Origin of the sequence: Pseudomonas sp. D1HM (assembly GCF_019266105.1) — a bacterium.
Lineage (GTDB): Bacteria > Pseudomonadota > Gammaproteobacteria > Pseudomonadales > Pseudomonadaceae > Aquipseudomonas > Aquipseudomonas taetrolens.
The window spans coordinates 518,164-575,690 of sequence record NZ_LRMN01000006.1 but is presented as its reverse complement, the minus strand read 5'-3'; the positions used below and the strand labels follow the sequence as shown (position 1 = coordinate 575,690).

The 57,527-nt window shown below is 57.4% G+C and carries 51 protein-coding genes, 1 tRNA gene and 2 pseudogenes (2 of these 54 only partly in view); 30 read left to right on the top strand and 24 right to left on the bottom strand.

Features of this window, described 5'->3' with window-relative positions:
• Positions 1-3,027, top strand: the 3' portion of a protein-coding gene (locus AWM69_RS10040) for an NAD-glutamate dehydrogenase (RefSeq protein WP_218726527.1). It extends 1,830 nt beyond the left edge of the window; only the last 3,027 of its 4,857 coding nucleotides appear in the window; its start codon lies beyond the left edge, outside the window; it ends in the stop codon at positions 3,025-3,027.
• Positions 3,028-3,079: 52 nt separating this feature from the next.
• Here the strand turns inward: AWM69_RS10040 and AWM69_RS10035 are convergent, their stop codons facing one another.
• Positions 3,080-3,343, bottom strand: a complete 264-nt coding sequence (locus AWM69_RS10035; RefSeq protein ID WP_131654057.1) for a DUF4404 family protein — start codon at positions 3,341-3,343, stop codon at positions 3,080-3,082.
• Positions 3,344-3,661: 318 nt separating this feature from the next.
• On the opposite strand from AWM69_RS10035, the gene AWM69_RS10030 reads away from it, so the two are divergent.
• From AWM69_RS10030 to rssC, 3 genes are all read left to right on the top strand, one after another.
• A complete protein-coding gene (locus AWM69_RS10030; protein ID WP_131654056.1) occupies positions 3,662-4,351 on the top strand; it encodes a VacJ family lipoprotein in 690 nt (229 codons plus the stop codon).
• A gap of 343 nt (positions 4,352-4,694) precedes the next feature.
• Entirely contained in the window at positions 4,695-5,879 is a 1,185-nt protein-coding gene (gene rssB, locus AWM69_RS10025; protein ID WP_218726525.1) for a two-component system response regulator RssB, read from the top strand.
• Positions 5,876-6,358 carry an anti-sigma factor antagonist RssC gene (rssC, locus tag AWM69_RS10020; RefSeq protein WP_131654053.1) on the top strand — a complete coding sequence of 161 codons (483 nt, stop codon included), beginning with the start codon at positions 5,876-5,878 and terminating at the stop codon, positions 6,356-6,358. The genes rssB and rssC overlap by 4 nt, the downstream gene beginning before the upstream one ends.
• Positions 6,359-6,522: 164 nt before the next feature.
• Here rssC and dusA read toward each other — a convergent pair whose 3' ends face one another.
• Positions 6,523-7,533 (bottom strand): tRNA dihydrouridine(20/20a) synthase DusA, encoded by a 1,011-nt coding sequence (dusA, locus tag AWM69_RS10015; protein ID WP_218726523.1) that lies wholly within the window; start codon positions 7,531-7,533, stop codon positions 6,523-6,525.
• Positions 7,534-7,766: 233 nt separating this feature from the next.
• Between dusA and AWM69_RS10010 the strand changes: the two genes are divergently transcribed.
• Entirely contained in the window at positions 7,767-8,210 is a 444-nt protein-coding gene (locus AWM69_RS10010; protein WP_218726521.1) for a lysis system i-spanin subunit Rz, read from the top strand.
• Here AWM69_RS10010 and AWM69_RS10005 read toward each other — a convergent pair.
• On the bottom strand, positions 8,180-8,815 hold the full coding sequence (locus AWM69_RS10005; RefSeq protein ID WP_218726519.1) for a hypothetical protein: 636 nt from the start codon (positions 8,813-8,815) through the stop codon (positions 8,180-8,182). The two genes, AWM69_RS10010 and AWM69_RS10005, sit on opposite strands and share 31 nt — an antisense overlap.
• A 196-nt stretch (positions 8,816-9,011) precedes the next feature.
• On the opposite strand from AWM69_RS10005, the pseudogene AWM69_RS10000 reads away from it, so the two are divergent.
• From AWM69_RS10000 to AWM69_RS09985, 4 genes and pseudogenes are all read left to right on the top strand, one after another.
• Positions 9,012-10,171 (top strand): annotated as a pseudogene (locus AWM69_RS10000) (DUF4113 domain-containing protein); the annotation flags it as partial.
• 459 nt (positions 10,172-10,630) lie between these two features.
• Positions 10,631-12,802 (top strand): CHAT domain-containing protein, encoded by a 2,172-nt coding sequence (locus AWM69_RS09995; protein WP_256930255.1) that lies wholly within the window; start codon positions 10,631-10,633, stop codon positions 12,800-12,802.
• Positions 12,803-13,188: 386 nt separating this feature from the next.
• Positions 13,189-14,202: a hypothetical protein gene (locus AWM69_RS09990; protein WP_218726517.1), complete on the top strand. Its 1,014-nt coding sequence runs from the start codon at positions 13,189-13,191 to the stop codon at positions 14,200-14,202.
• A 1,009-nt stretch (positions 14,203-15,211) separates the two neighbouring features.
• Complete coding sequence (locus AWM69_RS09985) at positions 15,212-15,811, top strand: hypothetical protein (protein ID WP_218726515.1); 600 nt, start codon at positions 15,212-15,214, stop codon at positions 15,809-15,811.
• Positions 15,812-15,919: 108 nt separating this feature from the next.
• Here AWM69_RS09985 and AWM69_RS09980 read toward each other — a convergent pair whose 3' ends face one another.
• Positions 15,920-17,776: a hypothetical protein gene (locus AWM69_RS09980; protein WP_218726513.1), complete on the bottom strand. Its 1,857-nt coding sequence runs from the start codon at positions 17,774-17,776 to the stop codon at positions 15,920-15,922.
• A gap of 683 nt (positions 17,777-18,459) precedes the next feature.
• Between AWM69_RS09980 and AWM69_RS09975 the strand changes: the two genes are divergently transcribed.
• Positions 18,460-18,768 (top strand): hypothetical protein, encoded by a 309-nt coding sequence (locus AWM69_RS09975; protein ID WP_218726511.1) that lies wholly within the window; start codon positions 18,460-18,462, stop codon positions 18,766-18,768.
• 353 nt (positions 18,769-19,121) lie between these two features.
• On the opposite strand, the gene AWM69_RS09970 is transcribed toward AWM69_RS09975, so the two are convergent.
• Positions 19,122-20,003 carry a DUF2971 domain-containing protein gene (locus AWM69_RS09970; protein ID WP_218726509.1) on the bottom strand — a complete coding sequence of 294 codons (882 nt, stop codon included), beginning with the start codon at positions 20,001-20,003 and terminating at the stop codon, positions 19,122-19,124.
• 196 nt (positions 20,004-20,199) lie between these two features.
• A pseudogene (locus AWM69_RS23100) lies at positions 20,200-20,313 on the bottom strand (tRNA dihydrouridine(20/20a) synthase DusA); the annotation flags it as partial.
• A 233-nt stretch (positions 20,314-20,546) separates the two neighbouring features.
• On the opposite strand from AWM69_RS23100, the gene AWM69_RS09965 reads away from it, so the two are divergent.
• Complete coding sequence (locus tag AWM69_RS09965; protein WP_218726507.1) at positions 20,547-20,894, top strand: hypothetical protein; 348 nt, start codon at positions 20,547-20,549, stop codon at positions 20,892-20,894.
• Between the two features lie 3 nt (positions 20,895-20,897).
• A complete protein-coding gene (locus tag AWM69_RS09960; protein WP_218726505.1) occupies positions 20,898-21,248 on the top strand; it encodes a hypothetical protein in 351 nt (116 codons plus the stop codon).
• 314 nt (positions 21,249-21,562) lie between these two features.
• On the opposite strand, the gene AWM69_RS09955 is transcribed toward AWM69_RS09960, so the two are convergent.
• Together AWM69_RS09955 and AWM69_RS09950 are read right to left on the bottom strand one after the other, a co-directional pair.
• Positions 21,563-22,093 (bottom strand): hypothetical protein, encoded by a 531-nt coding sequence (locus AWM69_RS09955; RefSeq protein ID WP_218726503.1) that lies wholly within the window; start codon positions 22,091-22,093, stop codon positions 21,563-21,565.
• 50 nt (positions 22,094-22,143) lie between these two features.
• On the bottom strand, positions 22,144-22,584 hold the full coding sequence (locus AWM69_RS09950; protein ID WP_218726501.1) for a PACE efflux transporter: 441 nt from the start codon (positions 22,582-22,584) through the stop codon (positions 22,144-22,146).
• Between the two features lie 115 nt (positions 22,585-22,699).
• Here AWM69_RS09950 and AWM69_RS09945 point away from each other — a divergent pair, with 115 nt between their 5' ends.
• Entirely contained in the window at positions 22,700-23,590 is an 891-nt protein-coding gene (locus AWM69_RS09945) for a LysR substrate-binding domain-containing protein (protein WP_218726499.1), read from the top strand.
• Positions 23,591-23,659: 69 nt separating this feature from the next.
• On the opposite strand, the gene AWM69_RS09940 is transcribed toward AWM69_RS09945, so the two are convergent.
• On the bottom strand, positions 23,660-24,598 hold the full coding sequence (locus AWM69_RS09940) for a LysR family transcriptional regulator (protein WP_218726497.1): 939 nt from the start codon (positions 24,596-24,598) through the stop codon (positions 23,660-23,662).
• Positions 24,599-24,722: 124 nt separating this feature from the next.
• On the opposite strand from AWM69_RS09940, the gene AWM69_RS09935 reads away from it, so the two are divergent.
• Entirely contained in the window at positions 24,723-25,913 is a 1,191-nt protein-coding gene (locus AWM69_RS09935) for an MFS transporter (protein ID WP_218726495.1), read from the top strand.
• A gap of 184 nt (positions 25,914-26,097) precedes the next feature.
• Here AWM69_RS09935 and AWM69_RS09930 read toward each other — a convergent pair whose 3' ends face one another.
• The 3 genes from AWM69_RS09930 to AWM69_RS09920 all read right to left on the bottom strand — a co-directional run bounded on the left by AWM69_RS09930 (position 26,098) and on the right by AWM69_RS09920 (position 29,370).
• Positions 26,098-27,222, bottom strand: a complete 1,125-nt coding sequence (locus AWM69_RS09930; RefSeq protein ID WP_218726595.1) for a P1 family peptidase — start codon at positions 27,220-27,222, stop codon at positions 26,098-26,100.
• An 81-nt stretch (positions 27,223-27,303) separates the two neighbouring features.
• Positions 27,304-28,413 carry a polyamine ABC transporter substrate-binding protein gene (locus AWM69_RS09925; protein ID WP_218726494.1) on the bottom strand — a complete coding sequence of 370 codons (1,110 nt, stop codon included), beginning with the start codon at positions 28,411-28,413 and terminating at the stop codon, positions 27,304-27,306.
• 141 nt (positions 28,414-28,554) lie between these two features.
• Positions 28,555-29,370, bottom strand: a complete 816-nt coding sequence (locus AWM69_RS09920; protein WP_218726493.1) for a carbon-nitrogen hydrolase family protein — start codon at positions 29,368-29,370, stop codon at positions 28,555-28,557.
• A gap of 133 nt (positions 29,371-29,503) precedes the next feature.
• Here AWM69_RS09920 and AWM69_RS09915 point away from each other — a divergent pair, with 133 nt between their 5' ends.
• Positions 29,504-30,289, top strand: coding sequence for a response regulator transcription factor (locus AWM69_RS09915; RefSeq protein WP_373274303.1), 786 nt, complete (start codon positions 29,504-29,506; stop codon positions 30,287-30,289).
• 18 nt (positions 30,290-30,307) lie between these two features.
• On the opposite strand, the gene AWM69_RS09910 is transcribed toward AWM69_RS09915, so the two are convergent.
• Entirely contained in the window at positions 30,308-31,147 is an 840-nt protein-coding gene (locus tag AWM69_RS09910; protein ID WP_218726491.1) for an endonuclease, read from the bottom strand.
• A 138-nt stretch (positions 31,148-31,285) separates the two neighbouring features.
• Entirely contained in the window at positions 31,286-32,197 is a 912-nt protein-coding gene (locus AWM69_RS09905) for an AraC family transcriptional regulator (protein WP_218726490.1), read from the bottom strand.
• Positions 32,198-32,305: 108 nt separating this feature from the next.
• Here AWM69_RS09905 and AWM69_RS09900 point away from each other — a divergent pair, with 108 nt between their 5' ends.
• Complete coding sequence (locus AWM69_RS09900; RefSeq protein WP_131654039.1) at positions 32,306-32,647, top strand: carboxymuconolactone decarboxylase family protein; 342 nt, start codon at positions 32,306-32,308, stop codon at positions 32,645-32,647.
• A 222-nt stretch (positions 32,648-32,869) separates the two neighbouring features.
• Positions 32,870-33,067 carry a hypothetical protein gene (locus AWM69_RS09895; protein WP_131654038.1) on the top strand — a complete coding sequence of 66 codons (198 nt, stop codon included), beginning with the start codon at positions 32,870-32,872 and terminating at the stop codon, positions 33,065-33,067.
• On the opposite strand, the gene AWM69_RS09890 is transcribed toward AWM69_RS09895, so the two are convergent.
• A complete protein-coding gene (locus AWM69_RS09890; RefSeq protein ID WP_218726489.1) occupies positions 33,062-33,244 on the bottom strand; it encodes a hypothetical protein in 183 nt (60 codons plus the stop codon). The two genes, AWM69_RS09895 and AWM69_RS09890, sit on opposite strands and share 6 nt — an antisense overlap.
• Before the next feature lie 157 nt (positions 33,245-33,401).
• Positions 33,402-33,620 carry a DUF6555 family protein gene (locus tag AWM69_RS09885; protein WP_048380284.1) on the bottom strand — a complete coding sequence of 73 codons (219 nt, stop codon included), beginning with the start codon at positions 33,618-33,620 and terminating at the stop codon, positions 33,402-33,404.
• Positions 33,621-33,959: 339 nt separating this feature from the next.
• Between AWM69_RS09885 and AWM69_RS09880 the strand changes: the two genes are divergently transcribed.
• Positions 33,960-34,034, top strand: a tRNA-Gln gene (locus AWM69_RS09880).
• A gap of 176 nt (positions 34,035-34,210) precedes the next feature.
• On the opposite strand, the gene AWM69_RS09875 is transcribed toward AWM69_RS09880, so the two are convergent.
• A complete protein-coding gene (locus AWM69_RS09875; RefSeq protein WP_131654036.1) occupies positions 34,211-34,924 on the bottom strand; it encodes a murein L,D-transpeptidase catalytic domain family protein in 714 nt (237 codons plus the stop codon).
• Between the two features lie 129 nt (positions 34,925-35,053).
• Here AWM69_RS09875 and AWM69_RS09870 point away from each other — a divergent pair, with 129 nt between their 5' ends.
• Together AWM69_RS09870 and AWM69_RS09865 are read left to right on the top strand one after the other, a co-directional pair.
• The gene (locus AWM69_RS09870) at positions 35,054-36,613 is read left to right on the top strand and encodes a murein L,D-transpeptidase (protein WP_218726488.1); all 1,560 of its coding nucleotides are present in this window, start codon (positions 35,054-35,056) and stop codon (positions 36,611-36,613) included.
• Positions 36,614-36,676: 63 nt separating this feature from the next.
• Entirely contained in the window at positions 36,677-37,762 is a 1,086-nt protein-coding gene (locus AWM69_RS09865; RefSeq protein ID WP_218726487.1) for a nitronate monooxygenase family protein, read from the top strand.
• On the opposite strand, the gene AWM69_RS09860 is transcribed toward AWM69_RS09865, so the two are convergent.
• The 6 genes from AWM69_RS09860 to AWM69_RS09835 all read right to left on the bottom strand — a co-directional run bounded on the left by AWM69_RS09860 (position 37,735) and on the right by AWM69_RS09835 (position 43,797).
• On the bottom strand, positions 37,735-39,048 hold the full coding sequence (locus AWM69_RS09860) for an MFS transporter (protein WP_218726486.1): 1,314 nt from the start codon (positions 39,046-39,048) through the stop codon (positions 37,735-37,737). The genes AWM69_RS09865 and AWM69_RS09860 overlap by 28 nt on opposite strands.
• A 75-nt stretch (positions 39,049-39,123) precedes the next feature.
• Entirely contained in the window at positions 39,124-40,146 is a 1,023-nt protein-coding gene (gene dmpG, locus AWM69_RS09855) for a 4-hydroxy-2-oxovalerate aldolase (protein WP_048380275.1), read from the bottom strand.
• A gap of 27 nt (positions 40,147-40,173) precedes the next feature.
• Positions 40,174-41,103 carry an acetaldehyde dehydrogenase (acetylating) gene (locus tag AWM69_RS09850; RefSeq protein ID WP_048380274.1) on the bottom strand — a complete coding sequence of 310 codons (930 nt, stop codon included), beginning with the start codon at positions 41,101-41,103 and terminating at the stop codon, positions 40,174-40,176.
• Between the two features lie 22 nt (positions 41,104-41,125).
• Positions 41,126-41,917: a fumarylacetoacetate hydrolase family protein gene (locus AWM69_RS09845; RefSeq protein WP_218726485.1), complete on the bottom strand. Its 792-nt coding sequence runs from the start codon at positions 41,915-41,917 to the stop codon at positions 41,126-41,128.
• 75 nt (positions 41,918-41,992) lie between these two features.
• A complete protein-coding gene (locus tag AWM69_RS09840) occupies positions 41,993-42,766 on the bottom strand; it encodes a glucose 1-dehydrogenase (RefSeq protein WP_218726483.1) in 774 nt (257 codons plus the stop codon).
• A 50-nt stretch (positions 42,767-42,816) separates the two neighbouring features.
• Positions 42,817-43,797 carry a flavin reductase family protein gene (locus AWM69_RS09835; protein WP_131654029.1) on the bottom strand — a complete coding sequence of 327 codons (981 nt, stop codon included), beginning with the start codon at positions 43,795-43,797 and terminating at the stop codon, positions 42,817-42,819.
• Between the two features lie 173 nt (positions 43,798-43,970).
• On the opposite strand from AWM69_RS09835, the gene AWM69_RS09830 reads away from it, so the two are divergent.
• The 8 genes from AWM69_RS09830 to AWM69_RS09795 all read left to right on the top strand — a co-directional run bounded on the left by AWM69_RS09830 (position 43,971) and on the right by AWM69_RS09795 (position 55,434).
• Positions 43,971-45,407 (top strand): coniferyl aldehyde dehydrogenase, encoded by a 1,437-nt coding sequence (locus AWM69_RS09830; RefSeq protein WP_218726481.1) that lies wholly within the window; start codon positions 43,971-43,973, stop codon positions 45,405-45,407.
• 77 nt (positions 45,408-45,484) lie between these two features.
• Complete coding sequence (locus AWM69_RS09825; RefSeq protein ID WP_218726479.1) at positions 45,485-47,059, top strand: amidase; 1,575 nt, start codon at positions 45,485-45,487, stop codon at positions 47,057-47,059.
• A gap of 182 nt (positions 47,060-47,241) precedes the next feature.
• Entirely contained in the window at positions 47,242-48,429 is a 1,188-nt protein-coding gene (locus tag AWM69_RS09820) for an acyl-CoA dehydrogenase family protein (RefSeq protein ID WP_218726477.1), read from the top strand.
• A gap of 137 nt (positions 48,430-48,566) precedes the next feature.
• Complete coding sequence (locus tag AWM69_RS09815) at positions 48,567-50,312, top strand: FAD-binding protein (RefSeq protein ID WP_218726475.1); 1,746 nt, start codon at positions 48,567-48,569, stop codon at positions 50,310-50,312.
• A complete protein-coding gene (locus AWM69_RS09810) occupies positions 50,309-52,003 on the top strand; it encodes an FAD-binding protein (RefSeq protein ID WP_218726473.1) in 1,695 nt (564 codons plus the stop codon). Before AWM69_RS09815 ends, AWM69_RS09810 begins: the two co-directional genes overlap by 4 nt.
• Before the next feature lie 12 nt (positions 52,004-52,015).
• Complete coding sequence (locus tag AWM69_RS09805; protein ID WP_131654023.1) at positions 52,016-52,777, top strand: SDR family oxidoreductase; 762 nt, start codon at positions 52,016-52,018, stop codon at positions 52,775-52,777.
• Between the two features lies 1 nt (position 52,778).
• Positions 52,779-53,810 carry a ferredoxin--NADP reductase gene (locus AWM69_RS09800; protein WP_218726471.1) on the top strand — a complete coding sequence of 344 codons (1,032 nt, stop codon included), beginning with the start codon at positions 52,779-52,781 and terminating at the stop codon, positions 53,808-53,810.
• Between the two features lie 19 nt (positions 53,811-53,829).
• Entirely contained in the window at positions 53,830-55,434 is a 1,605-nt protein-coding gene (locus AWM69_RS09795; protein WP_218726470.1) for a FadD3 family acyl-CoA ligase, read from the top strand.
• A 51-nt stretch (positions 55,435-55,485) separates the two neighbouring features.
• On the opposite strand, the gene AWM69_RS09790 is transcribed toward AWM69_RS09795, so the two are convergent.
• A complete protein-coding gene (locus AWM69_RS09790; protein ID WP_218726468.1) occupies positions 55,486-56,271 on the bottom strand; it encodes an enoyl-CoA hydratase in 786 nt (261 codons plus the stop codon).
• 143 nt (positions 56,272-56,414) lie between these two features.
• On the opposite strand from AWM69_RS09790, the gene AWM69_RS09785 reads away from it, so the two are divergent.
• Positions 56,415-57,200, top strand: coding sequence for an SDR family oxidoreductase (locus AWM69_RS09785; protein ID WP_218726466.1), 786 nt, complete (start codon positions 56,415-56,417; stop codon positions 57,198-57,200).
• Between the two features lie 54 nt (positions 57,201-57,254).
• Positions 57,255-57,527, top strand: the start of a protein-coding gene (locus tag AWM69_RS09780) for a bifunctional MaoC family dehydratase N-terminal/OB-fold nucleic acid binding domain-containing protein (protein ID WP_218726464.1). Its footprint extends 705 nt past the window's final position; 273 of the gene's 978 nt are visible here — the first part of the coding sequence; the start codon lies at positions 57,255-57,257; its stop codon lies beyond the right edge, outside the window.

Here is a 57,527-nt window from a genome sequence, read left to right as displayed (position 1 = left end):
TTCTGGATCCATGACTTCGCCTTTACCGCCGGTGAAGGTCTGAACCTGGACATCCAGCAGTTGAACGACACCCTGCAGGATGCCTTCGTGCATATCGTGCGCGGCGATGCAGAAAACGACGCCTTCAACCGCCTGGTGCTGACTGCCGGACTGCCGTGGCGCGATGTGGCATTGCTGCGTGCTTATGCCCGTTACCTGAAACAGATTCGCCTGGGCTTCGACCTGGGGTATATCGCCAGCACCCTGAACAACCACACCGACATCGCTCGCGAGTTGACCCGGTTGTTCAAGACCCGCTTCTACCTGGCCCGCAAGCTGACCGCAGAAGACCTCGACGACAAGCAGTTGCGTCTGGAACAGGCGATCCTGACGGCCCTTGACGATGTTCAGGTGCTCAACGAAGACCGTATCCTGCGTCGCTACCTGGACCTGATCAAGGCCACCCTGCGTACCAACTTCTACCAGCCGGATGCTCACGGCCACAACCGTTCGTACTTCAGCTTCAAGTTCGACCCGCACCTGATTCCCGAACTGCCAAAACCGGTGCCGAAGTTTGAAATCTTCGTCTATTCGCCGCGGGTTGAAGGCGTGCACTTGCGCTTTGGCAACGTGGCCCGTGGCGGCTTGCGCTGGTCGGACCGTGAAGAAGACTTCCGTACCGAAGTGCTGGGCCTGGTAAAAGCCCAGCAAGTGAAGAACTCGGTCATCGTACCGGTAGGCGCCAAGGGCGGTTTCGTACCGCGCCGGTTGCCGCTGGGCGGGGGGCGTGACGAGATTCAGGCAGAAGCGATTGCCTGCTACCGGATCTTTATTTCCGGCCTGCTGGACATCACCGACAACCTGAAAGACGGTGCGCTGGTGCCTCCGCAGAACGTGGTGCGCCACGATGAGGATGACCCGTACCTGGTAGTGGCGGCCGACAAAGGCACCGCAACCTTCTCCGACATCGCCAACGGCATTGCCATCGATTACGGCTTCTGGCTGGGCGATGCGTTCGCTTCGGGCGGCTCGGCCGGTTATGACCACAAAAAAATGGGCATTACCGCCAAAGGCGCCTGGGTCGGCGTGCAGCGCCACTTTAAAGAGCGCGGAATCAACGTTCAGCAAGACAGCATCAGTGTGGTCGGCGTGGGCGACATGGCCGGTGACGTGTTCGGTAACGGCTTGTTGATGTCCGACAAGCTGCAACTGGTCGCTGCCTTCAACCACCTGCACATCTTTATCGACCCTAACCCTGAGCCGGCCAGCAGCTTTGCCGAGCGTCAGCGTCTGTTCGATCTGCCGCGTTCTGCCTGGTCGGACTACAACACCGACCTGATGTCTGCCGGCGGCGGGATCTTCTCCCGTAGCGCGAAAAGCATCGCCATCTCTGCGCAAATGAAAGAGCGCTTTGCGATCACCGCCGACAAGCTGACCCCGACCGAGCTGCTGAATGCCTTGCTCAAGGCACCGGTGGACCTGCTGTGGAACGGCGGTATCGGTACTTACGTCAAGGCCAGCAGCGAAAGCCACGCCGACGTGGGCGACAAAGCCAACGATGCGTTGCGCGTCAATGGCAACGAACTGCGCTGCAAAGTCGTGGGCGAGGGCGGTAACCTGGGCATGACCCAGCTGGGTCGCGTGGAGTTTGGCCTCAACGGTGGCGGTTCCAACACCGACTTCATCGACAACGCCGGTGGTGTGGACTGCTCCGACCACGAAGTGAACATCAAGATCCTGCTCAACGAAGTGGTGCAGGCCGGTGACATGACCGAGAAGCAGCGCAACCAGTTGCTGGGCAGCATGACCAATGAGGTCGGCGCGCTGGTGCTGGGCAACAACTATAAGCAGACGCAGGCCATCTCGTTGGCTGCCCGTCGCGCTTATGAGCGTATTGCGGAATACAAGCGCCTGATGAGCGACCTGGAAGCCCGTGGCAAGCTGGACCGTGCCATTGAGTTCCTGCCGACCGAAGAGCAGCTTAACGAACGCATTGCCGCTGGCCACGGCCTGACCCGTGCCGAACTGTCGGTTCTGATCTCGTACAGCAAGATCGACCTCAAGGAAGCCTTGCTCAACTCTCAGGTGCCGGATGACGCCTACCTGACCCGCGACATGGAAACCGCGTTTCCACCGATGCTGGTCAACAAGTTCGCGGAAGCCATGCGCCGTCACCGCCTCAAGCGCGAAATCGTCAGCACGCAGATCGCCAACGATCTGGTCAACCACATGGGCATCACCTTTGTGGAGCGCCTGAAAGAGTCGACTGGCATGAGTGCCGCCAACGTGGCGGGTGCTTATGTGATCGTGCGCGACATCTTCCACCTCCCGCACTGGTTCCGTCAGATTGAAGCCCTGGACTATCAGGTTCCGGCTGAAATTCAGATGGCGTTGATGGACGAGCTGATGCGCCTTGGGCGCCGTGCCACGCGCTGGTTCCTGCGCAGCCGTCGCAACGAACTGGACGCGGCACGCGATGTGGCGCATTTCGGTCCGCATCTGGCGGCGCTCGGGCTCAAGCTCGACGAACTGCTGGAAGGTCAGACCCGCGAAGGCTGGCAGACCCGCTACCAGGCCTACGTCAAGGCTGGCGTACCGGAACTGCTGGCACGCATGGTGGCCGGTACCACGCACCTGTACACCTTGCTGCCGATCATCGAAGCATCGGATGTGACCGGCCAGAATGCAGCAGACGTGGCCAAGGCGTACTTCGCCGTGGGCAGTGAGCTGGACCTGACCTGGTACTTGCAGCAAATCAGCAATCTGCCGGTGGAGAACAACTGGCAGGCGCTGGCCCGCGAAGCGTTCCGTGACGACATCGACTGGCAGCAGCGAGCGATTACGGTATCGGTTCTGCAAATGGCAGATGCCCCTGACGATATCGAAGCACGTCTGGCGCTGTGGCTTGAGCAGAATCAGGTGATGGTAGAGCGCTGGCGCGCCATGCTGGTGGACTTGCGTGCTGCCGGTGGTACGGACTACGCGATGTATGCGGTGGCCAACCGTGAACTGCTTGACCTGGCAATGAGCGGCCAATCAGGGCTCTGATAGCCTGAGCAACACAACAAAGCCCCGGATTCCGGGGCTTTGTCGTTTCTGGTCAGATTCCCATGTTGCCCAGGGTTTGCACAATATTGCGCAGCGTACCGGCGAGGGTCGGGTGGTCGATCTCAAAACGCTCTACGGCAAGGTTCACGTCGTCCGAGAGGCTGGTGTTTTGAGTGGCTTGCTCAACCTTGATCTGGGCCTCGATTCGCTCGGCCAGGGCATTCAGTTCAGCACGCTGCTCAAGGGACAGTGGCGGATTTTTGTCGAGTTGCTCGCGCAGGGAGTCGAGTTGTTCTTGCAGGTCGCGGGCAGGCATAGCATTCATCCTTTATTGATAGGCACTGGTATAGACCGCCCGTAGGGGCAAAAGATCTATGAACGGACGCTTAGATTAATCCACCCGCGTTGCGCGTGCATGATCTCTATCACGCTCGAGGCCGGGAATTGTGCCGCGGCGCTTGTTCGCGGCAGCACTTATAGTGCAACGGGTGCAGCCGATTGTGGAACATCCAGCAACTGAGGAAGTCTGTGTAGGATGTTTCTTGGGGCTACCAAAAAGATAAATCCCGTTATACTCAGCGTCTGACCCAGGGCGTAGCGCCCAAGAGTTAAGTACTTACCAGGAGTTTTTGCTATGCGCTGGACTGATCGTCTCGCTCAACTTTGTGTCTGTGCCGGTGTGGCGATGGTCCCGTATGCGGCCAGTGCGGCAACGGAAGATGATCCATGGGAAGGGGTTAACCGGGCCGTTTTCTCATTCAACGACACCGTTGACAAATATGCCCTGAAGCCACTCGCCCAAGGCTACCAGTTCATCACGCCGCAATTCCTGGAAGACGGCATCCACAACATGTACCGAAACTTCGGTGATGTCCGCAACCTGGCCAACGACGTGCTGCAAGCCAAGCCCCACGCTGCCGGTGTAGACACCGCTCGCGTGCTGTTGAACACCACCCTGGGCGTGGCAGGCTTTTTTGATGTCGGCACCAAAATGGGCCTGCAACGCAATCAGGAAGACTTCGGCCAGACCCTGGGTCGCTGGGGCGTACCAAGCGGTCCTTACGTCGTACTGCCGCTCTTGGGGCCAAGCACCGTACGTGACACCGCCGGCATCTACCCGGACTCGTTCACCCAGCCGTACCGCTACATGCACGATGTTCCCGCACGCAACACGACCATGGGCCTCGATATCATCGATACTCGTGCCAGCCTGTTGTCTGCTGAAAAGCTGATCACCGGTGACCGGTACGTCTTCATTCGCAATGCGTATCTGCAAAACCGTGAGTTCAAAGTGAAAGACGGGCAGGTTGAAGACGACTTTTAAGCCGTTCGACACCCTCCCGCAAAAAACGGCCCGAGTGGCCGTTTTTTAGATTGTCAGACACGAAAACAGCGGTGTGTGAAGCCCCCTGACCCCTGGTTTTAGTTGCCGTTGGCGAGGTTCTTATAACCCGCAGGAATTTATCCTTGCGTACGCCTGGCGCCGCCATCGGCCTGAGCTTGAAACCCCCCGCGGATGGGAGTACCGTCTGCGCCTTACACGGGCACCTTTGTAGGATCGAGTCATACAATCGATTTGAATCAGGGATGTTCATAAGCCAATTCAGTCGTTAAGCCCGAGCTGTTCGGGCGCATGCGACAACCTAATTCTGGCGCCGTTTGCCCACATGCAAAAAACCAGTGCCACGCTGCTGATCATTGATGACGACGAAGTAGTACGCGCCAGTCTGGCGGCCTACTTGGAAGACAGCGGTTTCAGGGTCCTGCAGGCCAGCAATGGCTTGCAAGGTCTTCAGGTGTTCGAGCAAGAGCAGCCAGACTTAGTGATCTGCGACCTGCGTATGCCGCAAATGAGTGGTCTGGAGCTCATTCGCCAGCTCTCGCTGCGCTCGCTGCAGACACCGGTGATCGTCATCTCGGGTGCGGGCGTGATGAGTGACGTGGTCGAAGCCTTGCGCCTGGGCGCTGCCGACTACCTCATCAAGCCTCTTGAAGACCTCGCCGTTCTGGAGCATTCCGTTCATCGGGCGCTGGATCGTGCGCGCCTGGTGCATGATAACCAGCGCTACCGGGACAAGCTGGAGTCTGCCAACCGCGAGCTCGAGGCCAGCCTGCACCTGCTGCAGGAAGACCAGAACGCAGGTCGGCAGGTTCAAATGAACATGCTCCCGGTCAGCCCCTGGTCGATCGACGACTTCAACTTTGCGCACCAGATCATTCCATCCCTGTACTTGTCCGGCGACTTCGTCGACTACTTCAGGGTGGATGAGCGCCGGGTCGCGTTCTACCTGGCCGACGTCTCGGGTCATGGTGCATCGTCCGCGTTCGTCACGGTGTTGCTGAAGTTCATGACCACGCGCTTGCTGTTTGAATCCAAGCGCAATGGCACCTTGCCGGAGTTCAAGCCGTCCGAAGTGCTGGGGCATATCAACCGTGGCCTGATCAACTGCAAGCTGGGCAAGCACGTGACCATGGTCGGCGGCGTCATCGATGAAGAAACCGGCCTGTTGACCTACAGCATCGGCGGCCATTTGCCGCTTCCGGTGCTTTATACCCCCGACAGCGTTGGCTACCTGGAAGGTCGCGGCCTGCCAGTCGGGTTGTTCAACGAAGCCACGTATGAAGACCACGTCATAAAACTGCCGGACACCTTCAGTCTCACGCTGATGTCCGATGGAATATTGGATCTTTTGGCCGAGCAGACACTCAAAGAGAAAGAGGCTGCCTTGCCACAACGGGTAAAAGCAGCGGGCGGCAGCCTGGATGGCCTGCGTCGGGTTTTTGGATTGGCCACGCTTGGGGAGATGCCGGATGATATCGCCTTGTTGGTGTTGAGCAGGAATCTTAAATGAGTACCGGTAGAATTCAGTTCGCCGAACAGGACGGCACGTTCGTCCTGAAGTTTGTGGGTGAGGTACGCCTGACGTTGTGTTCAGCACTGGATGCAACCATCGACAGGATCTTCACGGCGCTTAATTTCTCGGCGATCGTGATTGACCTGACCGAAACCTGCAGCATTGACAGCACCACCTTGGGCCTGCTGGCCAAATTGTCGATCCTGTCGCGTCAGAAAGTCGGCCTGTTACCGACGGTAGTCACCACCCATGAAGACATCACGCGGTTATTGCAGTCGATGGGCTTCGATCAGGTGTTCAACATTATCGGCACGCCAATCCCGTGCCCTGAGTGCCTGACAGACTTGCCGTCCCAGGACCAGTCGGAAGAAGTGGTGCGGGTCAAGGTGCTCGAAGCGCACAAGATCCTGATGGGCCTCAACGACTCCAATCGCGAAGCCTTCCATGATCTGGTGAACGCCCTCGAGCGACACTGAGCCCCGGCAGCTCAATCAGGTCACGTAGCCGCTGGCTATGCCCGATGGCGCCGCCAACGTGATTGCGGCTTGTCAGTCTTCACGGATGCAGCGCAGGGCCTGACGTGACCACGACTGCGCCATCGGGCGCAGTCTGCTACGGCCCTGCAACCATCCATACGCGCTCAGCGACCTTCGAGCAGCTCACCGGCTTGATCCAGCAAGGCCAGGGGATCCTTGGCCTTGTGAATGTCCACCGACAGCAACTGACGGAAGCGACGGGCGCCCGGAAAACCCTGACCCAAGCCCAAAATGTGCCGCGTGATGTGATGCATCGCGCCGCCAGCGGCAATATGCGCCGCAATATAAGGGCGCAGCGCGGCAAGCGCCTGCGCACGGGAAATCACCGGCGCGGTGCTGCCGAACAGCTGCTGATCCACCTCGGCCAGCACATACGGATTGTGGTACGCCTCGCGGCCCAGCATCACACCGTCAAACACCTGCAAATGCGCCTGGCATTGCTCCAGTGTCTTGATCCCGCCATTGAGAATGATCTCCAGCTCCGGGAAGTCGGTTTTCAACTGCGCGGCGACGTCGTAGCGCAACGGCGGAATATCGCGATTCTCCTTCGGCGACAGCCCCTCAAGAATCGCAATGCGCGCATGCACCGTAAAACTCTGGCATCCCGCATCCTTCACCGTCCCCACAAAATCGCAGAGCTCAGCATAACTGTCGCGACCGTTAATCCCGATCCGGTGCTTGACCGTGACCGGAATCGACACCGCATCGCGCATCGCCTTCACGCACTCGGCCACCAACGCCGGATGTGCCATCAGGCAGGCGCCAATCATATTGTTCTGCACCCGATCACTCGGGCAACCGACATTAAGATTTACCTCATCATAGCCAGCTGCCTGCGCCATCCGCGCGCATGCCGCCAAATCAGCCGGCGTACTGCCGCCCAACTGCAACGCCAACGGATGCTCAGCCTCGTCATGCCGTAAAAAACGCTCGGCATCGCCATTCAGCAACGCCCCGGTCGTCACCATCTCGGTGTAAAGCAACGTATGACGGGACAACAGCCGCAGGAAAAACCGGCAATGCCGATCAGTCCAGTCCATCATAGGCGCCACGCTGAAGCGGCGGGAGGGCTCAGGCTTGGTATATAGCGGGTTTGAAGCTGTATTTAATGACATTTTGATCTGCGTGTTTTGTACCGTTTTCAGGCATGTTTGGGCGTTTGTACCCGGTCGTCAGCACACTGTACCAATCGAAATCTGGCGTGTACCACTGATGGCGACGATCAGAGCCCAAAGAGCGCGTGGCCCGGCCAGCGGCACCGCTCAAATCCGGATTAATCGTGAAAGGGCGCAAGTCTACCAAGAGCGCCGGGGTTTCGCCTGGAAACAGGTGGGGCGGGAGTGGCTGCATGGGCATGCCAACGCTTATGGCCAGCAACTGGCCACGAAGGAAGTCGCTCACCAAACCGGGCCTCAACATCAGCCAGTGCCAGCTCTGTGCAAGTCTGGTGGAGCAGGGCAAGCGTCTCGCCCTGGAGCAATGGCTGGCAGCCAGCGACCAATCCCATTACCGAGCCCTTACCGATGAGGAAACGAAACAGGCATGCCAGCGTGATCGCCTTGCAACTGCTGACCTGCGGTTGTCAGCCCAACTCGACGCCACCGCCGCATCTGGTTGTGACGGAATGTCAGCCACCACCAGCCCCGGCGGCGTGGTTCATGACGCCCCTAGAGCCCGACTTGACCCAGCGCATGCTCAACGAATTATCGGAATCACCGGCGACGGCGATCAAGGACTGATCGCGTTGCAGGCCTGTCAGGCTTATGTCAAAGAGATCTCTGCGCTGAAGTGAAGGCTGTCATGTGCTGGCAGGGTATCGTTTTCAAGCCACGCTATACCGCTCGATTTTTTGTATTTGAAAAGTAAGTAGTGCTCGTACTCACTAAAAATAAACGGCGTGTTTCCAGAGGTGAAACCGGATATCGACTCGCTCCATTTTTCAGATGATTCCCAGACTTTAAGCCCTTTGGAATTACACCAAGAAAGCGTAACGACGTACATAGGTGGTGGCGTTTCTAGATTCCAGCGCTCACGGCAGTATGACGGTATCTTGTGATCAATTAGCCGACGCATTCCTCCGTTGGTGCTATGTACCCGCTCAACTTGACTGTTCAGAGATTCTATTAAATATGTTGTATTGGAGTGGAATGTTGTTTTTCCTTCTACAAGCAAAATCCCTTCTGGTGAAACGATCAATAAATCAATTCGTCCATTGTCGATCATGACCTCATAGAATGCTGTTGCTTCTTTCCAAGTCTCAGCTGCTGCGCTTGCAAACCGAGCTAGTATGTTCATCTCATGCGGGGCAGAATTTTCGTTATACCAGTCTATAACTGTGTTGTATCTCCATGCTGTAGTTAGCTTTTCTGCAGTTTTTTCGATGATAGTACGAATCATTTTTTACCCTTTGGTTTAACTTGGCAGAAGGATGGGAGTACACGATTTCAGCTAGCACAATGAGTGATGTCGGATTGGGAGGTAAGGGGAGAAAGGTCTTGGAGTATCCGAGTCTCTGTGTTGCCAGCAAAGATAAGGCAAAACGCCATATCCGGATAGTCTCGGTAGAACCAGTATTACAGGTGTGCAGGCACACCTAAATGAAGCGGACAATTCTGTAATTTTTCACGGTTATGACTTCAGAAGCCTGATCAAGTCAGGCCCTTGATTTTTCACATTGCAGAAGCTGGGCATTGTCGCCTTCTCATCGAACTATGCGCTGTATGGCGACATGAGCGAGCGTGTCATGAGCTTGATCGAAGCGATGGTGCCGGCGGTGGAGGTCTACAGCATTGATGAGTCATTCGCTGGCCTGACCGGCATAGCTGACGTTTCGGCCATGGGCCGGAAAATACGCAGCCGCATATTTCAATGTACCGGCATCCCGGTCGGTGTAGGGATCGCACATACCAAAACCCTGGCCAAGCTAGCCAACCACACTGCGAAGCGATTACAGGCTCAAACCGGCGGGGTCGTGAATCTTTGCGGGGACTTTGAACGCGATTGGGTGCTGCGTAACACAGACGTCTCTGAGGTGTGGGGGGCTGGCGGAAAATGACTGTACACCTTGAAGCAATGGGCATTCGTACTGCCATGGACTTGGCCAGGGCTGATCCGTGGACGCTGCGCAAGAAATTCAGCATCGTTATTGAGAAGACCGCCCGGGAGTTAGCCGGGACCCCTTGTCTTGAGCTGGACGAGCCCGATCCGGCTAAGCAGGAAATCTGTTGCAGCCGCATGTTCGGCAAACGGCTGATTGAGCTGGCACCCATAAAAGAGGCGGTGGCCACATACATGATGCGCGCCTCGGAAAAGCTGCGGGCTCAGAAGTCCTACTGCAAAAAGGTTCGGGTCAGTATTCGCACCGGCATGTTCAACCCTGATGAGGCCAAATACGCCAAGGGAGTGGTCGTAACGCTTCCTTACCCCACTGACGATGTACGGCTGCTGACAAGGGCAGCAGTGGATGCACTCGACCATGTGTTTCAATCCGGATTTAAATACAGCAAGGCAGAGGTCTTGCTGCTGGACCTTAGGCAACCCGGAGAGTTTTCGGACGACCTGTTTGCCGTTAATCAGCCGGCAGAGGCATCCCGGGTTATGGCAGTGCTTGATGAAATCAATGGCCGCTGGGGCAGGGGTACGCTGCGGGCTGCGAGTGTGCCGAGCAATCCCGATTGGGGGATGAGGCGAGAGATGATGAGTCAGAGCTATACGACACAGATGCAGCAGCTTTGGCAGGTATCTTGTAGGTGAGATTGGCTTGTTATTCTGTCTGTCGACGCTTGGGGAGGGGCGGTGGGGGACGTATGATCGCTAGCAAAAAAAGGCCGCTTCTGTTGAAACAGTCTGTCTTTCTCAAAACACCAGAAAACCGCTAGCTAAAAGCACGATTTTTTGTACGCAGCTACGTGAAATCCAAGCATAAATACCTTTGCGGCGATGCAAGATTTCAATTTCATGCGCGTACTTTTCTGCCGTGAAAACCACATCCGGCTTTTTCAACTGAGTCGGCCAGAAGTGGCCCTTCGCTAATTTTCGGAGAAATGGATGTGGCTACAAACCATGTGGGCTGAAATATTGTTTATGATGAGCCGTTCAAGGTGACGTCAATCGGGGCTTGATCGCTAGCCTGAGTGAAGAGCTTGAGCACCCGCAGTAAGTATGTTAGGGCAGGTTGAAACGGATTTTTCAGATAATGGCTAGGAGTATCACGTGACTCAAGTTTCTTATGTTCTAGTTGTTCCTATCGAAAAGGGGCAAGATACTTTATTTCAAGGATGGCAACGAAGCGTTGCTTCTAATAATTTTATTCCTCTCCTGGCCAGCGCTGCTCTTGCACCAATAGATACTGCCGAAATCTTCATGTCTCAAGATGATCTTATCTCATACCGTACCAGCGGAGTGAGCAAAAATATAATCACTATTGGCTCCCACTTAATAGATGCAATACCAGAAGTAACTGAGGGTGACTTTATTGTAATAATAACGCCGTCAGAGTTTCTTGATGAAATAATGGCGTTAAATGTATCAAAACAAAAGTCATTGCTCGTAGCATCACCTAGCGAAGCCCCAGGCGTAATCAATCTTGCCGGAGTACATACTCCTGATTTAATGTATGTGTTCGACAATGCAATACATGAAGAAATCAAAAGAATATCACACAGATCCGGAAATCAGGAGGATGTACCAGCACAGACGCGCATCAAGTACACAGGCTCCGCTAAGTGTCCGAACTATGGGTCTGGAGCTACGTTGGCAAATGAAATTCTGCATCTCTCTCTTGGGCTTGATTTTACAAGCAGTGACAGAATTCGGCCAGATCAACTTGATAAGTTTTATAGCGCAATAAAAAAAGGAGTTGAATCTATAATTGAGATCGCTCCCAGTAACGATGCTGCCGAAGTGATCATTTACAGCCCGTCAATTATGGGGCTATTTTATAATACGAGCTCAAATTTCTGGAATCAACTCTTCAGAAATATCAAAGCCCCGTGGCAAAGAGAGTTTGTTAAAAATGGACTCATCAAGAATCCTGGGTACTCTGGTATTTCCATTTCGTCAGGCTTGGATGGCTTTGTGAATCCCTACAGTGTTCCATATGTAGGTGAAATACTTAAAGAAAGGCAGTCTGAGTTGGCTGCCACAAACTTTTCAATCGGGCTATTGGCCACCAATGAATGCATTCCAGCTATTAGACTGCCTAATGCTGTAAATTTGCATCAGGGAAAAATAAAGGACCTAGAGTTCACCCACAAAAGAACAGACGCAAAGTCACAGCTACAGCTTCAGTTGAAGTTCAAGTCGCTTTCCAGCGAGATCAAATTAAATATAAGTGACCAGCTGGCCGACTTGATAGTGACCAATTTTAATAGTTGTAAGATTTGCAGTGATGCTCCGATAGAATGGGTGTACTTGGGAAACTTGCCATTGATGATAAGTCATGAGGTAAGCAAGATCCCTATGACCCCGGGCAATATGCTTCTTCAGCTCGCTTCCCTTGGAGCTCCTACCATATTACCGGCTAAAGGCTTGCACAATGTACTAGTGATTCGCTCATTTTCCAAACAAGACAGAATTCAAAAATTTCTTGAGGTTGCCATAGATTGCTTCCCGTTGGAAAATGGTACCACTGTTGAATTTGTTGATGTTACCTCCATTGCTGAAGTTATTGCAGCCCTCAACACTTTCAAGGGGGCTATAGTCATCTTCGACTGCCACGGCGATCATGGCGGCATTACGGAGCCTGGTTGGCTTCAAGTCGGAAAGGAAAGATTAAATAGTTGGGAGCTGTCCGGAAAGGTCCGTGTACCCCCTATTGTTATGCTTAGCGCTTGTTCAACTTCTGCTGTAGGGGGATCCCATGTCTCAGTAGCTAACGGTTTCTTGCGCTCAGGAGCTCTAAGTATAATTGGAACAATGCTTCCAGTCGACGCTAGAAAATCATCAGCATTTATTGCCAGAATCATATATAGAGTGGATGCATTTCTGCCAGCAATACATAAGCTTGGTTATAATATAATATCTTGGCGCACACTTATATCGCTATTTTTTCGGATGTCTTATGCAACAGATGTACTGCGCCAATTTATGGATGTAGAGGGTATTATTAAGGTTGATCAGTATACCAGGATTCACTCTGACGCTAACCATAATATAAATAGTTTTAATCCTTCTTGGTACGAAACTATGCTTGAGCAAGTGTCCGAAGCTTCTGGGCTACCTGTCCCAGATATTCTTTCCAAGATTAAAGATGAGAACCCTTTTTTAGAGACAATGCTCTACTGTCAGTTGGGTCGCCCCGAACTTCTGAATATACTTATAAGTGGCGGCGAAGAGGGGGGCGTAGCCACTAAATCAAGTATACGTACTTCGGTGTCGGTCTAAACTGCGCGATTTGGATGTTTCGGAACGGTAGTGACATTGCGTGAGTGTCTACGTTTGGCCGATTTCTGCCTATAGTGAGTGACAGAAATTGGTCGATCGCTTTCACGCGGCACCTGGGTGCGACCTCTGCAGTTCTCCACTAAATACTATAGGTGAGCTTCCAGTCAGCTGCGTTGAAATCCGGAGGCTTTGTGCTCAGTGACTTTGATGAGCGCTTCTAGGGTTGGTATTTCGTTTTTCATGATTTGGCACCTAGATTTAATACTTGGAAAAACTTAAGCTTATGTAATGGCGATGTTTTTTGTTTAGGCTGCGTGAGGTTGTATATGGTGGAGACAGTTTTTTTTGGGAAAAGTCAGAATCTTGGAGACCTCAAGGCGCTGGAGATGAAGCTTGATGAGCTCTTGAAAGAAGGAGGGCAGGCTGGTGTTGATTATGATATGTATCGACTGATTAATTTTGCAGTGCGTCATATGGTTAGGTATCCTAACTATTTTGATGAGTTGTGTTCTTTTAATATAGCTGGAATAGGCGAGAAGTTTATAGAAGAAGTCAGACAGTTTAATTTTGACGATCGCCCCGGAGTTGAGATCGTTTTTTCAAGCTGTTATAGATTTCTGATGGAGTATCAAATTACTTCACCTGACAATATTTCTGATGAGTTTAGAACGGTTCTTTATAATATTGATTATAACTCATTAAGTCTGACGCCTTCTACGGCTAACCAGGTTCGGTACGCAGGGTACCAAATGATAGTGGGGGTGGTGAAAAACTATTTACATCATCCAGAAATGGTTGAACTTAAAAAGTTACCAGGTCTTCTCGAAAAAGCCAAATCCGAAAAGGAGGAGTTCAAAGAGGATTACAGTCAGCGGAAAACTAAAGTTGATGAACTAAAAGACGCTTTAGATAGCTATCAGGATGCTTTCAATTTTGTGGGCTTGCACAAAGGTTTTGGCGAGCTGAAGAAGCGTAAGGAGAAAGAAAAGGAGCGGGGAGCAGTCTTGATGGGAGCTTTGGTTGTATTAATGTTGCTTCCTTTTATAATTAAATTTGTAGTTTTGGTAGCTGTAGATGATGTGATAGCAATGGGGGTTGATTCTTATGTCTTGCTTGTTGGTTTTGAGTTGTTATTGATGTATTTTTTTAGAGTTATTCTCCATAATTTTAAATCCGTACAAGCCCAGTTACTTCAAATTGATCTTCGGATGACTCTCTGTCAATTTATACAGAGCTATACTAAGTATGCAAAAGAAATTAAGGGTCAGGATGCGGATTTGCTGGTAAGATTTGAGCAGGTTGTTTTTAGTGGCATAGTGAATAGCGATGATTTAATTCCCTCAAGTTTTGATGGGCTTGATCAGTTGTCGAAGATAATATCAAATTTTAAGAAGTCTTAGTTGGTGCGTATGTCAGATTGAACTGGGTTAGAGTGCTAGCTGAGCGTTGTTTGTATCGGTTTGGAAACTGCTATTTTTTGCAACAAAGATCTCCCGTAAAGTATCTTGGCTGTTATATGAGCGAAATCGGTCTTAAAGCCGCCTGTAATGTAACTGTGATATACGAGTGCCCGGACTTTAATGTCGCTACCATCCGGCTCGAAAAGCATCGAGTCTGGTGTCCTGATAAATTTCGATGTCAGCATGTCGCAATTCAGAGTGGCTGAGCACTCAATAATGCAATGAGGCATAATATTTTCAGCTATATCGGCCTATACCTGACCTTCCTACAGCACTGTCAGCTTAGGAGTGCCAGGATAAATTATCAGCTAGCAGAACCCTGTACGAAAAGACAAGAACTCGTACTGTCTTTGATTGGACGGATCGGGGGAGAGCTTTTAAGGACAGTTTCAATCAAGCCACACTGGCTGCTTGAATTTTGCTACAGCAACACTTGAATAAAATATAAACTATTGATTTGTAATGGTTTTTTATCTCAGTTGTTGCAATCCATCATCGGTGCCACGCTAAAGCGGCGGGAGGGCTCAGGCTTGGTATAAAGCGGGTTTGAAGCTGTATTTAATGACATTTTGATCTGCGTGTTTTGTACCGTTTTCAGGCATGTTTGGGCGTTTGTACCCGGTCGTCAGCACACTGTACCAATCGAAATCTGGCGTGTACCACTGATGGCGACGATCAGAGCCCAAAGAGCGCGTGGCCCGGCCAGCGGCACCGCTCAAATCCGGATTAATCGTGAAAGGGCGCAAGTCTACCAAGAGCGCCGGGGTTTCGCCTGGAAACAGGTGGTTCAAACGTGAGTAAGCAAGCGTGAAGCTGAGCTAGTTGAACGGGCAAAGCTCATCTACGCGAGGGTTAGAAAAAGGGCTGGTTCACCTTCGACACTGACGCCAAACGGTTTTTCTTCAACAGGGCCAAAGGCAAGCCGGATGCTCTCATCGTGGGCACGCCAGTGGCATATCCAACGCACGGTCGCTTTAAAGGGTTGGTCAACTACCTGAAGACCAGCATCCGGGAAGCCGATGGTATGACCCTGATCGTCGTCGGGAAGGCGGCTCAGGAGATTCCAGAGGACTCATCTACAACAGGCGACCTCAACACCCCGTTCTATGTGGGCAACTATCGTGGCGCGTCACTGACTGAAGGCGTGGTCGGCACTGCATACGGCAGTTCGCTCTACCATGTTAAGCCTAACTCCTTGACTGGCGGCGCTACTCGAATGACTGAAGCAGGCGCTGCCACGTCCTCTGTACGCAGCTTGGGTAACGGCGAGATCGCATCTGAGTGGGGGATTCGAGTAATGCGAGCGGCCTCTAACATGGCGCTCAAGGTACAGAACCTGACCAGAGGCACTGAGGCTCAAAGTACCGATGTGAACCCGCGTATGCTGGCTGATTCGTTGTTCCAGATCGGCAGCGGCACTGCAGTGTTTGGCGGAGAGGTGGACATCTCTGCAGTCGCCATCTACTCGCGTGTGCTGACCGACTTGGAACTCAACGACGTAGCGGCTGCCATGCGCAAGCGGATGCTACGTCTGGGCATCAACGTCTGAATGTGGAAAAACTTCAAACTTTAATGCACTGAGGCTACTTCCTTTACTCCAAGAAGGTTATTGGCTCATTGAGTCAGCTTAAGAGAAACCCGCCTGACGGCGGGTTTGTCATTTTGCGAGAGCACGTTTCGCGCTTTCCATCAGAGGCGCCATATAAGTATCTATGAACGGTACTATAGTTTGAGCGCCCTCATATCTGTCTGCAGCCGCTTCCAAGTCAAGTATGGCCTTGCCCGAAACTAGATAGTCTATTGTGAAGTGTGTCTTGTAAATCACATTAACTTTCGAAGGGGTCAACTCATAGCTACCGCCGCCCTTGTTATCAAGATTGCCACTATAAACCAACAAACTTACGAAGCACAGCTTGTCGAGAATGATAGGGATTGCAATTATGCATTCCGCTTCTGTTAAATCTGCACAGCCATCAGCGCAGGTAAAAACTATGCTTACTTTAGTTGGAGTGGTCAGTTTATTCAGGAGTGTGACGCAGCTTATAAGATTGTTCCCGTTGTGTGCAAACCAATTTGGAACAACCTCCAGTGCGTCATGATAGTTATGGAAGTTCTTGATATGATTCGCCGCTTCAAGTATTTCCAGCGAGATATCTAAATCACAGTCGAATCCTGCCCCATTAAACTTACCCGTCAAAACTTTACCCTCAATTTCCATGCTGAAATCTACGTTCGACGGGTTAGTCATCATTTTGATAAGTTTATAGTGTTTTAACAGCTCGTTCAGCTCGCATGCCACGTCTTCTTTAGCGTGAAAATACATTCTCATTGAGTTGTCATACATAGACATGTCAATAGAAAAGCGCTGGGATTTAAGTCTGACCACTCGATATTTCGATGGTACACAGGCTGACGCCCCGCCCCGATAGGTATCGAAAGAAAATTCAAGTGCTGTACCATCCCTTCGATTGCGGAACTGAGCCTTAGCCAAACCATCTGGCAATACATTGGACACATTCATAACGGCAGTGTGACTTTGTATTTCGTTCAGTTTTTCTGATATGCCAAATCGGGTAACTGTAGCCTCTAAATTTTTCACTTCCAGTGAATGATTATCTCCGAGCAAGATTCGGACAAGTTTGTCAGTATGGCCTATGTCAAGTTGAAAGCTGATTTTGTAGCTTCCCGGTTCGAAACCGCATGACTTTATAAAGGTTTGCTTCTTGATCACGTAATCAGCTTGAGAAGGGCCAATAAATTTAAGGATCTCGGATTTCAATCCTTCCCCGTTAAGCGACTGGATTTTAACACCCTCTTTGAAATCCAATGACATCGTTTTCAGATGCAAGTTAAGCTTGCCAGGCTTAGCTGTCTCACGCCTGATCCTTTCAAGTATTTTAGAACTAATGTTTTCGTCAATGTGTAATAGGTGAGCAGCCTGCACCTGTTGACCACCAGCCATCTCTATCAAGATATAAAAAGTGGGCAATGTAGATGTCGCCATACTAAGCAAGTTTGAAAGCTCAATTGACTTGGTTTTCTTCTTGGTATCCGTTGTTTTTACCTGGACCTTGCATTCAATGTTCGACTCATGTAGCCCACTTGCTAGATAGATATTTGCTAGGTGTGGTATCTCAAAGTGCAGGTCCCATCCATGGCGGTCAGTTGCTGATGGGTTCGCAGTGATACCTGAAAGCGCGCACCACTGTCTAATGATGAGCTCACCAGCTGTTCCGATATCCCTCCGCATACGACGTCCTCTTAGTGGTGTGCTATGAAAACGCCAGCATATCCAGAAATAATCCCTCGGGGAAAAAAATGATGTCCAAAAATCACTTGTCCCCCTCCCGCCGACGGGCCTTGTATCCTTTTTTTGTGCAAGTCCGGATGTAGTGCAAGCGAAGCTGCAGCCCAGGCTGGCCGTGGGGTTCTGCAGACGATCGGCAATTTCACAGAGTGCAAAGTTTTGAAGGGAAATGAAGTGCGGTTGCACAGCGGCGCTGGGTGCGGTCACGGAAGGGGGAGCGCTGGGGTGCCCTGTTTCATTGAGCGAAAACTTTGAAAACGTGGGTTTCGGTGGATTTCAAAAAACGCACCCGATCCTTTGTGGGCTGAGATTAGCTTTTTGCGGAGATAGGCTGAATTCCCTGCAAGCGACGTCTAACGGGGGCTCCGACCGATTTGGTAGGTTTCACAACACTGAAGGCGATGGATGATCAGATTCACCTTCCAGCAGTCAATACGACCCCATGAAAACAGCGTTTTTCTTGAGGTCCATTCTTAAAGACATGGAGGGCATTTCAGAAAGAGCGATATGAGTAATACGGGGTAGGTGATGGGGCTGGAATCCACGGTTTTACTGGGGGAAACGGTATTACATGGCAGAGTAATATTAAGCGATATGAAAAGTAATATTTCCGCCAACCCCTGGATTTATTGGGTTTTAAGGAATGGAAATATAGCTTTATAGAAAGGTAATACTATCGCCTTCCTATCGCTCAAATATCGCCTTTTCCTGAAATGGCTGGACGCCTTTATCCACACGGGCTGTAGCTGATTTTCGGAGGGGATATTACTAATATTACTTTTTTCTCGCCCCCCACGGGTTTTGGGCGTACCCCTTATGCGGGTGTCGGTACCAGGCTGTTACCATCGTTGTGAGTGGGAATCCCTACATTTGGAAAAGGATCTGGACTTATGGGAAACGTTGTTCCCGCGCTCATTGCTTTCACATCGACCGTCCTGGTGGGATATGGAGCTCACTTTTTAGCGGAGGACTACCGCCGGTTCAGAGACAGCACGGCTATAGCAGCCGCTCTAGCGGGCGAGATGGGTTCAATCGTGCTGTCGTTTCCTGGACTGCGCAACGTCCTTACCGAGATGAAAGATCTACTCGACGAGGAGAAAGCAATTGCCTTGCCGGAGATGCCTGATCAGTCCAGCCCCATATTCGAGGCAAACGCTGAAAAGGTCGGTATGTTGGGGGGGGAGGGGCGATTTCGCTAGAAGAGTCGCTTTTACCTATGACCAGATAAGAGCGTTCAGAACGTCATTTCAACTGCTCTCGAAACATCACAAAACGCTGGGCCCCCTTTGGAGCAGCGATCTTGCCGGTCGCTGCCTGTAACTCGTTAAAAGCAATCAGCCTGATGCAGAGATCCTTGTCGACAACCTCAAACTGTACTCGGAAACTTAGTGCGTCAGGGCGAAGTGGGTGCAGATGGCATTGCTTACTGGGATATCGGTTATTGGCCTGAGCAGCTTGATCGTTGCCATTTCCCGCGTACTACCTTCTTAACGACAGAAGGTAGACGGCTAATGCGAGGGTAATTCAACTCGATACCCCTAATGCGTATTTTTTACATTTCGCAGAAGGGGACAAGCTCAAGCTGGAAGGAGTGCTTGGCTGGGACTGCCTGTAAGATTTCTGCATGTGGGAAGAGGCGCCGGATAGTTAACGACAATGCAGTTTTTTGTTCAGGAGGCATGCGGCAGCCAAATATTGCACCTGTAAGCTCTCTGGCGCCAAACGGTTTGTCTTCATGAGGAGCAAACTTGTTGCGACCGTCCCCTGCGAAAATTCTCCACTCATTTTCATGCTTCCATGCGTCTGACTTGGTGTATATCAGCGAGTGGATTCGTTTCTGAGTATCGAAAGTAATTAATCTAGCCAAGAAATCCGAAAGTTCGCTTTCCTCAAATAGCATCGGAATGTCAGGCATGTAGGACATTTGCTTCGCCATTTGATATGGACTACCTGCCCCTGGCTCATCTTGGAAGCGTAATACCACCCCTCTATTGCTGTCGGCGTAATACGCCCACATAAGTTGATTAGTGGGTGAGTCTGTTAAGCATAATATTTTGGCGGTGGAAAGATGCTCTCTTGTAATTTGGTATGTCTTATGGATGCCTGTGTCAAGTGCTGCAAATGAATTTCTGATCCCTTCTTCCATTTTATTTATAAAGTGTTTTTTGGGCATTCTCTTAAGATGTGGTCTCAAGATGTTCATTGTGATTGACATTTGGCTATCTGCATGGCAGGTGAGTTCGCCAGTGAAAACCTTCCAAAGTTTGTCTAGTGCATGATGGAGCACTTTGTTACGGTCAAAGTCAACGCGAAGATCAAACTGGATGTCGTAGGGATCATTTAAAGTGGCTGGAGTGCTCCAGCGAAGCGTCTGGTTTTCAAGCACAATATTTGCGGTGCTATGAGTCATGTACTTATAAAAAGCTTCAGGCATTGTCATGCGCTCTAATGGACTGATGGTAATGATGCCATCATTTATCGTCCAATGAGTCACTGAGTACAGAAGTGAGCAATGTGAAATCACGCTGGCCTTCACAGACCAAGCCAACGGAATCCCTATGGTCTCGTACTGTGTGGGCTGTGAGTGGTAAAAAAATGGTACGAGCTTTCAAAAGGTTCTATGCAAACCATATAAAATAAGGGGAGCACCGAAAGTCGGTCCTATCCATCATCGGTGCCACGCTAAAGCGGCGGGAGGGCTCAGGCTTGGTATATAGCGGGTTTGAAGCTGTATTTAATGACATTTTGATCTGCGTGTTCTGTACCGTTTTCAGGCATGTTTGGGCGTCTGTACCCGGTCGTCAGCACACTGTACCAATCGAAATCTGGCGTGTACCACTGATGGCGACGATCAGAGCCCAAAGAGCGCGTGGCCCGGCCAGCGGCACTGCTCAAATCCGGATTAATCGTGAAAGGGCGCAAGTCTACCAAGAGCGCCGGGGTTTCGCCTGGAAACAGGTGGGGCGGGAGTGGCTGCATGGGCATGCCAACGCTTACGGCCAGCAACTGGCCACGAAGGAAGTCGCTCACCAAACCGGGTCTCAACATCAGCCAATGCCAGTTCCGTGCAAGTCTGGTGGAGCAGGGCAAGCGCTTTCACTGGAGCAGTGGCCGCCAGCGACCAGCCCATTACCGGGCGTGTAACCAGCTCGCTGAAGCTTCAAAAGTGATGGCGCTTCTGGATAAGATATTTCTTTGGGCGGCTGTGTTTGAAAAATCACCTTTCAGGCTGATCAAGAGGGTATGCATGACGATGGAGTGTTATACGACAATCATCCAGAGATTATGCGACAGTAAAGATCGCCTGTTTAATACTTGGGAGTAAGAATTGAAACGCCACATGCTCGCGATACTCGTGTCTATTTCGTCACTCACAGCTGCAGCCGATGACACGGTGACAATGCCAGGTCCAGCAATTTATTCGTGCACACAATGGAGCGATTCAGCCGCTAATTCATTAAGGACACCGCTCGCAATGTGGCTATTTGGTTTTGTCAGCGGTAGCAATGTACGCACAGCGCCAAATAACCTTCAGGCAGACATTTACGATAACGGTAAGGCGCTAGCATTTGCCGATAGCTACTGCAAAAGCAATCCTAATCACCATATGAGCCAGTTAGCACTGGCCATGGTAGAGAAATTTGGCGGCCCTAAAGCCAAGCATGAATGGTCGGAGTAATTCCGGATCATTATTTAAAATCGTTGGCTGCGCTCACTGGGACGACCTGCAAGTCCCTGTGCTTTGCCGTCTGGCTGATAGGGTGTCAATCAGTTCCGCATCTAAAAACGCAACCCTTTACGAGCAAAGGGTTTCGACTGATTTCATAGGCCTGGTAGCCTGCTTTCAGGCAATTGCTGATATCAAGCAGGAGCGGCGTCCCCTATGAGCGAATGAAGCTGATCAGTCAGCTCGCTTCAATCGCCGTTCGGATTTCGCAAGGTCTCGTGACCGGCAACTATCGACCCAACGCGTACGCTTACAGCGATAGGGGGTCATGTAGCAACGTAGACAAGAACCGGCTGCAGGCAAGTGAGCGGGGGTGCCGAATCAAACATGTCGGTAGATTCGCACCATGGATAGCTGCGACCTTGAAGCCAGTCCATTATTTCCCGCATATGCCGGGAAGGGCATTCCAGCATGTGTTCGATAGTAATGGAGAGTTGAATGGCCAGGCCGCTTTGCGGTGAAAAGACCCAATGATATTCCCCGCAGCCTACACGTAACTCTCCAGTCGCTTTTGTTGACATGCCAACCAGCCATTTGCACTTATGAACATTTGCCTCGGGCTTTGGAGGGGCTCCGAAGCAGAAGGTATAAACGTTCTCATATTGCAGGCTAAAGCTGCGCACGAGTACTTCAGCAATATCATCGCGCCCCTGGACGTTGGGAGGAAACAGGATGGTGTTTGTCTGCACCAGCATGTCAAGAGTGGCGTCTGGACTGAACGCATGCCGCAACAAGTCAGGCCGGTTGCCGTCTTTGCCGAAGATGTAGCTTTCAATCGCTTTGCTGGCATTTTTCATGCAAATATCCTGGTGCTGCTACAGGTGGGCTAATCGCAATTGCGCGCGAATTATGGGTTAACCGAAACTTCCCCCTTCGCGGAATTTGGTACATCAAACACCTTATCGAAGACCCACTGAAACGCCAACGCGTAAAAGAAGAAGAAAACGAACAGCCCCAGGTCGGTGACCAGTGCAGCCCACCAGGAAATCTCCAGCCACCATGCCACCAGGGGTACCAACATCAGTACTAGCCCCCCCTCAAAGCCCAGTGAGTGGATCAAACGCCTGCCCAACGTGCGAGCGCGCTGTGGCTGATGCGCTTCCCAGCACTCAAAAACGTAGTTAAACAGCACGTTCCACAGCAGCGCGCATACAGATAACATCAACGACAGCGCCCCCGCATGGGCCAGACCTTTGTCGTATATCAACGAGAGGCTGGGCGATAGCACCGCAACAGCGATTGATTCATAGAGGATGGCTTGAAGAATTTTTCGCGAAGGTCCTTGCATGGTATTTTCCGAAAGGTGGGTAGATCGAATACCTGCGACGGTATCGCGCCGTACACGCCAAGAAAAATGAGATAAATTGAATACTCATCAATTCAATTCATCCAGGGAACGTTGCGTGTTTTCGACTCTTCCGCTTAACGCGCTGCGCACCTTTGAGTCGGCTGCGCGAAGGGGCAGCTTTAAAGCGGCAGCTGAGGAGCTCTCAGTCACCCCCGCGGCCATTTCCCATCAGGTCAGGACGTTGGAGGCCCGCCTCGGAGCGATGCTGTTCAAGCGATCTGGACAAGGTGTCGCATTAACCGAGGAGGGCGAGTTGCTGTATCGCCAGACTCATCGCGCCTTGTTAGACATTCGCCGCAGCCTGGAGGCTTTTTATCCGGACGATGTTCCCCAAACCCTGACCATTTCCACTACGCCGGGCTTGGCCGCAGCCTGGCTGATTCCACGGCTGGGTGGTTTCTATCGGAGCTTTCCACAGGTCAATGTGCGGGTCGATACACGTAACGAACTAGTCGATCTGCTACGTGATTCCAGTATCGATCTTGCTATTCGCTCGGTCAGCCGCGATGACCCGAAGTTGTTCTGTCAGGAGCTAATGAACGAGCAATTCTCGGTTTACGGCGCCCCGGGCCTGGTGGCCTCGCTGAATCTCAATCAGATCGAACTGATCAACTTGCACTGGAAAATTCCGGGAGCCTTTTCAATCAACTGGGAAAGCTGGTGTGCGGCTGCACAATGCCAGGCCTGGCTTGAAACAGCGCAGATGCGTGAGTTCGACGATGAGCATTTTGCTCTGAGCGCAGCAATCGCGGGTCATGGGCTGGTGCTGGCAAGCAATGTACTGGTAGCCGACAGTCTCAGGAATGGAAAGTTGGTGGCCTATAGACCAGACGTCAGCCTGCCTGGCCCGCGTTACGTTGCGGTTTGCGTGCCAGGATGTGAGCGGCAGGTGCATGTGAATGCGTTCCTGATGTGGCTGGCCGGTGTCGCCCTGCAGGAAGGGTGACGACACCCGTTTGCTGCCCCTTGACTTGATCTTTTCAGCGCTTGTCATCCCTCCAAAAAATGGCGCTCGTTATAACTCCACCACGCTAGATGATGTTTTGCGCGGTGTCGTTACCTTGCTTGCCTCTGGAAATAGAGCGGTGGTGACGTAATCCACGAAGACTCTCAGCTTGGGTGAAAGGTGCCTGCTTGAAGGCCACAGCACCCGCAGGATAGTGTGGTCTCGATTGAATTCATCCAGTACGGACACCAGGCTGCCGATTTCCAGCTGCTGACGGATGGCAATGTCTGGCATACACGCGATGCCAAGGCCTGACTCTGCGAAGCAAACCAGCGGTTCAAGTGTATTGGCCGTCATTGAGCTGGCCAGATCAAAAATCAGTGTTTGGCCTCCGCGGCTGAGGGGCCACTGGTCGACCTTGCCACTACTGGGAAATCGGTATAGCAGACAGCGGTGCTGCATTAGATCCTCGGGGGTCTTCGGCACCCCATAGTGTTCGAAGTACTTCGGTGCCCCCACCATGATACGGCGATAGCTTCCGAGCTGACGTGCCATCAACCGGGAGTCACTCGGCTCTCCCGTGCGGATCACGGCATCAAATCCTTCCTCGATGACATCCACCAGACGATCAGAGCAGTCGATATCCAGTTCTATGTCGGGGTACTGACGTTTGAATTCGGCGAATTGCGGCATGAACAGTAGACCGACGGAAGGTAGGCTGATGCGAAGCTTGCCACGAGGTGTCTGGTTGGATTGCGCAAGTTCATTTTCCGCCGCCTCGACCTCACCCAGGATGCGCCTGCAGCGCTCCAGAAAGAGAGCACCTTCTGGAGTCAAAGTGACGGTTCGGGTCGACCGATGGAACAGTCGCGTCGCTAAGCGCTCCTCCAGGCGAGCGATAGCCTTGCTGACGGCGGAGGCTGAGATGCCTAGTTGTTGCCCGGCAGCCGTAAAGCTGCGCGACTCACCGACGCGAACAAAGACATCAAGGGAACCCAGGTTTTCCATGAACTTCCTTATTGATGACGAAGTAGTCATATATGTTGTGAACTATTGCCTATTTTTCTTCTTTTCGCCAACCAACACACTGCAGGGAAGGGCCAAGACAACTTCGATTTGAGGAATTTCATTAATGCACACGACGACTACACCTGCTTCTAACGCGGGCGCGCAGACCTTGCCGATCGCGGCACTGCTTGCCTTAGCAATGGCAGCCTTTATTACGCTGTTGACCGAAATCATGCCGGCTGGATTGCTTTCTTCCATCGCGGGGGGCTTGAACGTCTCCGAAAGCCTGGCGGGTCAGTTCATCACTGCCTATGCGGTGGGGGCACTGGTCGCTGCCATTCCAGTGACAACCCTTACCCAGGGCATGCGGCGACGCCCTCTGCTGTTGGTCGCGATCTTTGGGTTTTCGGTTGTCAACCTTGTCACCGCGCTTTCAGATAGCTACAGCATCTCATTGGTCGCGCGTTTCTTTGCCGGCGTCTTCGGTGGCATTGTCTGGTCGCTGCTAGCGGGCTATGCCGTCCGCATCTCACCGTCCCATCTCAGTGGGCGGGCGATTGCGATATCCGGCGCTGGCGCGACCATAGCTCTGGTGTTCGGCGTACCGCTCGGCACGTTGCTGGGTCGAGCCATTGGCTGGCAAGGTGCTTTTGGTCTGATGACTGTCCTGGCACTGGTGCTCATCGTGTGGGTCATCGCCGTCGTTCCGGACTTTCCCGGTCAGACCAAGGCGCTGCGCCAGCCTCTTACCGGAGTCTTTCTAAAAACGGGCATTCGTGCCGTGCTGTTTGTGGTGTTTACCTTCGTTGTCGCTCACAACATTCTCTATATCTACATTGAGCCGCTCCTCGAACCTTCGGGCTTGTCCGCGGATGTAGATGTTGTTCTGTTCGTGTTCGGAGTGGGCTCAATCATTGGTCTGTGGTTTGTCGGTTCAATGGTTGATCGCCGACTGCAACTCCTTGCTGTTGCAAGCATCGTGGTCTTCGCCTTTGCCTCCCTGCTACTTGTTTTTTGGGGGACTCTTCCAAGGATGGTTTTTGCTTCCGTCGTGATCTGGGGAATGGCCGTTGGTGGATTTGCCACAATCACCCAAACGGCATTGTCTCGTTTTGCCGGCGAATCGGTCGATGTCGCGCAATCTATGTATACGACTGGTTGGAACACTGCTGTTGCCGTCGGCGGCATTGTCGGAGGAGTGTTTCTTGATCGAGCAGGCCTGGCGTCCTTTGCATGGGGCGTTAGCGGGCTTCTCCTCCTCTCGTTGTTGGGGACGATCCTCGCCATGAACAGGGCGTTATTGCGAAAGGCTTAAGACGCCATTGCGCAGTTCGCAGGCTGTTTGCAGGTTAAGCCAGCAATGCTTAACGCTATTCGTTACGACGCAGTAAACGCCGGTCTTTTTTGTATTCAACGGCAGCTTGAATCATCAATTCATCCATGTGCTTGAGGTGGCATGAGCGTGAGAACCCACGCCACCTCAAGCCGCTCTGGATCAATCAGGCGATTGTCGCTCCCGGCCAGCCGGCCCGGCGCAAGGCGCTGAGCAATGTCCCGGCATCCAGGCCCGTGGCGGCATGGCCGTTGCCTTCCGCGGTGTCGGAGGCCAGCAAGGCGTTGATGATGGCTTCTTCCACCGCTTCGGTGGCGGCCAGGAACAGTTCGCTGATGTGGTCGTTATTGACCATGCTCAGATTATCGGTGGTCGGCGCACGTTTGCTCTCGTAAGCCGCTGGCGGCACATGCTGATTACCGGTGGCGAAGGCGATGAAGATGTCGCCGCTGTGGTCTTCATTGCCCCCTCCGGTGCGGGCCAGGCCGAGACTGGCACGTTGCGCCAGGCGCGTGCATTGGTGCGGCAGCAATGGGGCGTCGGTGGCGAGGCATACGACGATCGAGCCCATGCCCGGGTGGGGCAGCGCAGCCTTGAGGAACGGCGAGTCAGCCGGTTCCAGGTAGCGCCCCACGGGGTAACCGTCGACGCGCAGTTCATTGCGGATGCCGTGGTTGGCCTGAACGATAGCCCCCACGGTCCAACCGCCTTGAGCACTGCTCAGGCGCCGCGATGCGGTGCCGATGCCGCCCTTGAATTCATGGCAGATCATGCCGCTGCCCCCTCCGACGGCGCCTTCGGTTACCGGGCCGCTCTTGGCCGAATGCAGCGCCTCGGCCACATGCTCACGGTTTACATGGAAGCCGTTGATGTCGTTGAGCAAGCCGTCGAAGGTCTCCAGCACCACCGGCATGTTCCAGTAGAGGCGTCCGTCATCCGGCTGCTGTTCACGATCCAGCACCACCAGCGCATCACGCACCACGCCCAGGCTATGGGTGTTGGTGAAGGCGATGGGGCTCGTCAAAAGCCCAGCTTCGCGAATCCATTCCAGGCCGGTGGCGTCGCCGTTGCCGTTCAGCACATGTACGCCGGCAAAGCACGGTTGCTGGCTGGCGGAGCCTGCACGCGGCTCGATAACCGTCACACCGGTCAGGATGTCGCGGCCGTTGACGGTGCGTCCTCGCACATTGCTGTGGCCGACCCGTACGCCGGGTACGTCGGTGATGGCATTGAGTGGGCCGGGTTGCAGTTGGCCGAACTGGATATTCAGGTCGCGGGCACGCGCTTTCATCGTGTCTTTCATGATTGCTCACTTGTTTAATGTGTTGGGTTACGGGGCTTGGCGAGTCATCGGTCGAACCGGGGCTGCCAATCAGGTGCCGGTCTTGACCGTGTTCCACGTACGTGTCCGTACGCGCTCCATCTTCAACGGGAGGGGTTCCAGCGCAAACAGCGTGTCCATGACTTGCCTGGACGGGTACACCCCCGGGTTGTCGCGGACTTTCGTCTCGACAAGCGCGGTGGCGTCCTTGTTGGCGTTCGGATAACTCAGGTAGTTGGAGGACTGTGCGATGACGTCGGGGCGCAACAGGTAGTTGATGAAGGCCAGGCCTTGCTCCGGGTTCGGCGCGTCGTTGAGCTGCACCAGGCTTTCCACCCACACCGGGGCACCTTCGCGTGGAATGCTGTAGACGAGGTTGCGATGGTTGCCAGCCAGCTCGGAGGCCTTTTGTGCGTCGGAGACCCCGCCAGCCCAGCCCAGTGCGACACAGATATTGCCATTGGCCAGATCCGAGATGAACTTGGAAGAGTCGAAGTAAACAATATGGGGGCGCAGTTTCAGCAGCAGAGCCTGGGCTTTTTTGTAGTCTTCCGGGTTCTGGCTGTTGTAGGGCAGTCCCAGGTAGTGCAAGGCAATGGGAATGACCTCGCTCGGGGCGTCGAGCATGGCCACACCGCATTGACTCAGCCGGGCCAGGTTTTCTTCCTTGAATATCAGGTCCCAGGAATTGACCGGCGCATCCGGGCCGAGTATCGACTTAACCTTGTCCGCGTCATAGCCGATGCCTGTCGTACCCCACAGATAGGGGGCTGCATAGGCGTTTCCAGGATCGTTGCTCTGCAACTTGGCGAGGATTTCAGGGTCGAGGTGCGACCAGTTGGGCAGCTTTGAACGGTCCAGTTTTTTGAGCACGCCCGCCTTGATCAGGTTCGGAAGCAGGTCACCACTGGCAACCACGACGTCATAGCCGCTGCGGCCAGCCATCAGTTTGCTTTGCATGACGTCGCTGTTGTCGAACACATCGTAGACCGCGCTGATGCCTGTTTCTTTCTCGAAGTCCTTCATCGTGTTCGGTGCAATGTAGTCATACCAGTTGTAGATGTGCACGATGGGGGCGGCAGGCTCGCCGGCCTCGGCGCAGACCAGGCTGAAACTGAAAAGTGAGGTCAGCACGAATTGAAAGTAACGCGTGGTTTTCATCGGGATGCTCCAGAGCGTTAGCGTCGGATCCAGGGGCCCGAGCGCTGCTCCTGCTGGTGTGTGAATTATTGTTGTGCCAGGGCCTGAAGCGGAATCAGGACGGAGTAATCGCGGTGGCGGGTTGCACCTCTCGCTCCGGGTTCAGGGGATCAGAAGTTCACGTCGGCCATCAGCTTGTTCAATCTGTTCGCCGGTCAGGTGCAGGCGGCGGTCATTGAGGTAGTCATAGTCCCGTCGAGCGGTGCGCAACAGATCCAGGTCCAGCTCCACCACTTGACGGCACTCTGCGCGCCCGGCTTCGAATAACGTGCGTCCGAAGGGGTCGATCGCAGCACTCCCGCCGGCAAAAACGAGGCCTTCATCACCGTCGCCGACTCGATTCACCATCACCGCGAATGCCTGGTTTTCCTGAGCGCGCGCCATGATCGCGGTACGGTGGACCGGGCCGTAGGGGTCCATATTGCCGTTAGTGACCAGGATCAGCTCGACGCCGAGCTGGCCGAGGGCCCGGGCACTCTCCGGCAGCTCAATGTCGTAGCAAATCAGGATGCCGACACGCACGCCCTTCCAGAGTGCGGTGGCATAGCGGTCTCCCGGCTGGAACAGGCCGCGCTCCGACGGCCAGAGGTGAGTCTTGCGATAGTGCAAGGCAATCCCTTGTGGCGTTATCAGCAGGGAGGTGTTGTAGAAGGTGCCCGCGTCGTTTTCGGCGATGCCAACCACCACGGCGACGTCCCGTTCACGCGCTGCGCGCTGCACGGCCTGCACGCTCGGCCCGTTCAGCGGCTCGGCCACTTCGGCGAGCTGCTGCGCACTGGCGAACCCCATCAATTGGGTCTCCGGAAATATCAGCAGATCGGTATCCGCTGCGCAGGTAGCGATGGCCTGTAAGGTACGCTCCAGGTTATAAGCGGTGTCGCCATCGCGACCGGTAAGTTGTACGAGTTCAATCTTCATCGCTGATCCTTTCACGTGGTGTGGGCTCGCCATCAGCCCGACTGAACAGCACCTGCCAGGGCTGGATGGAGTATGGAGAGCCATACCGCCGAAAGTAATTACATCGATGGGGTAACCCCGTATGGGTAGAAGCGTGAGCATTACAGTGCAGGACATGGCCTGGCATCAGGCGATAGGCAGGCTGATCGAGACCCTCGACCGGCCGGGTTTCTGGCTGGCCCTGGTGCGTCTGGTGGACAGATACATCCCGGTGGACAGTTGGGTCGTGCTGATTTTCAGCAATGGCCGTCCGCAGGTACTTGCAGAATGCCCGGGCAAGGAGGGTGGCCCGGATCCGCTCTTTCAGGATTACCTCAAAGGACTGTACCTGCTCGATCCCTTTTATCTGGCCAACCGGGAAGCGCCCAGGAACGGGTTGTTTTGGCTGGCCGACGTAGCGCCTGAGTGCTTCGAGCAGACCGACTATTACCAACGCTACTTTCGGCTCAATATCGTGGCCGACGAAGTCCATATCAATGTTCAGCTCGACGCGCAACGCACCCTCAGCCTGTCGCTGGGCAGCGAGGCGCGCTTCACGCCAGAGCAGATCGCCTTGCTCACACTCATCCAGCCCTGGGTTGCTGCCCTGATGCGTCAGCGCATGGCATTTGAGCAGGAGGTGCTGGAACAGGTCGCTTCGCCGCCGCCCCGCTGGCAACGCTGGCTGGAGTCTACTGACCAGCAGTTGGACACGCCGCTCTCGGCCCGCGAACTGGAAGTTGGCCGGTTAATGCTCAGCGGCTGCTCGAACAAGGAAATCGCACGCAAACTGGCGATTTCCGCCGAGACCGTGAAGGTCCATCGCAAGCACATGTACAGCAAGCTCGGCATTAAATCTCAGTCCGAGCTGTTCTCTCTGTTTCTGAGCGCGCAGGGCTGAGTCGGCACGAGCCGCTTGCTACAACACAATCAGGGTGGCGGTGCCGTCTTGCAGTACGGGGCGAACCAGTATCTTGTAACAGTCGGCGTCGAATGCCTGGCCTGCCTGGATGGGGGCCTGCCGGGCTTCTGCTTCGCTGGCGTAGGTGCCGATGTAGCGCCAACTGTCGATGACGTGGAATGCCTCGGTTTCGCCGTGACGTTCGTGCAGGGCGATGGCGCCGGGAAAAGGCCAGTGATGCACGGTCCAGCGCGCCAAAGCACCCAGTAGGCGTCCGGTGTGGGCGGCATGACTTTCTTCGCCTCTGCAGGCGCCGGCGCATTTTCCGATTTGAGCCCTGAAGCAGCTGCGGCCTGTCGATTGTTCGAGGCCCAGCAGGCTGTGGCAAAGGCGGTGCTCGTCCGCCATCAGCATCAGCGCTTCGGTCGCCATGCGCTTGTTTCGAAAAAGCCCGTACAACTGAGGCCCGCCTGCAATTGAGGTGGTGTCGATGATCTCCAGCAGGCCGTCGCGGATGCGCAGGGAGCACAGTCGTTGCTGGCGCCGCAGCCGCTTGTTCTTCAACGGCTGCAGCTCTTTGATCAGTCGCGACTCCAGCAATAAGGCGCCGATTTCCCCGGCGGTTTGCTGGTATTCGATGCGTTGTGCCTGGCGCAGCATCCGGGCTTCTTCAGGTGTTCGGAGGTGCGCCAGCAGTCGGCTGCGAATATCGATACTTTTTCCGATGTAGAGCGGTATCGAGTCGCCCTCGGCGTAAAACATGTACACCCCGGGAGCGCGGGGAGCTGCCTCGACCTGAGCGCGTAGGTGTGCGGGATACTCATGGACCGGGTCGGGGCGAGCAGGGCGGATGGGCATTGTGGAACCTTCGTCGCTGATCATTGGGCGCATTGATCGCGCATGGCCAATCTGATACTCATCGACCTGGCAGGGTTCGATTGAAGTGCAATGACCCTGGCGGTAATTGCGCTCAACAGCCGCTGCAGGTCTGTTGCGTCAGCTCCAGATGCCACGCCGCACTTTCCCCGGTGGCGCGCCATAGACTTCCTTGAATTTTTTGCTGAATGCCGCCTGGGATTGGTAACCCGCCTGCAACGCAATATCGCTCAATCCCAGGTGAGAATGGCTAAGCAGGCTGAATGCCAACTCCATCCGGACTTGCGTGAGCAATACCCAGGGAGACACGCCAGACACGCGAACGAAGGTCCGCATAAAGGTCGCACGGGACATGTTGGCGGTTTTGGCCAGGGTCTCAATCGTCCATGGCTGGGCAGGGTCAGCCAGCATCGCCTGCCAAACGGGGCCCAGGCGCTTATCGCTGAGCAAGGCGAGCATGCCGGTCTCTTGACCGTGGGTGGCTAAATGGGCGCGAAGGATGAGGGTGAATAGCGCCTGAGACAGGGCGTCGAGCAGAAACCGGGCACCTGCCTGATCGGAGTCGGCCTCTGCGCGGAGTATTTCGATCAGGGCAGGCAAAGAGCCGTTTGCCGCAAAAGCACCTCGGGGGATCACCAGATATTCCGGCAACGAAGCAAACAGCAGTGAAGCCCGGTTGTAGTAAAAGCTGCCGCAGAGCATGTCCAGATCCACACTCGAACCGCCAATGCGCTGAACGGGTAAACCTCCGTGCGAGACAGGTTTCGGCGATGTGGGTGCAACGGTTTTACCGAGGCTATGCATCACATGTGGCAAGCCACCTGCCAGCAGCAGAATATCGCCGGCACGCATGGGTAGACGCTGGCCGCCCGGGAGCTCTACTCGGCACTCACCGGCCAGTACGATGTGGTAAGGCGCGGTACCCAAGGCTTCCTGTTCATGTTGCAGCGCCCAGTCACCCTGAAATTGACAGCGTACATCCAGGCTGCCGCGAACGTTGGCAAGGCTGATGAGTTTATCGATCGGGTTCATTTGAGCGTATCGGAGAAAAAACTCAGCCTATCGAACAAGCCCGTTGCGGGACATTGCATACACTCAATGAGTCGAAACATGATCACCAACTGCTCAGGAGTTAACGTAATGTTCAAAAACTGGTCCGAACTGCTGCCCAATATCCAGAAAGCGTTTGGTGCACTGGGCAAGAGCAATCCCAAGATGGTCAAGGCTTATATGGCCCTTGGTGAAGCCTCTGCCGAAAACGATGTGCTGGATGCCAAAACCCGCGAATTGATTTCGATAGCCGTTGCCGTTACCACCCGCTGCGACGGCTGTATTGCGGCTCACGCCGATGCGGCGATCAAGGCCGGTGCAAGCCGTGAAGAGGTAGCCGCGACCCTGGCCACGGCGATCTCGCTGAATGCCGGCGCGGCCTATATCTACTCGCTGCGTGCGCTTGAAGCATACGACACCTTGAAAAAATAACGCATCGCACATGACCGCAATGGCCCCGGACACCTCAGGGTGTCGGGGCTTTTTATTGCCCCCTCGTTCTTCAGCACGACAATAGCGCTGCGTTGTCCGCCGACACGTCCGGAATGGAATGGCTGTGGGGCCTCCGTTCGTCCAAAGCTCGGCACTTGCCGCTGAAATTAAACTCTTACAAGCAGGCACGGATATCCCGCGCTTCAGCAATGGAGAGTCAGCATGGACATCGACAAGAACGCGCCCGGGAACCTCTCTCAACAGGGGGTAACAAGGGGTACGGACAACGAAGCAGGGCTCGATCCCCGGACGGGAAAGCGTGAAGTTCCAGTGCCCGGGAAAGACAAGGCGCCTCATGAAGAAGACATGACGGACGTGGGTGCCGCCGACTCGGTAGCGAGTGAGCATCCTGAATCATGAGGCGAGCGACTGGCAGTCAAAAAGCCCGGCGAGCGTGTCGGGCTTTTTTGTGCGCAGCAGATAAAGCCCGGGCGTGCCGAATGCGTAGCCAATCCAGGCAGGCAACCTCGCGTTGAGCCTCTGCAGAGCGTTTGAGTTGGGTAAAACGTCGCCATACACCCGGATCATCAAAGCCATGGGCGATGATTATGCAGGCTGCCGCATCGAGTCGGTCTGCTTCGAAGAAGAGGCCCGCGTTCAGGATGAGTTGTGCATCCCAGTAGTCGTTTCCAGCGGATCTACAGCGTGAAATGTTCATGATGATTGACTCGCGCCGCTCCTCGGCATAGCCATTTCAGCGCCACTGAACGTCGGTGATGCCGTATTTTTCAGCCATTGGCCTGGAGAACAATTTGAGTGGCGGTTTGCCGGGTTTGGGAATGGGGGTCGCCCCCGCGTCACAGCCCGCCCACTGCCAGGCGTCCTCAGTGCTCATCCGTGCCGCTCGAACCGTGAGTTTCTTCGGAGCACCATGCAGTTTGTATTCGATGGTAAAGAGGTTTTGCTGACTCATGTCTGTTCCGGCTCCTTGCTGCCTTTCAGGGCAGATATTTATTGAAGGCTCTCAAAACGTCAGACAAACCGTGGTTGGCAAAATTCATTCATTTTTCGGCGGCGCTTTTTCGAGCGGCAAGGAAGCGCTGTTCAGCGTTGAAGGCGGGAAGGGCGTCGGGGAGTCAACCATGCGTTGTCGCAGTCAATCACTAACTCGCTGTTTTTAAATAAATTTATTTCAGGCTCGGGGTTCCCAAGCTGAATTAATGTTGATATATTTCCGCGCATTCCTGCACAGGCCACCCCGTTGGCCGCTACGAATCAACCTATTCGAAGTCAGCAGGATCGCAACAGCTACAGGGGCGTCGCCAAGCGGTAAGGCAGCAGGTTTTGATCCTGCCATGCGTTGGTTCGAATCCAGCCGCCCCTGCCATTTTCAAGATCTCATCCCGTTGATATCGAGCCGCATGCGGTCGTTGTCGTGGATGAGCGATTTGCTCAGAGCGCCTGCTCTGGCGCCCGTCCGGCCTGACGCTTCCTGCGTCAGTCGCCAGCTTCCAGACCCCTCTGCATTTCCGCGCACACTGCCGGGTAAACCCCTGTTCCAGTTCAGCCAGCCTTGGCCGAGACGATGCTCGCCACTTGGCGTGGCTGGCAGTTGAGGTAGGCCGAAGACTGCAGCCAGCGCTGGTCGGGGTACCAGGCGAACATGAATTGCCCATCCTTGAGTTTATCGACCACCTGACGCGCTACCTGCGGGCGGACGGCAGGGCAGCCCTGGCTTCTGCCGATGCGACCCTGACGCTCGCTCCACAGCGGGTTCACATAGTTGGCCGCATGAATCACGATGGCCCGGTCGCGGGCACTGTCATTGATGCCCGGCTCCAGGCCGTCCATGCGCAACGAGTAACCGTGAGCGCCCTGATAGCTTTCCTGGGTACGGAACAACCCCAGACTGGACTGGTGACTGCCTTCGGTGTTGGAAAACTGGGTGGCGAAATTTTCACCGGACTTTTGCCCGTGGGCGACCAGGTCGCGCAGTACCAGGGACTTTTTACGCAGGTCGAAGATCCACAGGCGGCGGGCCGTCGAGGGTTGCGAGTAGTCGATGACAGCCAGGTGCCGGGCTTGACTGGCGCCATTGTTGACGGCGCATTGCATGGCACTCAGGGCACTTTTTAACGCTTGGGGATTGAGTTCCGGGGCCGCGTGGGCGAGGCTGTTGAACAGCACCGGTTGAGAAGAGCTGGCGGCGAACGCAGGGCTGCACAGTGCGCCCAGGGTCGCGGCGGCCAGACAAAGCCGTCGCAAGAGTTTCAGCATAAGTAAAGAGTTTCCACTAATTGAGTTGGCTCCAGACGTTCCGTCGCTCCATGGCGGTCCTGTTTAGATGTTGGCTGAGGGGTGATAGGGTGCCCTTCAACGCGACGACCATGGATTGGAGTAAAGCAGTTGATCAAAAAACACGCATATTACTTGAGCATGGCTTTGTTCGCAGCGCCACTGGTCGCGCTGGCTGATGAGCCTTTGGTCGACGCTCTGCCGCCCTTGCAGGTGACCCTGGCCCAATTGCCGCAGGCGTGCCCGGCGCTGGCCGCTCGCTTGAACGCCCCGGCCCAGACGCTTTTGCAGGTGTTTTATCAGGGCCAGGCTTACCAGCCGGTGTGGGCCGATCACGCGCGTTTGCGCGAACTGCAAGGCGTATTGCCCACGCTGGCCGATGACGGGCTGGATCCGCAGAATTATCCGTTACCGGCCGCTGAAGGGGTGTGTGCCGACATCGAGATCAGCCATCAGTACCTGCAGGCCCTGCACGATCTGCATGACGGCCGGCTGTCTCAGGAGCGCTTCGAGCCGGTGTGGCATGCCGACTCGGTCGCCCCTGACCGCCAGGCCCCATTGCTGGCGATCGCCGGCCCCGGCCTGCACAACATCGAAGAGGCCTTTGCCCGGGCGCGTCCCGCGTTCGAGCCCTACCAGAACCTGCGCCGGGTATACGCCCGTCAGCGCCTGTTGCCGTTGCCGCAGTGGCAGCCCATTGCCGAAGGGCCGCTGCTGCGACCGGGCATGCAGGATGCGCGGGTGCCCGCCCTGGCGCAGCGTCTGCTCAATGAGGGCTACCTGAGCCAGCTTCCGGTGACCCCTGACAACACCTACAACGACGCCCTGGTGGCGGCCGTCAAGAGCTTCCAGCTTGATCACTCGTTGCAAAGCGACGGGGTGGTGGGGGCAGGCACCTTGAAGGAGTTCAACGTCAGCCCGGCGACGCGCCGTGAGCAACTGCGGATCAACCTCGAACGTTTTCGCTGGATGGCCCGGGATTTCGAGCCCACCAGCTTGTTGATCAATGTACCGGCGGCCTTGCTGATCGTTTATCAAAATGGCGAGCCGGTGTGGCAGACCCGTACCCAGGTAGGGCGTGCCGAGCGCCAGACGCCCTTGCTGAAATCCCGGGTGACGCGCCTGACACTCAATCCGACCTGGACCATCCCGCCGACCATCTTCAAAGAAGACAAACTGCCGCAGATCCGTCGCGATCAGTCGTTCCTGAGCCGCCATGACCTGCAGGTACTCGACAGCAGCGGACATCCGCTGGCGGCGCAGGACATCGACTGGGATCGCCCGGGCAACATTCTCCTGCGTCAGGGTGCCGGGCCGAGAAACCCGCTGGGCCGCATCGTCATCCGCTTTGCCAACCCCTTCGCCGTGTACCTGCACGACACGCCCAGCCAGGCGCTGTTCAGCAAGGGGCCGCGGGCGTTCAGTTCGGGTTGCGTAAGGGTCGAGGCGGTCTTTCAGTTGCGCGACCTGCTGGTGACTCCCGCCGAGAAAGCGCGCACCGAAGAGCTGCTGAGTACAGGATTGACCCACGAATTCAGACTGTCCTCGCCCATGCCGATCCTGCTCACTTACTGGACTGCACAAGCAGACAAAGAAGGGCGGGTGGTGTATGCCCCGGATATTTACAACTTCGACCCCGCCCTGATTGCGGCATTGACCGGCAAACGCTGACGCCGGCGTGACGTGGGGACGTTTACGATTCACTCCGATTATTGACTGTCGAGAGAGGGCTGCATGAACGATTGGCCGGATTCACGCATTATTGATTTGTTGGGTATCACCGCGCCCATTATCCAGGCGCCGATGCTCGGCGCGGGGGCGCAGATGATGGTGGGCGTTGCCAAGGCCGGCGGGCTCGGCTCGCTGGCCTGCGCCACGCTGAGTCTGGCGTCGATACGCAGCGAAGTGGCGGAATTTCGTGCCCAGTGCAACCAGCCCTTGAACCTGAATTTTTTCTGCCATCAGCCCGCCGAGCCCGACGAGGCCAGGGCGCAGCAGTGGAAGGCCCTGTTCAAGCCTTACTACGACGAACTGGGTGCCGACTACGATGCACCGACGCCGGTCTCCAGCCGTGCGCCGTTTGACGAGGCGACCTGCGCGCTGGTTGAGGAACTGCGCCCGCAGGTGGTCAGTTTTCATTTCGGTTTACCCGACGCGGCGTTGCTGGCCCGGGTCAAGGCCTGTGGTGCCAAGGTGCTCAGCTCGGCCACGACGGTTGAAGAGGCGCAGTGGCTGGAGCGTCACGGTTGCGACGCGATCATTGCCATGGGCTATGAGGCCGGTGGTCATCGGGCGATGTTTTTGAGCCGTGAACTGACCACCCAGATCGGTACGTTTGCCCTGGTACCGCAGATAGTCGATGCGGTGTCGGTGCCGGTGATTGCCGCAGGCGGCATTGCCGACGCGCGGGGTATCGCCGCAGCCTTTGCGTTAGGCGCGAGCGCGGTGCAAATCGGCACCGCGTATCTGTTTTGCCCGCAGGCAAAGCTGGCACAGGCCCACCGCCAGGCATTGCGTGAGGCCAGTTCCAGTGACACTGCGCTGACCAACCTGTTTACCGGCCGCCCGGCCCGGGGCATCGTCAATCGGGTGATGCGCGAGCTGGGGCCGATCAACCCCCAGGCGCCGGCCTTCCCGTTGGCCGGCGGCGTGCTGTTACCGCTGAAGGCCCTGACCGAGCCCGCCGGCTCCGGTGACTTCATCAACCTGTGGGCGGGGCAGGGGTTTGCCCTGAGTCCGGGGCGCACGGCCGAACTGTCGGCCTATGCGCTGACCCGGCACTGGATCGATGACTACATCGCCCGTTCCACATGCACATAGCGTGTTTGCGCGGCATGGCCTGAGGTGCGGATCAGCAACATGACCGCACCTGCCACCGGCAGACTCACCAGCAGCAACGCATAGCGCAATGACTCAATGCCATAGGCCGGTTGCAGGGCATCGCTGAACAGACCCGCCAGCAAGGGCCCGGCACCGACGCCCAGCAGGGTCGACAGGATGGTCTGCAAGGCCATCGCGGTTCCGCGACGGTTGGCCGGCACCAGCTGCGTGACCAGGTTATAGGACGGCGCCACCCACCACACCGCAAAAAAACTGTAGAGCGCGCACCACAGCATCGCGCTGGGGATCGGCACATCGCCCAGGTGCATCCACACGGTTTGCGGCCATAACAGATAGGCGAACAGCGCGCTGAGGGCGGCCAGGTGGCCGATGACCGGAATGCCTACTTGCCAGTGCGGGTTGCGCGGGGTCAGGTGGTCGCTGAGCCAGCCGCTGAACAACGCGCCGATCCCGGCCACACCGCCACAGATAAAACCGGCCAGCAGCCCGGCATGCTGCAGTGACATGCCATGGGAGCGCACCAGAAAACTGGTGTTCCACATCGCGATGGCATAGGAGCTGAGCGTGGTCAGCCCACCGGCCAGTATCAGGCAGCGATAGGCCGGGAGCGCCCAGAGTTTGCGTGCGTCACTGCCCAGGCTTTGCAGGGGATGCGCGGCATGCGCAGGGGCCAGGTCCCATCGGCCGCGGGCCGGGTCCTTGACCAGGAAAGCCAGCAGTGTAGAAAACAGCAAGGCCGGCATTCCGATCAGGATAAATGCGCTGCGCCAGCCGTACTGCTCAACCACCCAGGCGCCGAGGCTCAGGCCGATGACGGCGGAGAAGGTCGGGGCTGCCGTGAAGCAACTGATGGCAAACGAGCGGCGATGGGGCGGATACAGATCGGCAATGATCGACATCGAAGCCGAGGTGGTGGGTGATTCACTCACCGCGACGGCCATGCGTGCGACCGCCAGTATCCAGAAGCTGGTGGCCAGGCCACAAAGCATGGTGGCGACGGCCCACAGCAAGCAGGCCATCGCCAGTAAGCGGGTGCGTGACATGCGATCGGCCAGGCGTCCGGCAGGCAGGGCGAGCAGGGCGTAGACCCCGGCAAACGCCAGACCGGAAATCAGCCCCAGGGCGGTATCGCCGACCCCGAATTCACGTTTGATCGGTTCGATCATCACCGCCAGGATCTGACGCCCGACAAAGTTGTCGGCAAACACTGCAGCCAGCAATAACAGCAAACCGTGGCTGCGCCAGCCGACGTGAGCGTTGGACATAGTCGATTCCCAATCCGGTAAGAACGACAAAGGCGCGAACGCATCACGCGACCGCGCCTTTGATCAGTACACGCCTCAGGCCCGCTGGCGGGCCAGGGTCATGGCGGTGTCTTCAATCATGTCTTCCTGGCCGCCGACCATTCCGCGGCGACCCATTTCCACGAGGATTTCCCGTGCCGGTACGCCGTATTTCTTCTCGGCGCGCTTGGCGAACAGCAGGAACGAGCCATACACCCCGGCGTAACCCATGGTCAGGGCATCGCGATCGCTGCGGATCGGGAAGTCCATGATCGGCACGACCAGGTCTTCGGCCACGTCCTGAATCCCGAATACGCTGACCCCGGTGTCGATGCCCATGCGGTCACACACCGCCACCAGGATTTCCATCGGTGTATTGCCTGCGCCCGCGCCCAGGCCCGCGGCTGCCGCGTCAATCCGGGTGGCCCCGGCTTCGATGGCGGCGATGGAGTTGGACACGCCCATCGACAGGTTGTGGTGGCCGTGAAAACCGATTTCGGTGTCCGGGTGCAACGCTGCACGCATCGCCGCCACCCGCGCCTTGATGTCGTGGGGCAGCATGTAGCCCGCCGAATCGGTGAGGTAGATGCAATTCGCGCCGTAGCTCTCCATCAGCTTGCCTTGCTTGACCAGCCCTTCAGGGCTGTTCATGTGCGCCATCATCAGGAAGCCCACCGTGTCCATGCCCAGCTTGCGGGCATAGGAAATGTGCTGTTCCGAGACATCGGCTTCAGTGCAATGGGTGGCGACGCGTATGGTGTTGACCCCCAGTTCGTGGGCCATCTGCAGATGATCCACGGTGCCGATGCCAGGCAATAGCAGGGCAGACACCCTGGCCTGTTTCATCATCGGAATGACCGCCGACAGGTACTGCTCGTCGGTGTGCGCCGGGAAGCCATAGTTCACCGAGCTGCCGCCCAGGCCATCACCGTGGGTCACTTCAATCAGTGGTACGCCGGCCGCATCCAGGCCGCAGGCGATGTCTTTCATCTGTTGCAGGCTGATCTGGTGACGCTTGGGGTGCATGCCGTCGCGCAGGCACATGTCATGCACGGTAATTTTTTTGCCGCGAAGGTCCATGGATAGCTCCTAAATGAAAGGCAAGGCTTAAGCGAGGGCAGGTTGTGGAGTGCTGGCCTTGAGTTGCAGCTCGCCCTTGAGGATTTCCTCGGCAAACATCTCCGCTGTGCGTGCTGCCGCAGCGGTCATGATGTCGAGGTTGCCGGCGTACTTGGGCAGGTAGTCGCCCAGGCCTTCGACTTCCATGAAAATCGACACCCGGTTGCCATCGAACACCGGGCCGTTGACCAGTTTGTAGCCCGGTACGTACTGCTGTACCTGCTCGATCATGTTGGCGATGGCCAGGCTGATCGCCGCTTGATCCGGCTCGGTTTCCGTCAGGCAGTGCACGGTGTCGCGCATGATCAGCGGTGGCTCGGCCGGGTTGACGATGATGATCGCCTTGCCCTTTTTCGCGCCGCCCACCTGCTCGATGGCACTGGCTGTGGTGCGGGTGAATTCATCGATGTTCTTGCGCGTGCCGGGGCCGACTGACTTGGACGCTGCCGTCGCCACGATCTCGGCGTAGGCCACGGGCTGCACGCTGGACACGGCCGCGACCAGCGGGATGGTCGCCTGGCCACCGCAGGTGACCATGTTGACGTTCATGGCGCCGCGCTTGAGGTTGGCCTTGAGGTTGACCGGAGGCACGCAATACGGGCCGATGGCGGCCGGGGTCAGGTCGATCATCAGCACGCCGAGCGCATTGAGTTTGCGGCTGTTTTCGGCGTGTACGTAGGCCGAGGTGGCATCGAAAGCAATCTGGATGTTGTCGGCCAGCACGTGTTCCAGCAGCCCGTCGACGCCGTCACTGGTGGTTTTCAGGCCCATCTCGCGGGCGCGGCTCAGGCCTTCGGAAGTGGCATCGATCCCCACCATCCAGACCGGCTCCAGCACTTCGCTGCGCAACAGTTTGTAGAGCAGGTCGGTGCCGATGTTGCCCGGCCCGATCAGGGCGCATTTAATCTTTTTGCTCATGGGAAGGCTCTCGAACGGGGGGTTAGGACACAAAGCGCAGGCGGGCAGTACCCAGGCCGCTGAGGCTCAGGCTGACTTCATCGCCAGGTTGTACCGGCACCAGCGGCGCCAGCGCTCCGGAAAGAATGATTTCGCCCTTGCGAAACGGAATGTCGAACTTGCCCAGGGTGTTGGCCAGCCATGCCACCGCTTCACACGGATGGCCCTGAACGGCCGAGCCGAAACCATGCCCGGCTGGCTGACCGTTTTTCTGCAGGTGCAACTCAACCTTGGTCAGGTCCAGTGTGCGCGGGTCAATGCGCTGCTCGCCGAGGGCGAACACTCCGCATGAGGCGTTGTCGGCCACGGTGTCCTGAATGCGGATTTGCCAGTCGGCGATGCGCGAGTCGACAATCTCGAAGCACGGCACCACCCATTGGCTGGCGGCCATGACGTCTTCGGCAGTGATGCCCGGTCCATGCAGATCCTCGCCGAGAATAAAGGCAATTTCGCCTTCGGCCCGGGGCTGAACAAGATGGTGGGCGCTGAAGCTCACATCGCTGTCATCGGCCACTTGCATGCGGTGGGTCAGAAAACCGAAATCCGGTTGATGCACATCGAGCATGTCTTGAACGGCGCGGCTGGTGACGCCGATTTTCTTGCCGATCACCTGTTCGCCCAGTGCCTGGCGTCGCTGCAAAAAACGCAGCGAGATCTGATAAGCCATGTCCAGGGTCAAGTCCGGATAACGCTGGGTCAACGGTTGCAGGCTGCGGCGCTCAAGCAGGGCATGAAACAGCTCGTCGCCCAGGGCTTCAATCAACTGTGTGTCCATATACAACTCCATAAGCCAGAAATACCGCTGTAGCCACGGTTACCGGCAGCGGCTACAGCCTTCGCGTGTGCTGGGTCAGCCCGGCCACACGCTGGATTCAGCGCCGCCGTCGACTTCGAGGATCTTGCCGGTGACCCAGCGCGAGGCCGGGGTGGCGAGGTACAGCGCTGCCGCCGCAATGTCCTCGGTCTCGCCCAGGCTTTGCAGCGGTGTGGCCTTGATCATGCCCTCGCGCATGGCCACCGGCAGCACCCGGTTCAGGGCATCGGTGAGGATCGGGCCGGGAGCAATCGCGTTGACGCGCACCAGCGGGGCAAAGTCCTGGGCCAGCAGCCGGGTCAGGTGGCTCAACGCAGCTTTGGCGCTGCCATAGGCGCTGAACTGGGTTTGTGCGTAGCGGGCGGCACCCGAGGTGATGTTGATGATGTTGCCTGTCCCGGCTTCACGCATGTGCGGCACACTGAGCTGGCACAAGTGGTAGGCCGAAGACACGTTGAAACGCAGGATTTCTTCAAAGCGTTCGACGCTCAGGGTCAAGGGATCATTCGGCCCCGCGCCACCGGCGTTGTTTACCAGGTGGGTGATGCGGCCCATGTGCTCACGGGCCTGGGTGATCAGCGCTGTACGCTGCTCGGCATCATTCACGTCACAGGTCACGGCGAGCGCGCGCCGGCCCAGACGACGTACTTCTTCAGCCACCGCTTCGACATCGCTGAGGGTGCGTGCAGCCAGCACCACGTCGGCGCCTGCTTCGGCATAGGCCAACGCAATACCGCGCCCGATGCCCCGGCCACCGCCGGTGATCACCGCCACGCTGCCGGTCAGATTGAAGCGCTGAATAATGTTCATAAACAGACTGTTCCTTGTAGTCGTGAAAAACCTCGGGCTTTACCGCCGCGTCAGCGCGGGGCCCACAGATCAGGCAGGCCCGGATCGCTGGCGGCAATCAGGCGCTTGAGCAGGACTTTAAGGGCCTGGGCATCGCCCGGCCCCAGTTTGGCCGACACGTTCTCTTCCACAGCCTTGGCCAGGGCCAGCTGCTGCAACGATGCTTCGCGGCCGGTTGCGGTCAGCACATAGCGCGGTGCATGGCTGTTGCCTTCCAGCGCCACCAGGTTCTGTTTTTCCAGAAAGCGCATGCTGGCGACCGACACCACATGCCCGGTGTAGCTCACGAACGTGTTGATTTCGTTGAGGGTCATGTTGTCGCGGATACACAGCACGGACAGGATGAAAAACGCGTGCTCGTCCAATTGCTGATTGCTCAGCAGGCGATGCAAGGCATCCAGCAGTTGGTAATGGGCCCGGCCCAGCAAATACCCGAGCAGGTCTTCGGTGTAGCTGCACTCGGGCGGCGGCGGGGTGGTCGCCAGGCGCAGTTCACTGCGTGGCTTGCGGGTGGCCAGTGCGTATTGCCCGCTCTGAAACGCCAGCGGCGCCCGGTCGCTGTGATCGAATGCGAGCACCTCACCGACAAAAATGACGTGATCGCCCCCTTCATACTGGAACGCCGTGCGGCACTGGAACCGAGCGGTGCAGTCCTGCAACAGCGGGGCTTCGCTGATGCCGTTGTCGAGCTCGATTTCAGCGAACTTGTTTTCGCCCTGCATGGCAAAACGGCCGGACAGAGGCTCCTGTTCGGTCGACAGCACGTGCACGTTCCAGTGCTTGCCCGAGCTGAACACAGGCAGGCTGCGGGCCGACTTGGCCAGACTCCAGAGCACCAGTGGCGGGTTGAGCGACACCGAGTTGAAACTGTTGGCGGTGATCCCGATCGGCGAGCCGTCTTCAGCCTGGGTGGTGATGATCGTCACCCCGGTGGTGAAGGTGCCCAGCGCGGTACGGAATGCCTGCGGATCAAAACTGCTTTGCATTGCCATGACGAACCTCATGGATTGAATTTTCGTGCTGGCAGTATTCGCCTCCGCAAAGCGCGCTACATCGTCTTAATGGACTAACGGATTCGGCCGATTATCGTCCGATTGGACGAGGTAATCCGCCGTGCTATTCGCTAGCGTCGGCTCATCGAACCGGTGTATCAGAGGACTCCTCCATGACGTTCAGCAGCACTGCTCCAGAACAGCTGTCCAGCCTGTTGCAGGCGCAAAAAAAAGCTTTCATCGAAGCGGGCCCTGTGAGCGCCGAGCAACGCCGTGAGCGTATTCAGCGGGTGATCGAGTTGCTGGTGCATTACCAGCAGCCTCTGGTGGAGGCGATGGATGCGGACTTTGGCGGCAGGCCGCAGGGTTTCTCGCTGATGAACGATGTACTGGGTTCGCTGGCCTCGCTCAAATATGCGCGTGATCACCTGGCGCACTGGGTCGCGGACGAGCCCCGAGAAGTATTCGCCCCTTATGACCAGTTGGGTGGCAAGGCCTGGGTCATGTATCAGCCCAAAGGCTCGATCGGCATCATCGGTACCTGGAACGCGCCGTTGTTTACCCTGCTGAGCCCATTGGCCTGTGCGCTGGCTGCCGGTAACCGGGCAATTCTCAAGCCTTCGGAAGTGGTGCCGCGTACCGCACAGGTCGTGGCGCAAGCCTTTGCCGAGCGGTTCGACCCGCTGGAAGTGGCGGTGGTCACCGGTGAGGCTGACCTGGCCCAGGTCTTTACCGCGCAACCGTTTGACCACCTGGTATTCACCGGCAGCACCGCAGTCGCCCGCTCGGTGATGCGCAATGCCGCCGAAAACCTGGTGCCGTTGACCCTGGAACTGGGCGGCAAGTCGCCGGTGATTATTTCCCGCAGCGCAGACCTGGCCAAGGCGGCATTCAGCATTGCCGCGGCCAAAGGCAATAACGGCGGGCAGATTTGCATCAACCCGGACGTGGTGTACGTGCCTCGCGAACAACTTGAAGACTTTATCGGAGTATTGGGGACGGCCTATGGCGAGCTGTTCCCGAGCATCGAAGGCAACCCGGATGTGGTGGCCGTGGTCAATGCCCGGCACTTGCAGCGCATTGAAGGTTATGTGCAGGACGCCCGCACCCGCGGGGCCCGGATCGAGAGCTTTCCTCAGGCGCTGCCGGCCGACGACCAGGCGCGCCGTCGTCCGTTGCAGGTGGTGGTCAACCCGCCTCGCGAAAGCCAGATTCTGCACGAGGAAATCTTTGGTCCGGCGCTGGTATTGCTGCCTTATGATGCGCTGGATCAGGCGCTGGCCGATATCCATTCCCGTGAGCGGCCACTGGCGTTGTACTACTTTGGCCAGAATGAAGAAGAGCAGCGGCATGTGCTGCAACACACGATTTCAGGCGGTGTGACCATCAACGACGTGATGATGCATGCCGCCTTGCACGATGCACCGTTCGGCGGTATCGGTGCATCCGGCATGGGGCATTATCACGGCCGTGAAGGCTTCCTTGAGTTCAGCCACTTGCGCAGCGTATTCAAGGCGCCGGCCCATGATCCTCGCCGCGAATGGGGCCTGTTACCGCCTTATGGCGAGCATTTCCTGCCTGCCATGCAGGCGATGGTCACTGCCGACTGATCTTCGCCCGTCCTCTGCAGGCGCGAGTTGTAGAGGGCGTTGCGTCAATAAAAACAAGATTTGACTGGAGATTGACCTTGCAAAACCCTGCCGTGACACCTGAAGAACCGCAAACCCCGGCTGGCTGGCCGCGTCGCCATGTCCTCAAGGCCGGCGCCCTGGCGGTCGGCGCCGGCTTGCTGGGGCGCTTTGCCAATGCGGCGAGCGTGAATGGCTTAACGCCTGACGAGTACCTGAACCTGGATGCCTGGGACATGGCCACGGCCGTGCGCAAAGGCGAACTCAGCCCGGAAAACCTGCTGGCAGCTGCCATGGCCCGCTGTGACGCGGTCAACCCCAAGGTCAAGGCGGTCAATATGCGCCATGACGCGTATGCCGATGCGCTGCTCAAGGTCCGCCGGGCGCAGGGGGCCTCGGCGTCCGGCGTATTGGCCGGTGTACCGATCCTGATCAAGGACCTCAACACCTACCTTGAAGGCACGCCGACCTCCAATGGCTGCCGCCTGTTCAAAGATGCACCGCCAGCGCCTCATACCAGCACCTTGATTGCCCGGTATCAGGCTGCAGGTGCCGTGCCGTTCGGCAAAACTACCTGCCCGGAATTCGGTCTGACCACAACCACCGAGTCCTTGTTGTGGGGGCAGACCCGCAACCCGTGGAACCTGGCGATGAGCGCCGGAGGATCGTCCGGCGGGGCCGCTGCAGCAGTGGCTGCGGGGATCGTACCGGTGGCGCATGCCACGGACGGTGGCGGCTCCATCCGGATTCCGGCCTCCTATTGCGGTCTGGTCGGGCTCAAGCCCAGCCGCTATCGCACCCCGAGCGGACCCGGCAAATACGAGGGCTGGTTTGGTGCCAGCGTGGGCAATGTGGTGTCGCGCAATGTGCGGGACATGGCGTTGTTCATGGATGTGGGCCAGGGGCATGAGGCTGGCAGTCCGTACTGGACCAAGCCGCTGGTGCGCCCGTATGTGGACGAGTTGAATGCGGCTCCCGGGCGCTTGCGGATCGGCCTGGTGCGAGACTCGCTGACCGGCTCGCCACTGGACCCGGCGGTGGCCAAGGTGCTGGACGATACGGCCAGGCGTCTGGGCGGGCTGGGGCACAACGTTGAAGAGTTGCGCCTGAATATTGATCCGCGCCAACTGTTCGGTGCCCACGGCGCAGTGATTGGCGACGCTTTGCTGACCCTGGTGCACGACCGCGAACAAGTCCTGGGTCGCAGCGGCACTCCTGAAGACTTCGAGCGCATCACCCAGGTGGTGCTGGGCAATGCCCGCAAAGTCACGGGGGAGGGCTTGTACCGGGCCCGCCAATCGTTTGAAAGCATTGGTGGCTACATGGAGCAGCAGTTCGACAACTATGACGTGATCCTGTCGCCGGTCACCGCCAACGTCACGCCGGAGCTGGGGCTGCTGAGCCTGAACCAGCCCTGGGAAAGCTATGCCCACAACGCCATGGGCAGTGCTGCGTTTACCGTGCTGGCCAACGTCAGCGGGCAGCCGGCCATTTCGTTGCCGATTGGCATGAGTGACAGCGGTCTGCCGATCGGCATGATGTTTACCGGCCCGCTGGGGGGCGAGGACGTGTTGCTGCGCCTGGCTGCGCAACTCGAGCAAGACCGTGCGTGGGCCCGCCTGCCAACGGTATAGGTCCCGTGCAAGCCGCGATCGTTGGCAGGTGCTGAAGATCGCGGGCTTGATCCGCCCTGTGGGGTTGATTGCCGGACACCGACTAGTCCGCTTTGACGATGATACGCAGCCTTCCAGACGGGATTATTCGTCATACACCGCCCGCGCATTCGCGCAGCGAGAGACTGACGGAGAACAGACGGATGGATCAGATGCGAGAGAAAAGTCCGATAGAACTTGAGCTGCTGCAGCGCGCACGGGACCTGATACCGGCGCTCAAAAGCCGCTCGGCGCAGGCGGACAAAGACTGCAAACTCCCCGATGAAACAGTTCGCGACCTGCAGCAAGCCGGCTTGCTGCGCGCCTTGCAACCCAAGATGTGGGGCGGGCATGAAGTCGATCTGCGGACTTTCTTTGAAATTCAGATGACCCTGGCCGAAGGCTGTATGTCCACCGCCTGGGTGTTCGGCGTGGTCGGGGTTCACCCCTGGCAACTGGCGCGCTATCCGGTTGAAGCCCAGCGCGATGTATGGGGGGAGGACAGCTCGGTGCTGGTGGCCTCGACGTACATGCCGGTGGCCAGGGTTACGCCGGTCAAGGGCGGCTATCAGGTCAGCGGTCGCTGGAGCTTCTCCAGTGGCAGCCAGCATGCGCAGTGGTGCCTGCTCGGCGGTATTGTGCCGCAGGACGAAACGGGCCCGACCGAGCACGGCACCTTCCTGATCCCGGCCAGTGATTACCGGATCGAGCAGAACTGGGACGTCGTGGGCCTTCGCGGCAGCGGTAGCCACGACATCATTGTCGAGGATGTGTTTGTGCCGGCGCATCGCGTCCAGCGCACCAACAACTACAGCATCGAAGCCACGCCGGGGCGCCTGACCAACACCAACCCGATGTATTCGATCCCGTTTGCCCAGGTGTTTGCCCGTGCCGTGTCGACGTCGGCCATCGGTGCGTTGCAAGGGGCGATCAATGAGTTCTGCGACAACGCTGCCAAGCACATTGGCAAGCACGGTGCCAAAACCGCCGAAGACCCGGCGGCCCAGGCGGCCGTTGCCGAAGCCATCATCACTGTCGATGCCCTCAAGCTGGTGTTGATGCGCAACTACGGGAACCTGATGGCCCTGGCCAGCGCCGGTGAATACCCGGATGTCGAAACCCGCTTGCTGTATCGCTACCAGTCCTCCCACGTGACCAATGTCTGCGCGGACCGGGTCAGCGACCTGTTGCGTTGCATGGCGGCCTCGGGCTTGTACAACACCAATCCGGTGGCGCGTTACTTCCGTGACCTGCACCAGGCACGCGGACACATCGCCAACAACGAAGCGGCCTACCGCCGCAGCTACGGGCTCGTACAGCTGGGCCTGCCCAACGCAGACCCTTTTGTTTGATCAGGCAACAGTGATCAAGCGGCGTTGATCGAATCGCGCCACACGGTGTTCGCAGCTGTTTAACGACAGAGGGCTGCGCGCACCGTTGGCCGTTCTGTCAGGCCAAATTTCTGACCTCAACGGATGGCATAACAATAATGACAACTCACGTTCAGTCTCAGTCCAGCTATGACGTTATCGTGGTCGGCTCCGGTGCCGGTGCCATGACCTCGGCCCTGTTTGCTGCCGATCAGGGCCTGTCGGTGCTGATCGTCGAAAAAAGCGACAAGTACGGCGGTACCTCGGCGATTTCCGGTGGCGGGATCTGGATCCCGAACAACCATTACTTCGCGGCCATGGGTGGGCAGGACAGCGCTGAGTTGTCGATGCAGTACCTCAAGGCCGCCACGGGCGAGCACGGTGATCCGGTGCGCTTGCAAGCCTATCTGGACAATGCTGCAGCGATGATCAAAAAGCTGACCGACAGCAGTCGTGTGCGCTATGCCGTGGCCGCCAAATACCCGGATTACTACCCGCAACTGCCAGGTGCGCTGGCCGGAGGTCGCACCCTCGACCCCGAATTGTTCGACACCAGCCTGCTGGCTGAAGAATTGCCCAACCTGCGCAAGCCGTCACCTTCGACCTTGCTCATGGGGCGCATTGCGTGGACTGCCCGCGATGCGCACAAAGCGATGGCCCGCAGTTTTGGCTGGCAATGGCTGATTTTCAAACTGATGGCCCGCTACAAGCTGGACTTCAAATGGCGGCGCAAAAGCAAGTACGACCGCCGTGCCGCCCTCGGCAGCTCGCTGGTGGCGTCCTTGCGCCGTTCGTTGATGGACCGCAATGTGCCGCTGTGGCTCAACACCGATTTTCAGGACGTGCTGCTCGACGGCGATCGGGTGTGCGGGATCAAGGTCGCCACCGGCGGCAAAGTCCTCGAACTCAAGGCCCGGCGCGGGGTGATTTTTAGCGCTGGCGGCTTTGAGCAGAACCAGACCCTGCGTGAAAAATTCCTGCCGCAACCGACCCGCGCCAGTTGGAGCGCTACTCCACCGGGCAACAACACCGGGGCTGCGCTGGAAGCCGGGCTCAAAATCGGCGCCGCCACGGCACTGATGGACTGGGCGTGGTGGGCCCCGACGATTGCCGTTCCCGGGGAAGAAAAACCCCGTGGTGTCTTTGCCGAACGGGCGTTTCCGGGCGCCATCGTGGTCAACGGCCAGGGCCGGCGTTTCGTCAACGAGGCGGCGCCGTACCTGGAATTCGTCGACGCCATGTACCGCGACAACCAGAAAACCGGCGGTCAGTCGGTGCCATCGTGGGTGATCTTCGACGGTCATTTCCGCTTCCATTACGCCATGGGCCCGCTCATGCCGGCGCAGGTCGCCCCTGACAGCCGTTTGCGCAAAGAATGGCTCAACACCGTGTACTGGAAGGCTGACAGCCTTGACGCCCTGGCGGCGCAAATTGGCGTCGATGCCCAGGGCCTGAACGGCACCGTGCAGAAAATGAATGAGTATGCGCAGACCGGTGTCGATCTGGAGTTTGATCGTGGCGGCAACGTGTTTGACCGCTATTACGGCGACTGCAATATCAAGCCCAACCCCTGCCTGGCCCCGCTGCGCAAAGGGCCGTACTACGCCATGCGCCTGGATGCCGGCGACATCGGCACCAAAGGCGGTCTGCTGACCAACCAGCATGGGCAAGTGGTTCGCGAGGACGGGCAGCCCATCAGTGGCCTGTACGCCATCGGCAACTGCTCCGCTTCGGTGATGGGCACCAGCTACCCGGGCGCGGGCGGCACACTGGGGCCTGCGATGACCTTTGGTTACATCGCGGCCAATCACATTGCGGCTCAAGCGCCGGTAGCGTCCAGCGTCCAGCAGGAGGCCCTGGTATGAGCCGGCCCCGTCGCGACAGCAACACACCGATTCTTGCGCCGTTGGCAGAAGAACAACTGGGCGACCGGACGTGGAGTGACACCTGTGATGTGCTGGTGATTGGCTGGGGGGCGGCGGGTGCCTGTGCGGCGCTGGAAGCCCGCAGTCATGGCGCACAGGTGATCATTGCCGATCGTTTTACCGGCGGTGGCGCCAGCGCCAAAAGTGGCGGCGTGGTGTATGCCGGTGGCGGCACACGGCAGCAGCAGGCGGCCGGTTTCAGTGACAGCCCGCAGGCGATGTTTGACTACCTCAAGCACGAAACCCAGGGTGTGGTCAGCGATGCGACCTTGCGCAAGTTTTGTGCTGACAGCGTGAGCAACCTGAGCTGGCTGGAAGGCCACGGTGCGCGTTACGCCCACAGTGTGCCGCCCGGGGGCAAAACCTCTTATCCATCTGATGGCTACTTTCTGTATTACTCGGGTAACGAGCTGGTGCCTTCCCATGCCGGTGAGCAGGCGCCGGCCCCGCGAGGGCATCGAACCGTGGGCAAGGGCCAGTGCGGCGCAGTGCTTTACCGTCATTTGAAGGACGCCTGCCTGAAGGCCGGGGTTCAGCCGTTATTGCAATCTGCCGCCCGGCGCCTGGTGATCGATGCCAGCGGACGGGTGATTGGCGCCGAACTTTGGTGCCTGCCCGCGGGCAGTCGCGAGGCGATCCTGCATGCGCGCCTGGCCGCCCGGGCAGAGCGCTTGCAAAATTTTGCGCCGGGTTACTGCGACCGCTTGCGCCAGAAAATCACTCAACTGGAACATGACCACGCGCGGCCGACCCTGGTGCGGGCGCGACGCGGGGTCATTCTCAGTACGGGCGGTTTCATCTTCAACCGCGAGCTGATCCAGGATCACGCGCCGAAATTCCGCCGTAATTTCAAGGTCGGTGCCACCGGTTGTGACGGTAGCGGCCTGCGCCTGGGGCAGTCGGTCGGGGCCTGCAGCGAACGGCTGAGCCGGGTGTCGGCCTGGCGCTTTATCAATCCACCGTATTGCTGGCCCAAAGGCATTGTGGTTAACACCGATGGCCAGCGGTTTTGCAATGAAGAAGTCTACGGGGCCACCCTGGGGCAGCCTTTGTGTGAAGAGCAGGGCGGCAAGGCCTGGCTGATCCTGGATGCGCGGCTGCGCAAGCAGGCCATTCGCCAGGCGCTGTTTGGTGGCTACTGGTGGTTCCAGAGCGTGCCGGCCTTGGCGCTGATGCTGCTCAAGGTCCGCAAGGGACAAACACCTGAACAATTGGCGAGTACCTGCGGCATGCAACCTGCCGAGCTGAGTGCGGCGTTGCAGGCATACAACGCAGGGGCCCGTGGCGTCACGGAAGACGCCTTTGGCAAATCGACAGGCAGTCGCCAGGTGCTTGATCAGGGGCCGTTCTACGCCTGTGACATCAGCGTCGGCAATCCGGTCTTTCCGCTGGGGGCACTGACCCTGGGTGGCCTGAAGGTGGATGAAGACAACGGCGCCGTACTGGATGACAACGGCGAACCCGTGGCCGGTCTGTTCAGTGCCGGGCGTACCGCCATTGGCGTGGCTTCCCATCTCTACATCAGCGGTCTGTCGCTGGCTGACTGCGTGTTTTCCGGACGCCGTGCCGGGTATGCGGTGAGTGCGGCGACAGCACCGGTTTCTGAAAACCTGGCCCTTGAGCCTCTTTAAAAGGACGACGACATGAGTGCACGGGTTGCAGGCAAAGTGGCTTTGATCACTGGCGGCGCCAGTGGTGTCGGCCGGGCCAGCGCCATGCTGCTGGCGCGAGAAGGCGCCCGGGTGGTCATCAGTGATATCGATGTGGCCGCCGGGTTGGCCCTGGCCGAAGAGATCGGTTCCCAGGCGCTGTTCATTGAGCACGATGCCGCCAGCGAAGCAGACTGGGCGCGGGTCATCGAGCGCATCCGTCAGGACTACGGGCGCCTGGACATCGTGTTCAACAACGCCGGGATCTTGCTCAAAGGCGGCATTGAAGACACGGACTATGCCGACTGGCAGCGGGTGCAACGGGTCAACTCCGACAGCGTGTTCCTGGGGTGTCGCGCCGCCATCAGCCTGATGAAAGAGGGCGAGGGCGGTTCGATCATCAATATGTCTTCCATCGCCGGGGTTGCCGGCCGTGACGATTACGTGGCCTACAGCGCCTCGAAAGGGGCGGTTGCGGCAATGACCCGCTCGGTGGCGGCGCTGTGCCGTCGACGCAAATACCGGATCCGCTGCAACTCCTTGCACCCGGACGGCATCCTCACCCCCATGACCACATCGACGTTACCGGCCGGGGTCGATCCCTGGAGCCTGAGCATCGATGCCGACCCCATGGGGCGCATGTGCTTGCCCGAAGATGTGGCCGCCAGCGTGTTGTTTTTGGCCAGTGACGAGTCACGGGCCATCAACGGCATCGAATTGCGGATCGACAGTGGTCAGTTTGTGATGAGTATTTGAGATGAATCCACCGGCCTATATTTCCCTGCGCGTGGCGCAGATCGTCACGGAAACCGCGGATGCCAAATCGTTGGTGTTCGAGGTTCCCGAGGCATTGCGCGAACAGTTTACTTACAAGAGCGGTCAGTTCCTGACCTTGCGTGTGCCTTTCGAGAGTGGCTGGTTGCCGCGGTGTTACTCGCTGTCCAGCACCCCGCTGGAGAACGAGCCGCTACGGGTCACGATCAAGCAGGTACGCGACGGCCGCGCTTCCAATTGGTTGTGCGAGCAGTTGCGCGAGGGGGACCACCTTGAAGTGCTGGCCCCGGCCGGGGTGTTTGTGCCCCGGCATTTTGATGATGATTTCGTGTTGTTCGGCGGTGGCAGCGGGGTGACGCCGGTGCTGTCGATCCTGCGCTCGGCCTTGATCGCCGGCACAGGCCGCATCCTGTTGATTTACGCCAACCGCGATGAGGCTTCGGTGATCTTTGCCAGCGAGCTTAAAACCCTGGCCAGCGCTTACCCGCAGCGCCTGCAAATCATTCACTGGCTGGACTCGGTACAAGGGATTCCGGCCGTGGCGCAACTGGCGGAACTGGCCCGGCCGTTTACCCGGGCCCAGGCATTCATCTGTGGCCCCGGGCCGTTCATGGATGCCGCCGTCAGCGCCTTGCACCTGATCGGCATGGAGCATGGACGGATCCACGTCGAGCGTTTCGTCTCGTTGCCCGAAGAAGGCAGCGTGGCAGCGCCTGCCGCCGTCGACACGGATGTCATCGGCAGCCAGCTGTCGGTACGTCTCGATGGCGAGGAGTTCGAAGTGCCGTGCGCCGAAGGTGAAACCCTGCTCAACGCCATGCAGCGTGCCGGCCTGAAACCGCCCAGTTCATGCCTGGTGGGCTCTTGCGCCACCTGCATGTGTACCGTGGAGCGGGGCAGTGTCGAGATGCTGCGCAACGATGCCCTGGACCAGCAGGAACTGAATGACGGCTGGGTGCTGGCGTGCCAATCGGTGCCCAACAGTGAACACCTGCGCGTGTGTTTTCCCGAATAATCAGCCAGACGAGCGACCGATGACTTCCAGCCTGCAAGCAATGCCCCGCGCGGCCCTCAACCTGCCGCGTTCGATTCCCGACCTGCTGCTCAACGCCGCGCAGCAACATGCCGGGCGTACAGCGATTGAAGAAAATGGCGAGTGCACCGACTACCGGGATTTGCCGCAACTGGCGCTGGCCGTGACCCGCAGCCTGATGGCCCGGGGCGTTGGCAAGGGTGACCGGGTGGCAATCTGGGCACCCAATGGCCGGGCATGGATCATCGCCGCCCTGGGTATCCACTGTGCAGGGGCGGTGATGGTTCCCGTCAACACCCGCATGAAAGGCAACGAGGCGGCAGATATCCTGCTGCGTAGCGGCGCGCGTTTACTGTTTGTGCAGCCGACATTCCTGGGGACCGACTACCTGGCGTTACTGGCGCCGCACCGCCCGGCCAGCCTTGAGCATCAAGTGCTGCTGGGTGAGGTGTCAGGCCACGACCCGGCAGACATGACCTGGGATCAATTTCTGGCCCAGGGCAGCGTAATCAGTGAAGCGGCTGCCCGCCAACGTGCCGCCGGTGTGGGCGCTGATGACCTCAGTGATCTGCTGTTTACCTCCGGCACCACGGGCAAGCCCAAAGGCGTGATGAGCGCTCACGGGCAAAACATCCGGGCCTTCAGCGAGTACGTCAATGTCATCGGGCTGGAGGCTGGCGATCGCTATCTGGTGATCAACCCGTTTTTTCATGCCTTCGGCTACAAGGCCGGCTGGCTGACCTGCCTGTTGGCCGGTGCGACGATCTTGCCGCATCCGGTGTTCGATGCCGAAGCTGTGTTCCAGCGCATTGCTGCCGAACGCATCAATGTGCTGCCGGGGCCGCCGACCCTTTACCTGTCGATGCTGGCCCACCCGAAACTGGCTGAAACCGACCTGTCGAGCCTGCGGATTGCGGTCACGGGGGCGGCGACCATTCCGCCGATCCTGATCGAGCGCATGCGCCGGGAACTGGGGTTCTCGGTGGTGACAACCGCCTACGGCCTGACCGAATGCGGTGGCCTGGCGACTATCTGCGACCCGGCCGACCCGGCCACCACCATCGCCGGTACCAGTGGCCGGGCGATCCCGGGCACCGAAGTGAGCATTCGCGATCCGCAAAACCGCGCGTTGGCGGCGGGCATGACCGGCGAGATCTGCCTGCGCGGTTTTCATGTGATGAAGGGGTACTTCGAAGACCCCGCCGCCACTGCTGAAACCATCGACAGTGATGGCTGGCTGCACACCGGCGACATTGGCGAACTGGACGCAGCGGGAAACCTGCGGATCACGGATCGCCTGAAAGACATGTTCATCGTCGGGGGCTTCAATTGCTATCCGGCCGAAATTGAAGCCGGCTTGATCGAGCACCCGGCCATTGCCCAGGTGGCCGTGATCGGCGTGCCTGACGAGCGCATGGGTGAGGTGGGGTGTGCGTGCGTGGTCTTGCGCCATGACCAGCAACTGGACGAAGCCGGATTGATTCAATGGGCACGCGAGCACATGGCCAACTACAAAGTACCGCGTCGGGTGCGGTTCTATGACGCTTTGCCGGTGAATGCCTCAAACAAAGTGGCGAAGAACGAACTGCGCGCGAGCGTGATGTAGTTCACCCGAAAAGCCCCTCCCGGACGGTGAGGGGCTTTTGCTTCCTGGGGCTCAGTGCCCTTCAAACACGGCCGGGCGTTTTTCGATGAATGCCTGCATCCCTTCTTTCTGATCGCGGGACGCAAATAACAGGGCATTGGCTTTGCGTTCCAAAGCCAGGCCTGTTTCGAGGGGGGCGTCCACCCCGGCCAGTATCACTTCCTTGATCTGCTCAGCGGCGAGCGGTGGCATGGCGGCAATCAGGCTGGCCATTTCCAGGGCGTGCGCCTGGACTTTTTCATCGGCCACAACATCGCTCACCAGCCCGGCCACCCACGCTTCTTCAGCGGTAATCGGTTGCCCGGTCAGGGCCATGCGCATGGCCTTGGCCTTGCCGACGGCGCGGACCAGGCGCTGGGTGCCGCCGATGCCGGGCATGATCCCGATCCGGATCTCCGGCTGGCAAAATTTGGCGCTGTGCCCGGCCACGATGATGTCGGCCAGCATCGCCAGCTCACAGCCACCGCCATAGGCGTAACCGCACACTGCGGCAATCACCGGCTTGGGGCAGTGCTGGATCGGTGCCCAGACCCGCTCGGTATGCCGCTGGTAGATGTCGATCGGGCCGACCCCCGCCATGCTGTTGATGTCACCCCCGGCGGCAAACACCTTGTCGCCGCCCGTGAGCAGGATGCAACGAACCTCGGGGTTTTGCGCCAGTTCAACGAAATAGCGCGACAACAGCGCCTGTAATTCCAGGCTCAGGGCATTGGTCGCCTGTGGGCGGTTAAGGCGCAGCAGGGCCACGCCCGGGGTCGGGAATTCAAGCAATACCGGCGCGGCAGATGGGTCTGACATGGGGTTCCTCATTAACAGGGGCTGTCACCACAGCGTGCGCTGGATTGTTGCGTTGGTACGCCAGTGCTTCATCGTCCATTCAGACGACGAGCAGCCCCGGGAATGTCCCTAGAGTGGCTCCATCAGTAGAAAAGGAGCACGTCATGGGGCAACTCTCAGGGCTGGACTACAGCGGCAAGGTGGTGCTGGTCACCGGCGGTACCAAAGGCATCGGCGCAGGTATTGCCTGCAGTTTTCTGGAAGCCGGGGCACAGGTGATCGTGTGTGGCAGGACGGCACCTGACGTGTTGCCCCGGGCGGGTTCGGCGCAGGCCGTGTTCATGGCTGCGGATGTGCGCGACCTGGATTCGCTCAAGGCGTTGTTCGATGGCATTCGTGCTGACTTCGGTCGCCTCGATGTGCTGATCAACAATGCGGGGGGCAGCCCTGCGGCCGAGGCTGGCAGCGCTTCACCCCGTTTTCATGAAGGCATTATCCGCCTCAATCTGATTGCCCCTTTGAATGCCGCGCAGCAGGCCAACGCCTTGATGCAGCAACAGGTCGAAGGCGGCTGCATTGTGTTTATCGGCAGCATCAGCGCCTTGCGTGCATCGCCCGGTACGGCGGCGTACGGCGCGGCCAAGGCCGGCGTGCTGGCGCTGGTGCAATCGCTGGCCGTTGAGTGGGCACCCAAGGTGCGTGTGGTTGCGGTCAGCCCCGGGTTGGTCCGTACCGAACAGTCGCACCTGCATTACGGCGACGAACACGGGGTTGCGGCGGTCAGCGCAGGGATTCCGGCTGGCCGGATGGCGCTGCCGGAGGACATCGGCAACGCCTGCCTGTTTATCGCTTCACCGATGGCGGGTTATGCCAGCGGCTGCAATTTGTTGTTACACGGTGGCGGTGAACGCCCGGCATTTCTGGGTGCGGCGCAGAGCGCAGGGCACTGATCGACCTTCAGCGGCGACCAGTGGGTTGCCGCTCTCAAGACGCAGGAGACGAACTTGGCTGATTCTCAATTGCTAACCGACATACGCGCCCTGGTGGGGCGTGAATATGGTCGCGTGTACGCCTGGGACGAAGTCAACGCCCCGATGATTCGCCAGTGGTGCGAGATCATGGGCGTGGACAATCCGCTGTACACCGATCCGGCCTTTGCCGCCAACAGCCCGCAGGACGGTCTGGTCGCACCCGCATCGATGTTGCAGGTGTGGTGCATGGAAGGTTTCCACGCGAACAACTACCCGCCTGGCTCAACCGCTGAAAACCCCTACGAA

Bases quoted from the DNA above. Each gene is read 5' to 3' on its own strand.
- AWM69_RS10035 (WP_131654057.1), bottom strand. From the start codon at position 3,343: ATGCCTGCCCGCGACCTGCAAGAACAACTCGACTCCCTGCGCGAGCAA.
- AWM69_RS10030 (WP_131654056.1), top strand. From the start codon at position 3,662: ATGCGCTGGACTGATCGTCTCGCTCAACTTTGTGTCTGTGCCGGTGTG.
- rssB (WP_218726525.1), top strand. From the start codon at position 4,695: ATGCAAAAAACCAGTGCCACGCTGCTGATCATTGATGACGACGAAGTA.
- rssC (WP_131654053.1), top strand. From the start codon at position 5,876: ATGAGTACCGGTAGAATTCAGTTCGCCGAACAGGACGGCACGTTCGTC.
- dusA (WP_218726523.1), bottom strand. From the start codon at position 7,533: ATGTCATTAAATACAGCTTCAAACCCGCTATATACCAAGCCTGAGCCC.
- AWM69_RS10010 (WP_218726521.1), top strand. From the start codon at position 7,767: ATGGGCATGCCAACGCTTATGGCCAGCAACTGGCCACGAAGGAAGTCG.
- AWM69_RS10005 (WP_218726519.1), bottom strand. From the start codon at position 8,815: ATGATTCGTACTATCATCGAAAAAACTGCAGAAAAGCTAACTACAGCA.
- AWM69_RS09990 (WP_218726517.1), top strand. From the start codon at position 13,189: ATGAAGCTTGATGAGCTCTTGAAAGAAGGAGGGCAGGCTGGTGTTGAT.
- AWM69_RS09975 (WP_218726511.1), top strand. From the start codon at position 18,460: ATGGGAAACGTTGTTCCCGCGCTCATTGCTTTCACATCGACCGTCCTG.
- AWM69_RS09970 (WP_218726509.1), bottom strand. From the start codon at position 20,003: ATGCCTGAAGCTTTTTATAAGTACATGACTCATAGCACCGCAAATATT.
- AWM69_RS09965 (WP_218726507.1), top strand. From the start codon at position 20,547: ATGGGCATGCCAACGCTTACGGCCAGCAACTGGCCACGAAGGAAGTCG.
- AWM69_RS09955 (WP_218726503.1), bottom strand. From the start codon at position 22,093: ATGAAAAATGCCAGCAAAGCGATTGAAAGCTACATCTTCGGCAAAGAC.
- AWM69_RS09950 (WP_218726501.1), bottom strand. From the start codon at position 22,584: ATGCAAGGACCTTCGCGAAAAATTCTTCAAGCCATCCTCTATGAATCA.
- AWM69_RS09940 (WP_218726497.1), bottom strand. From the start codon at position 24,598: ATGGAAAACCTGGGTTCCCTTGATGTCTTTGTTCGCGTCGGTGAGTCG.
- AWM69_RS09935 (WP_218726495.1), top strand. From the start codon at position 24,723: ATGCACACGACGACTACACCTGCTTCTAACGCGGGCGCGCAGACCTTG.
- AWM69_RS09930 (WP_218726595.1), bottom strand. From the start codon at position 27,222: ATGAAAGCGCGTGCCCGCGACCTGAATATCCAGTTCGGCCAACTGCAA.
- AWM69_RS09925 (WP_218726494.1), bottom strand. From the start codon at position 28,413: ATGAAAACCACGCGTTACTTTCAATTCGTGCTGACCTCACTTTTCAGT.
- AWM69_RS09920 (WP_218726493.1), bottom strand. From the start codon at position 29,370: ATGAAGATTGAACTCGTACAACTTACCGGTCGCGATGGCGACACCGCT.
- AWM69_RS09910 (WP_218726491.1), bottom strand. From the start codon at position 31,147: ATGCCCATCCGCCCTGCTCGCCCCGACCCGGTCCATGAGTATCCCGCA.
- AWM69_RS09905 (WP_218726490.1), bottom strand. From the start codon at position 32,197: ATGAACCCGATCGATAAACTCATCAGCCTTGCCAACGTTCGCGGCAGC.
- AWM69_RS09900 (WP_131654039.1), top strand. From the start codon at position 32,306: ATGTTCAAAAACTGGTCCGAACTGCTGCCCAATATCCAGAAAGCGTTT.
- AWM69_RS09895 (WP_131654038.1), top strand. From the start codon at position 32,870: ATGGACATCGACAAGAACGCGCCCGGGAACCTCTCTCAACAGGGGGTA.
- AWM69_RS09890 (WP_218726489.1), bottom strand. From the start codon at position 33,244: ATGGCTTTGATGATCCGGGTGTATGGCGACGTTTTACCCAACTCAAAC.
- AWM69_RS09885 (WP_048380284.1), bottom strand. From the start codon at position 33,620: ATGAGTCAGCAAAACCTCTTTACCATCGAATACAAACTGCATGGTGCT.
- AWM69_RS09875 (WP_131654036.1), bottom strand. From the start codon at position 34,924: ATGCTGAAACTCTTGCGACGGCTTTGTCTGGCCGCCGCGACCCTGGGC.
- AWM69_RS09865 (WP_218726487.1), top strand. From the start codon at position 36,677: ATGAACGATTGGCCGGATTCACGCATTATTGATTTGTTGGGTATCACC.
- AWM69_RS09860 (WP_218726486.1), bottom strand. From the start codon at position 39,048: ATGTCCAACGCTCACGTCGGCTGGCGCAGCCACGGTTTGCTGTTATTG.
- dmpG (WP_048380275.1), bottom strand. From the start codon at position 40,146: ATGGACCTTCGCGGCAAAAAAATTACCGTGCATGACATGTGCCTGCGC.
- AWM69_RS09850 (WP_048380274.1), bottom strand. From the start codon at position 41,103: ATGAGCAAAAAGATTAAATGCGCCCTGATCGGGCCGGGCAACATCGGC.
- AWM69_RS09845 (WP_218726485.1), bottom strand. From the start codon at position 41,917: ATGGACACACAGTTGATTGAAGCCCTGGGCGACGAGCTGTTTCATGCC.
- AWM69_RS09840 (WP_218726483.1), bottom strand. From the start codon at position 42,766: ATGAACATTATTCAGCGCTTCAATCTGACCGGCAGCGTGGCGGTGATC.
- AWM69_RS09835 (WP_131654029.1), bottom strand. From the start codon at position 43,797: ATGGCAATGCAAAGCAGTTTTGATCCGCAGGCATTCCGTACCGCGCTG.
- AWM69_RS09830 (WP_218726481.1), top strand. From the start codon at position 43,971: ATGACGTTCAGCAGCACTGCTCCAGAACAGCTGTCCAGCCTGTTGCAG.
- AWM69_RS09820 (WP_218726477.1), top strand. From the start codon at position 47,242: ATGGATCAGATGCGAGAGAAAAGTCCGATAGAACTTGAGCTGCTGCAG.
- AWM69_RS09815 (WP_218726475.1), top strand. From the start codon at position 48,567: ATGACAACTCACGTTCAGTCTCAGTCCAGCTATGACGTTATCGTGGTC.
- AWM69_RS09810 (WP_218726473.1), top strand. From the start codon at position 50,309: ATGAGCCGGCCCCGTCGCGACAGCAACACACCGATTCTTGCGCCGTTG.
- AWM69_RS09805 (WP_131654023.1), top strand. From the start codon at position 52,016: ATGAGTGCACGGGTTGCAGGCAAAGTGGCTTTGATCACTGGCGGCGCC.
- AWM69_RS09800 (WP_218726471.1), top strand. From the start codon at position 52,779: ATGAATCCACCGGCCTATATTTCCCTGCGCGTGGCGCAGATCGTCACG.
- AWM69_RS09795 (WP_218726470.1), top strand. From the start codon at position 53,830: ATGACTTCCAGCCTGCAAGCAATGCCCCGCGCGGCCCTCAACCTGCCG.
- AWM69_RS09790 (WP_218726468.1), bottom strand. From the start codon at position 56,271: ATGTCAGACCCATCTGCCGCGCCGGTATTGCTTGAATTCCCGACCCCG.
- AWM69_RS09785 (WP_218726466.1), top strand. From the start codon at position 56,415: ATGGGGCAACTCTCAGGGCTGGACTACAGCGGCAAGGTGGTGCTGGTC.